Below are 49,214 nucleotides of genomic sequence, written 5' to 3'. Positions count from 1 at the left end.
CCACAATCGGGCCGCCTCGTTCCCGTCCGCGTTGCACAACGCGTCGTGGACCGCCGCGTCCTCGTTCCGGATGCCGCACGACGGCCGGGTCGGCACCATGGATCGCGAGGCGCACGGCCTCCCCACCTCCACTCGACGGTTCACCCGCGACCGGCGGGATCCGCTCATGGGTACCCGTCCCGCCCGTATTGTCACCCTCGTGACCCCTTACTCGGCGAACGGGCCTGGCGCACCCGCTGCGGCCGTGGTGTGCTGGAGGGGACGGGAAGGACCCAGACCGACGCGGAGAAGCGGCTGACAGCCGTGCACCGCGCAATCAGGATCCGCGAGAAGTGGATAGGGCCCTTCCCGCCCCCATGCCATCGCGTCAGTCACCCCGGTACAAGGCCGTGAGCAGCTCTATCGCCGCCTGTGCTGCGGGATGCGGGTCCTCACGCCACCAGGCCAGCCGTACGGCGATGGGTTCGGCGTCCCGGACGGGCCGGTAGACGACGCCGGGGCGCGGGTACTGGTGGGCGGTGGCCTCGGCCGTCATGCCGACGCAGCGGCCGGTGGAGATCACCGTGAGCCAGTCGTCGACGTCGTGCGTCTCCTCGATCGCCGGACGTGAGTCGGGCGGCCACAGGTCGGTGGTCGTGGTGCCGGTGCGCCGGTCGACGACGAGGGTACGTCCGCTGAGGTCGGCCAGCCGGACCGAGCGGCGCCGGGCCAGCGGGTCGTCGGCGGCGACCGCGCACAGCCGCCGCTCCAGCCCCACGATGGCGGAGTCGAACCGCCGGTCGTCCACACCCCGGCGCACGACCGACAGGTCGCAGGCTCCCTCGGCGAGCCCCGCGGTGGACGAGTTGACGCGCACGAGCTGAAGGTCGGTCCCGGGGTGGGCCGCGGCCCAGCGGCGCTGGAAGGCCGGGGTGTGCCGGCCGAGCGCGGCCCAGGCGTAGCCCATCCGCAGGCGGGCGTACCCGGAGGTCGCCTCCCGGACCAGGTCGTCCACCTCGCCGAGCACCCGGCGGGCGTGCGCAAGGACGCGCAGCCCGGTCCCGGTCGGGGTCACCTCGCGGGAGGTCCGCCGCAGCAGCCGGACACCCAGGGCCCGCTCGAGCGAGGCCAGCGAACGGGAGACGGCGGCCTGGGAGACGCCGAGGGCGATGGCGGCGTCGGTGAAGGTGCCCTCGTCGACGATCGCGACGAGACAGCGCAACTGCTTCAGCTCCACATCCATGACTCAAGCGTATAGATGGTGAACCGAACGCATTTTGCGCAAGGATCGAGCGGTCGCACGATCGGCGTATGCGCACCCGACCCGCACCCGCGCCGACGCCCCTGACCCCGCTGGAGCCCTCCGAGCGGACCGGCGGACGGCTGGCCGGCGTGGCCACGATGATCGGCAGTGGCCTGTCGAACCAGACCGGCGCCGCGATCGGCTCCCTCGCCTTCCCCGTCCTGGGCCCCGCCGGTGTCGTCGCCGTGCGCCAGTACGTCGCCGCCCTCGTCCTGATCGCCGTCGGCAGGCCGCGGCTGCGTTCGTTCACGTGGGCTCAGTGGTGGCCGGTGATGCTGCTGGCCCTGGTGTTCGGCACCATGAACCTCTCCCTGTACTCGGCGATCGACCGCGTCGGGCTGGGCCTGGCGGTGACCCTGGAGTTCCTCGGCCCGCTCACCATCGCCCTGGCGACCTCGCGCCGCCGTATGGACGTGTGCTGCGCGATGATCGCCGCGGCCGGTGTCGTCACGCTGATGCGCCCGCAGCCCTCGGCCGACTACGTCGGCATGGGCCTGGGCCTGTTGGCGGCCGCCTGCTGGGCGTCGTACATCCTGCTCAACCGCACCGTCGGCCGACGTGTCCCCGGAGCGCAGGGGGCGGCGGCCGCGGCGGGCATCTCGGCCGTGATGTTCCTGCCCATCGGCATCGCCGTCGCGGTACGGCACCCGCCCACGGCCGGCGCCGTCGCCTGCGCGATCGCCGCAGGGGTCCTGTCCTCGGCCGTGCCGTATCTCGCGGACCTGTTCACCCTCCGGCATGTCCCGCCCCGGGCGTTCGGCCTGTTCATGAGCGTCAACCCGGTCCTCGCGGCCCTGGTCGGCTGGGTCGGCCTGGGCCAGGGCCTGGGCGCACCGGAGTGGGCGAGCATCGGCGCCATCGTCGTCGCCAACTCGCTGAGCATGGTGGCGTCGCGGAGTTGAAGGTAGGCAGATCAACTCGACGTCATTCACCGGAATGTGAAGCCGGTGCCGAGGCCGTCGTGCGGCATCCGGAACGAGGACGCGGCGGTCCACGACGCGTTGTGCAACGCGGACGGGAACGAGGCGGCCCGATTGTGGCGGTCATGATCGAACACTGCGTCCGCTACGTGATCGCCCAGCTGCCCGACGACGACGTCGCCCCGCACCTGTGGACCACCTTGGCGGGCAGGCCCCGCATGCGCCCCGGGCAACCGCGAGGCGTCGCGCACCGACTTCTCAGCGAGCCGAGACCCGGCTCGGCCGGCGTCTCAGATGGCCTCGCGAATGGCCCGCTCGAAGCCTTCGACGTGGCTACGGGCGAGCTGCGCCGACTGATCGGCGTCACCCGCGACGATCGCCTCGACCAACGGTCCGTGCTCCTCGACGTGGCCGGCCATGTCGGACAGCCGGTCGACGAACAGGCACCAGATACGGGTCGCCAGGTTGTCGTGGCGGACGAGGGTGTCCTCCAGGTACGGATTGTGCGTGGCGGCGTAGATGGCGCGGTGGACCTGGAGGTCCAGGTGCATCAGCTCGCGGGCTTCGCGCCCACGGGGACGCACGCTCTCCAGCTCCCGCCGCAGGGCCGTCAGGGACGCCCGGTCCGTGGCCGTGGCGCGGCGTGCGGCCTGGGCTGCGGCCAGGGGTTCCAGTTCCAGGCGCACCTCGGAGATGTGGGCCAGGTCGGTGATGTTGACCTCGGTCGCGAAGGTGCCGCGTCGGGGGTAGGTCGTGATGAGCCGCTCGTACTGGAGCCGTTTCAGCGCCTCGCGCACCGGCGTCCGTCCGACGCCGAGGGACTGCCCCAGCTGGTCCTCGTTGATCGGCGCGCCCGGACGGATCTCGAGCATGACGAGCCGGTCGCGGATGGCGCGGTAGGCCCGCTCGGCGAGGGACAGTTCCTCACCTCTGGGCTCGGTCGCCACGTTCTGCATGAGGCCCCCTTGACCTGTCCGGCGAGCTCCCATACCGTACCGCAGAGTCTGATATATCAGTTGCTCTTTAGTTGGCTCCCAGGATGGTGCACAGATGGCAGCGAACCCGTCGATCACCACGTCCACCTCTTCCCTGTCTCTCCCGCTCGGCGAACTCGACCCGGACGTCGCGACCGCGGTCGCCGCCGAACTGCACCGGCAGCAGTCCACGCTCGAGATGATCGCCTCGGAGAACTTCGCCCCGGCCGCCGTCATGGAGGCCCAGGGCTCGGTCCTGACCAACAAGTACGCCGAGGGCTACCCGGGCCGCCGCTACTACGGCGGCTGCGAACACGTCGATGTCATAGAGCAGTTGGCCATCGCCCGGGTGAAGGAGCTGTTCGGCGCGGAGGCCGCGAACGTGCAGCCGCACTCGGGCGCCCAGGCCAACGCGGCCGCGATGTTCGCGCTGCTCGACCCCGGCGACACGATCCTCGGCCTCGACCTGGCGCACGGCGGTCATCTGACCCACGGGATGCGCATCAACTACTCCGGCAAGCTCTACAACGTCGTGCCGTACCACGTGCGCGAGTCGGACCTGCGCATCGACATGGACGAGGTCGAGCAGCTCGCCCTGGCCCACCGGCCGAAGCTGATCGTCGCCGGTTGGTCGGCCTACCCCCGGCGGCTGGACTTCGCCGCGTTCCGGCGGATCGCCGACGCGGTGGGCGCGTATCTGATGGTGGACATGGCGCACTTCGCCGGGCTGGTGGCCGCGGGCCTGCACCCGAACCCGGTGCCGTACGCCGACGTCGTCACGACCACCACGCACAAGACCCTCGGCGGCCCGCGCGGCGGCGTGATCCTGAGCCGGGCAGGCCTGGCCAAGAAGATCAACTCGGCGGTCTTCCCGGGCCAGCAGGGCGGCCCGCTGGAGCATGTCATCGCGGCGAAGGCGGTGGCCTTCAAGGTGGCGGCGGGCGAGGAGTTCAGGGAGCGCCAGCAGCGCACCCTGGACGGCGCCCGTATCCTCGCCGGCCGGCTGCTGGCCGACGATGTCGCCGAGGCCGGGATCACCGTGCTGACCGGCGGCACCGAGGTCCACCTGGTCCTGGTCGACCTGCGGAACTCCTCGCTGGACGGTCAGCAGGCCGAGGACCGGCTGCACCGCATCGGCATCACCGTCAACCGCAACGCGGTGCCGTTCGACCCCCGCCCGCCGATGGTCTCCTCGGGGCTGCGGATCGGCACCCCGGCCCTCGCCACCCGCGGCTTCGGCGAGGCGGAGTTCCGGGAGGTCGCCGACATCATCGCCGAGGCCCTGAAGGGCGAGCGGCCCGACGACGAACTGCGCGCACGGGTCGAGAAGCTCGCCGCCGCGTTCCCTCTCTACCCGCACCTGATCGGAGACGCGGCATGACCGCCGAGCCGCTGCCGGAGCACCCGGACTTCCTGTGGCGCAACCCCGAGCCGCGCTCCTCGTACGACGTCGTCATCGTCGGCGCGGGCGGCCACGGCCTGGCGACCGCCTACTATCTCGCCAAGAACCACGGCATCACCAACGTCGCCGTCCTGGAGAAGGGCTGGCTGGCCGGCGGCAACATGGCCCGCAACACCACGATCATCCGCTCGAACTACCTGTGGGACGAGAGCGCCGCGATCTACGAGTACGCGCTGAAGCTGTGGGAGGGGCTCCCGGAGGAGCTGGACTACGACTTCCTGTTCAGCCAGCGCGGTGTCCTCAACCTCGCCCATACCCTCCAGGACGTCCGCGAGGGCGTGCGCCGCGTCAACGCCAACCGCCTCAACGGAGTTGACGCCGAATGGCTCGAACCGGACGAGGTCGCCAAGGTCTGCCCCATCCTGAACGTCTCCTCGCGTACCCGGTATCCGGTCCTCGGCGGCACCTTCCAGCCGCGCGCCGGCATCGCCAAACACGACCACGTCGCCTGGGCGCTGGCCCGCCGCGCCGACGAGCTGGGCGTGGACCTGATCCAGGGCTGCGAGGTCACCGGTTTCCTCAAGGACGGCAACCGGGTCGTGGGCGTCGAGACCAACCGGGGCCGCATCCTCGCCGGGCGCGTCGGGCTCGCGTCCGCCGGGCACAGCAGCGTGCTGGCCGAACGGGCGGGCGTACGGCTGCCGGTGCAGTCGCATCCGCTGCAGGCGCTGGTTTCCGAGCTGCACGAGCCGGTGCATCCGACGGTCGTCATGTCGAATCACGTGCACGTCTATGTGTCCCAGGCACACAAGGGCGAGTTGGTGATGGGCGCGGGCGTCGACTCCTACAACGGCTACGGGCAGCGCGGCTCCTTCCACGTGATCGAGCAGCAGATGGCCGCCGCCGTCGAGCTGTTCCCCGTCTTCGCCCGCGCGCATGTGCTGCGGACCTGGGGCGGCATCGTCGACGTCTCCCCGGACGCCTCCCCGATCATCGGCACCACGCCGGTCGAGAACCTCTACGTCAACTGCGGCTGGGGAACCGGTGGTTTCAAGGCCACGCCGGCGGCCGGCTGGACCTTCGCGCACACCATCGCCACGGGTGAACCGCATCCGCTGAACGCCCCCTTCGCCCTCGAACGTTTCGCGACGGGCGCGCTGATCGACGAGCACGGCGCAGCAGCCGTGGCCCACTGAAAGCTTGTTGAGAGAAGGACACCGTGCTGCTGATCAGCTGCCCATGGTGCGGCCCCCGCGACGAGACCGAGTACCACTACGGCGGACAGGCCCACGTCCCCTATCCCGAGTCCCCCGCCGACCTCACGGACGAGCAGTGGGCCGAGTACGTCTTCTACCGCGACAACCCCAAGGGCCCCTTCGCCGAGCGGTGGATGCACAGCATCGGCTGCCGCCGCTGGTTCAACGTCCTGCGCGACACAGTGACCTACGAGGTGCTCGCCGCCTATCGGCTCGACGAGCCCCGACCCGAACTGCCCCAGGCCGGAGGTGGCAACCGATGACCGACCAGCGATTCCGGCGGCGGCAAGGGGGCCGTATCGACCGTGACCGCGTGCTGCGGTTCACCGTCGACGGGCGGGAGTTGACCGGGCACCCCGGGGACACCGTCGCCTCGGCGATGCTCGCGAACGGGCTCGTCGAGGTCGCGCCGTCGCTCTACCGCGGCCGCCCGCGCGGCATCGTCGCCGCCGGTGTCGAGGAGCCCAACGCCCTGTTGCAGGTCGACGGTTCGTGCTCGGAGGGCATGCTGCCCGCGACGGCAGTGGAGCTGTACGAGGGCCTGTCCGCCACGACGCTGTCCGGGATGGGCCGGCTCGACCCGACTCCCGACCTCGCCGTCTACGACAAGAAGTACGCTCACACCGACGTCCTGGTCGTCGGCGCCGGACCGGCCGGGCTCGCGGCCGCCGCCGCTGCCGCCGGCTCCGGCGCTCGCGTGATCCTCGTCGACGACCAGCCCGAGCCGGGCGGTTCGTTGCTCTCCGGTACAGGGGCCGACCTCAAATGGGTCGCCGACGTCCGCGCGGCACTCGACGCCGCCCCCGACGTCGTAGTCCTGCAACGCACCACGGCCTTCGGGTCGTACGACGACAACTACGTACTGGCCCTCCAACGGCGCACCGACCACCTCGGAGCCGACGCCCCCGAAGGCGTCTCCCGCCAGCGGCTCTGGCACATCCGGGCCCGGCAGGTGGTCCTGGCGACCGGCGCTCACGAGCGTCCGCTGGTGTTCGCCGGCAACGACCTGCCCGGGGTGATGCTCGCCGGGGCCGTGCGCACCTATCTCAACCGGTACGCCGTGGCTGTGGGATCGCGGGCCGTGGTGAGCACGAACAACGACAGTGCGTACGACACGGTCGCCGCTCTCCACGCCGCCGGGATCGACATCGCGGCCGTCGTGGACGCGCGCCCGGAGCTGTCGCAGCGGGCAGCCGAGGTCGCCGTGGCGACCGGGGTGCGGGTGCTGACGGGCAGTGCGGTGGTCTGCGCCGCGGGCGACGGCCGGGTCAGCGATGTCGCCGTCCGTGCCCTGGACGACGCCGGTCGACTCACCGGCGAGTCGGAGTCGTTCCACTGTGATCTGCTCGCCGTTTCGGGCGGGTGGAGCCCGGTGGTGCATCTGCACAGCCAGCGTCAGGGGCGGTTGCGCTGGGACGAGGATCTGGTCGCCTTCGTCCCCGACGGCTCCGTACGGGACCAGCAGGTCGCGGGTGCGGCGCGTGGGACGTACGACTTCGACGGCTGTCTTGCCGAAGGGGCGCGGGCCGGTGCCCTGGCCGCGACGGAGGCCGGGTTCCCGGTTGCCGTGCCACCGTCGAGCGAGACCCGAGGCTCGGGCCCGGTGCGCGCGCTGTGGCTGGTCCCCGGCCTCGACGGCGAACCCGGCTCCTGGGACTCCCACTTCGTCGACCTCCAGCGCGACGTCACCGTCGCCGACGTCTGGCGGTCCACCGGCGCCGGTATGCGCGGCGTCGAGCACGTCAAGCGCTACACCTCGCTCGGCACGGCGAACGACCAGGGCAAGACGTCCGGCGTCAACGCCATCGGGGTGATCGCCGAGGCCCTCGGCGGTTCACTGGGAGAGATCGGCACCACGGCCTACCGGGCGCCGTACACGCCGATCGCTTTCGCCGCGCTGGCCGGTCGTGAGCGCGGCGAGCTGTTCGACCCGGAGCGGACCACCTCTGTCCACAGCTGGCATGTCGCTCAAGGAGCGGTCTTCGAGGACGTCGGGCAGTGGAAGCGGCCGCGCTACTACCCCGGGCCCGGCGAGGACATGGACACGGCCGTGGCCCGCGAGTGCCGGGCGGCCCGGGAGGGGGTGGCGTTCATGGACGCCTCCACCCTCGGCAAGATCGAGATCCGGGGCGTGGACGCCGGCGAGTTCCTCAACCGCGTCTACACGAACGCGTTCAAGAAGCTGAAGCCCGGCATGGCCCGTTACGGCGTGATGTGCAAGCCCGACGGGATGATCTTCGACGACGGTGTGACCCTGCGCCTCGACGACGACCGCTACTTCATGACCACCACGACCGGCGGCGCCGCCGGGGTCCTGGACTGGCTGGAGGAGTGGCTGCAGACGGAGTGGCCCGAACTGGACGTCCGCTGCACGTCGGTGACCGAGCAGTGGGCGACGATCGCCGTCGTCGGTCCGCAGTCCCGCGAGGTCGTCGCCCATCTCGCGCCCGACGTCGACCTGTCCAACGAGGCCTTCCCGTTCATGGCCTTCCGCGAGACCACGCTGGCCTCCGGCATCCCGGCCCGCATCTGCCGGATCTCCTTCTCCGGTGAACTGGCCTACGAGATCAACGTCTCGGCGTGGTACGGGCTCGCGGTGTGGGAGGAGGTGTACGCGATCGGCCGACCGTACGACATCACCCCGTACGGCACCGAGACCATGCACGTCCTGCGGGCCGAGAAGGGCTACATCATCGTCGGCCAGGACACGGACGGGACCGTCACTCCGCAGGACGCGGGCATGTCCTGGGTGGTCTCGAAGCAGAAGGACTTCATCGGCAAGCGGTCCTACTCCCGCGCCGACACCGCCCGAACCGACCGCAAGCAACTGGTCGGACTGCTGCCGAGCGACCGCACGACCCGGCTGCCCGAGGGCACCCAACTGGTCGCGCCGGACGTCGCTTTGGAGACGGTGCCCGTGCCGATGCTCGGCCACGTCACCTCCAGCTACCACAGCCCGGCCCTCGGCCGCCCGTTCGCCCTCGCCCTTGTCGCCGACGGGCGGGCAAGGATCGGCGAGACCCTGCTCGCCCCGGTGGGCGAGGACCTGGTGCCCGTCGAGGTGACCGACTTCGTCCTGTACGACCCCGAAGGGACCAAGCGAGATGGCTGAGTTGACCGAGTCCGGCCCGGTGGCGCTGCGCACCAGCCCCCTTGCGCATCTGGAGGAGCGGATGCGCGCCGCGGCCGTCACCGGCGCCCGCGGGGTCACGCTGACCGAGTGGCCGTTCGTCACCATGGTGAACCTGCGGGTCGACCCGACCACCGAAGCGGCCGAGCGCATCGGGAAGACTCTGGGGGCACCCCTCCCCCAGAGTTGCGGCCACACCGCCGCATCCGGCCCCCACACGGTCGTGTGGCTCGGCCCCGACGAATGGCTCGTGCTGTCCCAGGCCGCCGAAGAGACCGCTGTGACCGCCGAGTTGCGGGAGGCTCTCGGAGCGGACCCGGGCTCGGTGGTGGATGTCTCGGCGAACCGCACCACGCTGGAGCTGAGCGGCCCGGCCGCCCGGCAGGTGCTGGAGAAGGGCTGCCCGCTGGACCTGCATCCCCGCTCCTTCGGTCCCGGCCGGGCGCTGTCGACCACGGTGGGGCCCATCGCGGTACTGCTGTGGCAGGTCGACGACGAGCCGACCTACCGGCTGTTCCCGCGGTCCTCGTTCGCCGACCATCTGGCGCGCTGGCTCGTCGACGCGATGAGTGAGTACCGAGGCCCGTCGATCCCCTGAGGGCGCCGAGCCGGTCGGGCCGGTGGCGGCGACACCACCGGACGCGACCTGAGTGGCTGACCGGGGTGGCTCGGCCGCAGCCTTCGGGGGCTGCGGCCGGCACCTCGTCCTCGACGGACACCCCGGCAGTACGCCCTACTTCGGTGCCTGGAAGCCCCCGATCTCCTGCTCGAGCAGCTCGGCCAGCCGCAGCGGGGTGCGGTCCTCGAACATCGGGCCGATGAGCTGCACCCCCACCGGCAGACCCTCGGGGGACCGGCCCGCCGGTACGGCTGTGGCGGGCAGACCGGGCATGGTCGCCAGGCCGGCCCAGACGAGCTGGTCGAGGTACGGGTACTCGACACCGTCGATGTCGAGCCGGCGCCCCAACAGATCGGGGTTGTGGTCGTGCGGGAACGCGGCAGTGGGCGTGATGGGACACACCACGGCGTCGAACTCGGCGAAGAGCTGCCGCCAGCCGTGGCGATGGAGCTCGCGACGGCCGTTCGCCTCGACCCAGTCGCGGTGGCTGAACACCATGCCGCGCAGCCGCGTCGCATCGAGACTCCGATCGTCCGCGCTCAGCCCGGCGGCGAGGAGCCGCAACTCCTCATACGCCTGAACCGGAAGACGTGCGGCGGAGCCCGAGAACAGCAACTGCGTGTAGAGCACCGCGGCTTCGGTCAGATCGGGCAACAGCGGACTGTGCCGTTCGACGCGGGCGCCGCCCTCGACCAACGCGTCGGCCACCCGGTTCACGCCCGCCCGCACAGCGGACCCGGTCGCGATGAGCGGATGCTCGTCGAGGACCAGGACCCGGAAGTCGCCGAGCCGCTCGTGGCGCGCGGGCGGCAGCGTCAAGTCGTGCGCCACACCGAGCGTCAGCGGGTCCGGTCCTGCCATCACGTCGAGCAGCAGGGTGAGGTCACGGGCACTGCGCGCCATCGGACCGACGACGGCGAGGTCGGACTCGGCCGGCAGTGCCGGCGCGGGCGGCGGGACCATACCGCGGTTCGCCGCCAGCCCGAGACTCGGCTTGTGCGCGTAGACACCGCAGAAATGTGCGGGGGTGCGCAGCGAACCGCCGATGTCGGACCCGATGGACAACGCGCCGAATCCGGACGCCAGGGCCGCCGCTGATCCGCCGGAGGATCCGCCCGGCGTGCGAGCGTGATCCCACGGGTTATTGGTGGTGCCGTATATCTCGTTGAAGCTCTGCACATCCTGCAGCCCCAGGGGCACATTGGTCTTTCCCAGCACCACCGCGCCCGCGGACCTGAGCCGCGACACCTGCACCGCGTCCTCGGCCGGCACGTAGTCCCGGTGCGGCGGCATGCCCCAGGTCGTGGGCAGCCCGGCGATGTCGTAGGACTCCTTGACCGTCACCGGAATGCCGAGCAGGGGCCGGTCCTCACCGCGGGCGCGTGCCTGGTCGGCATCGCGCGCGGCAGCCCGCGCACGGTCGAAGTCCGGCACACAGATCGCGTTGATCGCCTTGTCGTGCCGCTCGATACGCGCGATCGCCTCGTCGGTCAGCTCCGCCGAGGTGACGTCACCGGCACGCAAGGCAGCCGCGAGTTCTTCGGCCGTCTGAAAATTCCAGTCCATGAATCCGACCGTACGGGCCTGTGGACGAGGTCATGAAATGCCGTTTCGTGCAACGGGGTTGATTTCTCCACCCTCGCTCGATGGACCGGCCGAACGAGGGCTTGAAATCATTCGCCACTGCTCGCACGGCCCGGTACGTTCGCGAGAGTGTCCCCACGCTGAGAGAAGGTTTCGTCAATGGCTTGCCGTATCAGTGAGCTCGTACTCGGTTGCCGCGACGCCGAGGTGCTGGCGCGGTTCTGGTGCGAGGTCCTGGACTTCGTGGTGCTCGGTCGCGAGGACGACGGAAGCGTCGAGATCGGGCCGCGTGAAGGGTTCGGCGGCGCGCAGCCGACGATCTTCCTCAGCGTCAGGGACGAGCCGGAGCCCGGGAAGTCCCGGCTGCACATCGACGTCAACCCCACCGACCGCGATCAGGACGCCGAGCTCGAACGCCTTCTGAAGCTCGGTGCGCGCCGGGCCGACATCGGCCAGACCGGGGAGGAGCAGTGGCACGTCCTCGCCGATCCCGAAGGCAACGAGTTCTGCCTGCTCAAGGCCCGCCTCGCTCCCATCCCGCAGGCGGGATGACGTACATCCGTAACGAAATGTACAAATAGTACTTTACGGAGATTTGTAACAATCTGGTCCATCGCGACCAACGCCTGCGATGCGCCGCACGCCCGGCACCAACCCGGGCTGCGGCGAGCGCGCAGACCATGGCCGTCTCCCACACACAGGCCGCCGCCCGTGAAGCAGCCGGGCTCGACAGCCTCACTGGAGACCATTTCCGCTGGTCGGCGACGTGCAAGCACCGCACCGCGAGCAGCCGGGACGCCACCTGGCGATCACCCCTCAGACACTCGAGCAGGCGCGCCCCGGGCCCCCCGCGCACGTGACCTTCGCCGCCGCAAGGGTGATACTTCCCACATCAGGACTCCGGCGACGACACGCACCCGAGAACAGGTACCTGACGATCTGTCACCACAGTCGGCATGAAGTCGGCATCAGTACCGCCAGGACCCGCACAGGACCACCACCGACCGCCACCGACTACCAAGATCGAAACCCTGCCCCACCTGCCCTGACCTGGCTAAACGCGGGTCAGGCGGCCAGCTGCAAGTCACACCGGGAGGTACCCATGAAGATGCTGATCAACGTCGCGGAGACCGTGGTCGCGGACGCGCTGCGCGGGATGGCCGCCGCTCATCCCGAGCTGGTCGTCGATGTGGACAACCGGGTGATCGTACGGCGGGACGCCCCCGTGGAGGGGAAGGTCGGCCTCGTCTCCGGTGGCGGGTCGGGGCACGAGCCGCTGCACGGCGGTTTCGTGGGTCCGGGAATGCTGTCGGCTGCGTGTCCGGGCGAGGTGTTCACGTCGCCGGTGCCCGACCAGATGCTGCGGGCCGCGGCCGCCGTGGACAGCGGGGCCGGTGTGCTGTTCATCGTCAAGAACTACACGGGTGACGTCCTGAACTTCGACATGGCCGCCGAGCTCGCCGAGGACGAGGGCATCCAGGTCGCGAAGGTGCTCGTCAACGACGACGTCGCGGTCACCGACAGCCTCTACACGGCCGGGCGGCGCGGCACGGGCGCGACGCTGTTCGTCGAGAAGATCGCCGGCGCCGCCGCGGACGAGGGACAGCCGCTGGAGCGGGTGGAGGCGGTCGGCCGGCAGGTCAACGAGAACTCCCGCAGCTTCGGTGTCGCCCTCAGCGCCTGCACCACACCCGCCAAGGGCAGCCCCACCTTCGATCTGCCGCCGGGCGAGCTGGAGTTGGGCATCGGCATCCACGGCGAGCCCGGCCGGGAGCGGCGGGCGATGATGACGTCGGGCGAGATCGCCGAGTTCGCGGTGGGCGCCATCCTGGACGACATGACCCCGCGCAACCCCGTCCTCGTCCTCGTCAACGGCATGGGCGCGACACCGCTGTTGGAGCTGTACGGCTTCAACGCCGAGGTCCAGCGGGTGCTCGCCCAACGCGGCGTGTCCGTCGCCCACACCCTCGTCGGCAACTACGTCACCTCGCTCGACATGGCGGGCGCCTCGGTCACCCTGTGCCAGGTCGACCAGGAGATGCTGCGGCTGTGGAACGCGCCGGTGAAGACGCCGGGACTGCGGTGGGGAGTGTGAACCGGAGCCGGACGGACCGGGGCCGGACCATCACAACACACCTGTCACGCAAGGAGATCCAGTGCTCGACGCCGAATTCTTCCGCCGTTGGATGACGGCCACCTCCGCGTCCGTGGACCGTGAGGCGGAACGGCTCACCGCTCTCGACTCGCCCATCGGGGACGCCGACCACGGCAGCAATCTCCAGCGCGGGTTCACCGCCGTCGCGGCGGCGCTGGAGAAGGAGGCCCCGCAGACGCCCGGCGCGGTCCTGACGCTCGCCGGCCGGCAGCTCATCTCGACGGTCGGTGGGGCGTCGGGGCCGCTGTACGGAACGCTGTTGCGCAGGACCGGCAAGGCCCTCGGGGACGCCGGTGAGGTGAGCGCGGACGAGTTCGCCCAGGCGCTGCGGGCGGGCGTGGACGCGGTCATGACGCTCGGTGGCGCGGCGCCGGGAGACAAGACCATGATCGACGCGCTCGTGCCGGCCGTGGACGCTCTCGGCGACGGCTTCACCGCGGCGCGGGCCGCCGCCGAGGAGGGCGCTCTGGCCACGACGCCGTTGCAGGCCCGCAAGGGGCGGGCGAGCTATCTCGGGGAGCGCAGCATCGGGCACCAGGATCCCGGTGCCACGTCCTCGGCGCTGCTGATCGCGGGACTGGTGGAGGCCGCCGGTGAGTGACGCGACCGTGGGTGACAGCAAGGCGGGCGAGGGGCTCGTCGGGATCGTGCTGGTCTCGCACAGCGCGCAGGTCGCCGCGTCGGTGGCCGAGCTGGCGCGGGGCCTGGCGGGTGGCGGTACGGCCGTTCCGGTGGCCCCGGCGGGCGGCACCGAGGGCGGCGAGCTGGGCACCAGCGCCGAACTGATCGCCGCGGCGGCCGCCTCCGTGGACCGCGGCGCCGGGGTCGCGGTCCTCACCGACCTGGGCAGTGCGGTCCTCACGGTGAAGGCGCTGCTCGCCGAGGGCGACGAACTCCCGGACAACACCCGCCTGGTGGACGCCCCGTTCGTCGAGGGCGCGGTGGCCGCGGTCGTCACGGCGACGGCCGGAGCCGACCTGGCGGCGGTGGAGGCGGCGGCCGCGGAGGCGTACACGTACCGGAAGGTGTGAGGCGGGCCGCGGACGGAGTAGGGGGGCATCGGCAGGCGCWGCGCCTGCCGATCACCGGCATGTCGGCGGCGGCCCCACGGTGTCGGTCATCTGTCAGTGCTGTCGGTTCGATGTCGGCCGCTTGTCGGCGGGGGTCTGGAGCCTTGCTGGAGAGCCTGCTGGAGCCCATCCGGCAGGCGTGCGACAGACAAGGAACCGGCATGACCACTGACGTCACGATCATCGGGGCCGGGCTCGGCGGCCTCACGCTCGCCCGCGTCCTGCACCTCCACGGCATCACGGCGACCGTCTACGAGGCGGACGCCTCACCGACGGCGCGCCCGCAAGGGGGCTTGCTCGACATCCACGACTACAACGGCCAACTGGCCGTGCAGGCGGCCGGCCTGATGGACGAGTTCCGCAGCATCGTTCTGGAGGGCCGTCAGGCGATACGGATCCTCGACCAGGCGGGAAACGTCCAGCTCGACCGCCCGGACGACGGCACGGGCGGCCGCCCCGAGGTGCAGCGCGGCGAGCTGCGGCAGCTGCTGCTCGACTCGCTCCCGGACGGCACCGTCCGGTGGGGCCACAAGGTCAGCGGTGTTCGTGGCCTCGGCGACGGCCGTCACGAGGTGACCTTCGCGGACAGCGGCACCGTCGTCACGAGGCTGCTGGTCGGCGCGGACGGGGCATGGTCGCGGGTCCGGCCGGTGCTCTCCGGCGCCGTGCCCGAGTACTCCGGCACGTCGTGCGTCGAGACCTACCTGTTCGATGCCGACACGCGGCACTCCGCTGCCGCGAAGGCGGTCGGTGGCGGGGCGATGTACGCACTCGACCCGGGCAAGAGGGTGATCGCCGCTCACCGTGAGAGGGGCGAGACCCTGCACGCCTACGTGATGCTGTCCGAGCCGGAGGACTGGTTCGCTTCCATCGACTTCGCGGATCCCGACGCGGCCGCCGCGCGGATCGCGCGGGAGTTCGACGGCTGGGCCCCGGAACTCACCTCCCTGATCACCGACAGCGACACCCCGCCGGTCCTGCGCCCCTTCTACACCCTGCCGGCCGCACACCGGTGGGATCGGACGCCGGGGGTGACCCTCGTCGGCGACGCCGCCCACCTCATCCCGCCGAACGGCGAGGGCGCCAACCTGGCCATGCTGCACGGCGCCGAACTCGGTGAGGCCCTCGCCGCGCACACCGACGACATCGAGACCGCCCTCACGGCATACGAGCAGCGAATGTTCGCTCGCGCCACCGCGGCCGGCGAAGCCGAGGCCGATGCCCCTGACGACCCCTCGCTCGAGGAGTTGGTCAGCTTCTTCGCCCGGGCCGAGTAGACGCCGGCGTCCGTCGGCCGGGCCCACCCGCGCTCCTCCCCTACGCGATGCCTTCCGCCGCAACGCCGAGTGCCAGCCGCAGAGTCTCCGCCAGTTCGGCCTGTGCCGTCTCCCGGTCGGGGGCGGTGTCGGCGGTGTGCCAGGCGTAGTGCTCGACCGCGGCACGCAGGGCCGCGTTGAAGATCGCCGCCTGGATCGTCGGACGCAGGTCGTCGGCGGGCAGGCCGGCGCGGTCGGCGAGGGCGCGGGCGAACGCCGGCTCGGCCTCGTCGTAGGTCTGGAGCCAGATCGCGCGCAGGCCGGGCTCGGTTCGGGTCAGCCGTACCAGCGCGCCGACGGTCGCGCGGTCGGGGCCGGTCAGTGCGTGCCTCTCGTCCGCGAACTCCCGGTCGAGGAGTTCGGCGAGGGGCTGTTCGGGACGCCGGCGCCGCAGACAGTCGGCTATCAGGTCGATCCCCGCCGAGAACAGCGGACTCACGCAGCTCTCCTTGCTCGGGAAGTAGCGCCACACGGTCCGTGCGGAGACACCGACCGCCGCCCCGATCTGCTCGCCCGTCGTCGCCGCCACGCCCTGCGTGACGAACAGGTCCACGGCGGCCCGCGCGATCTCCAGCCGGATCTCGGCCTTGCGCTCCTCGGTGAGGGGCGGCCGTCCCGTGGGTCGGCTCGTCGAGCGGCTCGTGTGCCCACGGGCTGCGGTCATGGTGTCCCTCCGGCCGGCGTTGATCGCTCTCCCGGAATTCTCTCCGAAGACTTTATGTCACTCAGCGACATTAAGTCGTAGGGTGAGGCTCCCCGGGCGCGTTCGACACCGCCCTGCGGACTCACGGATGGGAGAACCTCATGAGCGGCCAACTGGACGGACGCAGCGTCATCGTCACCGGAGCGGGCTCGGGCATCGGACGCGCGGCCGCGCTGGCCTTCGCCAAGGAAGGTGCCCGGGTGGTGGCGGCGGACCTGAACGCCGAGGGCGCCCGGGAGGTCGTCAAGGAGATCGAGCAGGCGGGCGGCAGCGCGGTCGCGGTGGTCGGCGACCTGAGCGAGCAGACCGTCGTCGACCAGGTCGTCGAGACCGCCGTCCAGCGCTTCGGCGGCGTGGACGTGCTGGTCAACAACGCCGGGATCATGGACCGCATGTCGGCGCTCGCGGACGTCACCGACGCCGAGTGGGAGCGGGTCATCCGGGTCAATCTCACCGCCCCGTTCCTGCTCACCCGCGCGGTGGTGCCGCACATGCTCGCGGCGGGAAGAGGAGCGATCGTGAACACGGCGTCCGAGGCCGGCCTGCGGGGCAGCGCGGCGGGCGCCGCGTACACGGCGTCGAAGCACGGCGTGGTGGGACTGACGAAGTCCCTGGCGGTGATGTACCGCAAGCAGGGCATCCGCGCGAACGCGATAGCGCCCGGCGGCACTCAGACCGGCATCGTGGTGGACGCGGCGCAGGACGCGCACGGACCGGCGGCGCTCGGACCGCACTTCGTCAACCTCGGCCGGCTGGCGCAGCCTGAGGAGCAGGCCGCCGCGATCGTGTTCCTCGCCTCGGACGCGGCCGGCAACATCAACGGCGCGATCCTGCCGGTGGACGACGGCTGGGCGGCGGTCTGACGCCGCTCCGAAACGGCGTGCGCGAGCGCCCTCACGGACCGCCCACGAACTCCTTCGCCAGCCGTTCCCCGGCCGCCACGGCGGCCGCCGCGTCCTCGATCGGCGTCACCCGCGAGTCCTTGAAGACGATGTAGGTGACGCCGGAGGCCGTGCCGCCGCTTCGTGGATCGGGCGGGATGCCGAGGGCCTTGGCGGTGGCGTAGGAAGCCTCGCCGATGATGTCGCGCGGGCCGACGTCGCCGACGACCGCGTACTGCACCCGGTTCCCGTACACGACGGCCGCGACGGAGCCGCCCCGGACGCCGTGGGCGCGGTAGTCCCAGATGCCGCTCGGGGTGGGCACGACGATGTACGGCAGGTGTTCGGCGCTGAGGTAGCGGCCGTCGGACTGCTGAAAGGCCGTCGTATCGGAGAAGTACGGATCGGTACTGCTGTTGCAGTGGCCGGTGGACTGTCCGTCGCAGTCGATGTCCATGTCGGCCTTCCAGAACACGGCGTCGCGCGTCCCGCAGACCGGGATCGTCGCGGGCGCGCCGCTGTCACTGCGATAGTGCCCCTGGGAAACGGTGGTGCAGTCACGCACCTTTGCCAGCAGGTCGGCGGCGCCGACACCGGCCTCGACCTGCGCCTCGGGACCGCCCTGCGGGTCGGGCGGATCGGGGGGCGGTGTCGTCGGGGCGAGCAGCGCGGCGCCCGCCGCGGCCAGGGTCAGCGACTGGAGTCGCACGATGAGGAACCCTCTCGCCGGGGACATTGGCACGCGCATCGGGCACTGCCGAACACACAGCCCAATGTGATGGCGTTCCGATCATGCTGCCACCAGAGGGGTCCGTACGGCGCACACCTCGGCGACACGACTTCGGTTCCCGAACTCTCCGCCAGGGGCCGGGGGCCCGAGCCCGCGATGGGCCCCGAGCACCCGGCCACCTGCGTCCGGCACCGGATCAGCGACGACAGCGGCCCGCGCCGGGGCGGCACGAACTCCCCATCCCTCAGGGAGAGTTCGGCCGCGAGGTACTTCAGCATACGTAATGCGTCGGGCAGGTCACCAACGACCGGTGAGTCACCCACGACGGACCAGGTCACCGACGACCGCCCTCTTGATGTGATCGCGTCAGCCACGTCATATTGGTCCGGACCATTGCCGCGAGGCCGACGCCAGGAGGCAGAGTCGTGCGACGCGTTCTCGTACTCGTATCCGCCGTCTGTGCTGCGCTCGCGCTGCTCTCCTCCTGCACATGGGGCGGGACGGACGGGGAGGGCGGCGGCCGACCGCCCGGGGCGCCCACAGGTGTCACGGCCGACGCCGGCAGCGCGACCAGCGTTCACGTCATGTGGAACGCGGTCTCCGCGGATCCCGGCATCCAGGTCTACGAGGTGTATCGCGGCCCTACGAAGGTCAAGGAAGTGCCGGGTTCCGCGCACATGGTGGATGTCACCATGCTCAAGCCGTCCAGCACCTATGCGTTCACCGTGCGGGCCCGTGACACGGACGGGCGTCTCGGACCGCCGAGCAAGGTGGTCCGCGCGACGACCCCCGAGGCCGTGGCCGCCGACCGGTCGGCGCCGACGCGCCCGGGGAAGGCCAGTGGTCGTGCGGTCGGCAGTCGGGCGGTCCAGCTGTCGTGGTCGCAGGCGAGGGACGACCGGGACGTGGTGTCGTACGACATCTACCAGGGCGACACGAAGATCCACAGTGTGGGCGGGAACCAGACGGCGACCGTGGTCACCGGACTCAGGCCGGGCACCCGCTACGCCTTCACCGTCCGGGCCCGGGACGCCGCCGACAACCTCTCACCGGCGACCGCGGCCGTGCGCATCACCACGCCCGGCACCGACGACGGGCGCGGCACCGCGCCGACCGGGTTCAAGGCGACGACCCATCGCGCGGACGGGGCGTACTACCTCGACCTGAGCTGGGTGCCGCCACGCACCGACGGAGTCGTCACGGAGTACCAGATCCACCTCGACGGCCGTGCGGCCACCTCGCTGGTGTACGGCGGGAAGGCGCCGAGCGAGCGGGCCACGTACAGCTTCTACCTCGGCCCGCAGGACGGTGTGCGCCACCGGGTGCGACTGCGGGGCAGGCTGCCGGACGGCACCTGGGGCGGCTTCTCGGCGGAGCTGACGGTGACGACCGGCGGGCAGGGCTGACATCCGGTCCGCCCGTCCCCCGGATGCAGCAGTGCATCACCTGTCCGGGGGACGCCCGCATGCGGCGGGCCCCCGGGGCGCGTTGGCTTCCCCTGAGGCAGCACGGGCGTTCCCGACCCTCGGCGGCGCAACCGACGTACCGCCGACCGTGCCGCCGGAGGGCATACCCATGCGCAACTCATCGCTCTTCCTCCGCTCGGGCCTGACCGCGGCAGCCGCCTCCGCACTTTCCCTCTTCGTGGCCGCCGGCCCCGCCGACGCGGTCTCGGGGATCTCCGTGAGCACCACGGGGTCCACGGTCTCCGTCACGACCAGCACCTGCACGAACGTCAACGGCAGCTGGGGCACCGCCTCGCTGCTCAACAGCCGGCAGGCGAACTTCTCACAGGGCCGCCAGGTATCCCTCTCCGGGACGAGCGCGCTGCAGTCGGCGGCCTGGTCGAATGTGAACCCCGGCACCTACACCGTCATCGTCATCTGCTCCGACGGCACGACGGCCGGCACCCAGTCGGTCATCGTCTCGCCCAGCGCCAGGCCCACGATCTCGGCCACGGCCTCGCCGTCGCGCGGGGTGATGGGCGGCATGGGCGGCGGCTCCCAGGACTACGGCACCCTGACCCTGGTGGGCGGCGGTCTCCTGGTGGGCACGGGTGCAGCGGCCACCGTTTGGTACCTGCGCCGCAAGGCGAAGCCGTACCGGTTCTGACCCGACGAACGCGAGCCCGGCAGGTTCAGGGGCTCCCGAGCTCACCGGCCCCCTCGGCTCACGCCTTCTCGCCTCCCGGCAGGTCGGCGAACTCGTCCAGGGCGTGTGTGAGCCACTGGATCCAGAAGGTCTCCAGATCGAGGCCCGCGCGCAGCACCAGGTGTCGCAGCCGGTCCTGCGAGCTGTCCTTGCCGGGCGGGAAGTCGCGCTGCTCGATCTCCTCGTACTCGGCCAACTGCCGTTGGTGCAGGGCGAGATGGCGGCGCAGATCGGCTTCGATGCCCTCGGTCCCGACGACGGCCGCGGCACGCATCCGCAGCAGCAGCGTGTCGCGGTGGGGCCGCGGGTCCTGGGAGGCCGAGGTCCAGCGGGCCAGTTCGGCGCGGCCCGCCGGCAGGACGTCGTAGCTCTTCTTCTGCCCGCGGGCCGGCTGCTCCGCCGGCAGGGTCCGGATGAACCCCTCGGCCTCCAGTTTTCCCAGCTCGCGATAGATCTGCTGATGCGTCGCCGACCAGAAGTAGCCGATCGACTTGTCGAACCGGCGGGTCAGCTCCAGCCCCGACGACGGCTTTTCGAGCAGGGCGGTGAGGATCGCGTGCGGGAGTGACATGGCGTCATCCTAAGGACGTGAAGCGGCCGTCAAACGACCGCGATCACTTGCCCTACAGGCTCGCCGCAAGCTCGGTGCCCTGCTTGATGGCCCGCTTGGCGTCCAGTTCGGCGGCCACGTCGGCACCGCCGATGAGGTGCGGGCTGCGGCCCGCGGCGAGCAGCTGCTCGTACAGGTCGCGACGCGGCTCCTGGCCGGTGCACAGCACGATCGTGTCGACCGGGAGCACCGAGCTCAAGCAGCGGGGCGTCACCATGGTCCCGGGCGTGCGCTACGACCGGATCGACGACGCCGGACTGCATGTCACCGCCGGCGAGGAGAGCTCGGTGCTCCCGGTCGACACGATCGTGCTGTGCACCGGCCAGGAGCCGCGTCGCGACCTGTACGAGCAGCTGCTCGCCGCGGGCCGCAGCCCGCACCTCATCGGCGGTGCCGACGTGGCCGCCGAACTGGACGCCAAGCGGGCCATCAAGCAGGGCACCGAGCTTGCGGCGAGCCTGTAGGGCAAGTGATCGCGGTCGTTTGACGGCCGCTTCACCCGCCCCCACCGCACGCGGTGACGGTCAGCAGCAGCACACCCGCGACCGCGGCCAGCCCCTTGCGCCTGCGTCCGTCAACCGACGCCCCCGATATCGGCCGCACGTTCAAAGTCGTACTCCCCTCCCCGGGCCTGGTCCGGCCCACTCCCCCGCGCGCCCGCCGCGCGCATCGGCGCATATTAACCACAAGGCCAGGCGCGTCGGCGCCGCGCGATTGTCACCGTTCCGTTCCAACATCGGCCGCGAGCCGGTCGGTCGAACGGCCCCGCCCAACTCACCCCTCTGTCGGATTACTTCACCGCACTACCCGCCTTCCACTCCTTCCAGCCCATATTCCACCCTCCGAGGCCATTGTCAGGAGCGACCTTTTTGTCATTGCTGCGGACCACCTCGACGACGTCCCCGACCAGGCTGCGGTCGAAGAACCAGCCCGCGGGCGTCTCGGATCCGCCGCCCTTGACGTCCCTGAGGCCGACGCAGCCGTGGCTGACGTTGCTGTGTCCGAAGATGGCGGAGTCCGCCCAGTAGTTGCCGTGCAGGAAGGTGCCGGAGTCGGTCAGGCGCATGGCGTGCGGGACGTCCGGGATGTCGTACTCGCTCTTGCCGTTCTTCTTCTTGAAGCCGACCGTGGCGCCGTTCATGCGGGTCAGTTCGAGCATCTCGGTGACCACCATCTTGCCGTTGTAGGTGGTCATCTTCGGGGCGCCGGCCGTGACCGGGACGGAGGCGAGCAGTTCACCGTCGCGGCGGACCTCCATGGTGTGGCGGACCGCGTCGACGAGGGAGACCTGGTGGCGGCCGACGGTGAAGGAGAAGGTCTTGTGCTGTAGCCCGTACACCCCGCGCGCCCCCTCGACGTCCCGCAGCCGCAGCGCGACGGTGACCTGGGTGCCGGGCTTCCAGTAGTCCCGGGGGCGGAAGTCGAGTCGGGCCTTGCCGAACCAGTGCGGGCGGATCTCCACGGCCGGCTCGGCGGTGATCCCGATGGCGCGTTCGACGGCGGCCCGGTTCTCGATCTCCCGGTTGAACTCCAGGGAGACGATCATTCCGGTGCCGACGGTGGAGCGGTCGTCCGGGGCGACGTACCCGACGAACCGCTCGTCGGGTACGTACGTCGTGAAGGTCGTGTGCCGTGCGCTGCGGCGCCCGTGGCCGTCGAGGGCCACCGCGTCGATCGTGTACTTGGCGGCCAGCGCGAGCCGGGGGTCCGCGGGCTCCCAGCGCAGGCCGTCCTTGGAGATGTGCCCGGGCACCGGGGTCTCCTGGGCGTCCTGGGACTTGACGACCTTCACCGACTCCAGGCGTCCGCTGGGCAGGCGGACGAGCAGTGCGTGGTCGGGGCGTACGCCCTTGGAGCCGTCGTCGGGCGTGACCCGGATGACGTCCTCGGGCGCCGGCGGTTTGCCCAGCATCTGGTCGAATCCGCCGCCGCCCGTAGTGCAGCCGGCCGCTCCGGCCAGCAGTCCCGCCCATGTCAGTACGGCGGCCAACGCGGCCCTCGCGCGCCGCGCGCGCCCTTGTAGGTGCCTCACGAAGACCCCAACGACCGGGGCGGCCCTGGGGAAACGTGAGTGCGAGCCACCCGGTGGGCAGAACATGTGGGAGGACGACGCGACGGGGAGCCGCGGCCAGGGACGACCGCGGGCTCTCCTTCCACATCGTGTGGTCCGTGAGCCGTGGGAGGCCGCAGGTGTCGAGCGCAGCCGAACAGGAGGCGGTGGCCGGGGCGGTCGCCGCCGAGGAGGGGCGCCCGGCCGCCGTCGTGAACGGCGCGCGGCTCAAGGCCCCCGGTGTGCCCGTGTGGCCGGGCACGCCCGTGCCGCTCGGAGCCCGCTTCCGCGTCGGCCCGGACGGGGTGGCGGGCACCAACTTCGCGCTGTGGGCGGGCGGGGCGGAGGCGGTGGAGCTGTGCCTGTTCGATGAGCAGGGGAAGGAGACCCGCGCCCGGCTCACCGAGCTGACGCACGAGATCTGGCACGGGTTCGTGCCGGGGGTCATGCCCGGCCAGCGTTACGGCTACCGGGTGAACGGCCGCTGGGACCCGTGGACCGGCGGCCGCTGGAACCCGGCGAAGCTGCTCCTGGACCCGTACGCCCGTGCGGTGGACGGCGACTTCAGCCTGCCGCCGGAGGTGTACGGGCACGTCCGCGACTGGCCGCAGCAGCATGTCGCGGACACCGTGCGCGACGAGCGGGACTCGGCGCCGTACGTCCCCAAGGGCGTCGTCGTCCACGATGACGACGACTGGGCGGACGACCGCCGGCCGAAGACGCCGTGGGCCGACTCGGTGATCTACGAGGTGCATGTCCGCGGGTTCACGAAGCTGCACCCGGGGATCCCGCAGGAGCTGCGGGGCACGTACGCCGGTCTCGCGCACCCGGCGGCGATCGAGCATCTGGTGAAGCTGGGCGTGACGGCCGTGGAGCTGCTGCCGGTGCACCAGTTCGCGCACGAGGACCATCTGCTGCGCAAGGGCCTGCGCAACTACTGGGGCTACAACTCCATCGGGTACTTCGCCCCGCACGCCGCCTACGCCGCCTCCGGTACGACCGGTCAGCAGGTCGGCGAGTTCAAGCGGATGGTCCGCGCCCTGCACGCCGCCGGGATCGAGGTCATCCTCGACGTCGTCTACAACCACACGGCGGAGGCGGGCGAGCTGGGCCCGACGCTGTCGCTGAAGGGCATCGACAACCGGGGGTACTACCGGTTGCAGTCGGACGCGCGCCGGTACGCGGACTACACGGGCTGCGGGAACACCCTCCACGTCGTCCAGCCGCACGTCCTGCGGCTCATCACCGACTCGCTGCGGTACTGGGTGACGGAGATGGGTGTGGACGGTTTCCGCTTCGATCTGGCGGCCGCGCTGGCCCGCTCCATGCACGACGTCGACATGCTGTCGCCGTTCCTCGCGGTCATCGCGCAGGATCCGGTGCTGCGGCGGGTGAAGCTGATCGCCGAGCCGTGGGACGTCGGCTCGGGCGGCTACCAGGTCGGGGCCTTCCCGCCGCTGTGGACGGAGTGGAACGACCGCTACCGCAATGCCGTACGGGACTTCTGGCGGGGCGCCCTGCCGGACGTACGGGATCTGGGGTACCGGCTGTCGGGGTCGAGCGACCTGTACGCGTGGGGCGGGCGGCGGCCGTACGCCTCGGTGAACTTCGTGACGGCGCACGACGGTTTCACACTGCGGGACCTGGTGTCCTACGAGCGCAAGCACAACGAGGCGAACGGCGAGGGCAACCGGGACGGCTCCGACGACAACCGGGCCTGGAACTGCGGCGCCGAGGGCGAGACGGACGACGAGCGGGTACGCACGCTCAGGCGCCGGCAGCTGCGGAACCTGCTGACGACGCTGCTGCTGTCGACGGGCGTGCCGATGCTGGTCGCGGGTGACGAACTGGGGCGCACACAGCGCGGCAACAACAACGCGTACTGCCAGGACAACGAGATCAGCTGGCTGGACTGGGGGCTTCTCGACGACCCGGGCTGGAAGGCGCTGTTCGACCTGACGTCCCGGCTGATCGAGCTGCGCCACCGGCACCCGGTGCTCCGTCGCCGGGCCTTCTTCTCCGGGCGGGCGCACTCGGCGGACGGGCTGCGCGACCTTGCCTGGTTCACCTCGCGGGGCACGGAGATGACGGAACGGGACTGGTACGCGCCGGCCGCCACGCTCGGCATGTATCTGTCCGGGCGGGACATCCCGGGCCGGGACGAGCGCGGGGCGCCGATAGTCGACGACAGCTTCCTGGCCGTCCTGCACGCCGGGGACCGGCCGGCGAGCTTCGTGCTGCCGGGGCCGCCGTGGGCCGAGCGGTACGAGGTCGTCGTCGACACCTCGCGGGAGGAGCAGGGGGACGCGCCGGGCGTGGAGCACCGGGCGGGAGCGGCGATCACGGTTCCGGCGCGGGCGGTGCTGTTGCTGCGGGTGGACTGAGGCACCGTTTCAGGTCATTGAGGCGGCGTTGCAAGGTCATGAACTCCGCGCCGGATTCCTGGTCATGGGATCGGGGCACTGATGGACTGAGGCGCATGCCCGAGATATCCCGCCGTGCCTTCGGTGGTCTCGTCGGCGGCGGTGCCGTGACCGCCGTCGCCGGTACGACCACCGCCGCCGAAGCCGCCCCCGCCGAGCGCCCCTTCCAGGCCCGCCCCGCCGCGTCCGGCAGGCGCCCCAATCTCCTCGTGATCCTCGGCGACGACCTCGGCTGGGCCGATCTGTCCTCCTACGGCGCCCCGCACATCAGGACCCCGAACCTGGACCGGCTGGCCCGACAGGGGGTGCGGTTCACGAACGCGTACTCCGGCTCGGCGACCTGCTCCCCGACCCGGTTCAGCCTGTACACCGGGCGGTACCCGGGCCGTACGCCGGGCGGCCTCGCCGAGCCCATCGCCAGCCGGACGCAGGGGCTCGACCCGAACCACCCCACCCTCGCTTCCCTGCTGAAGAAGGCGGGCTACGCCACCGCGCTCATCGGCAAGTGGCACTGCGGCTGGCTGCCGGACCACAGCCCCACCAAGTCCGGCTGGGACGAGTTCTTCGGCAACTTCGGAGGCGTCCTGGAGTACTTCTCCAAGCTCGGCCAGCTGGGCTCCTACGACCTCTACGAGGGCGACGCCGAGTACAAGGACCTGCGGTACTACACGACGGTGCTGACCGAGCGGGCCGTCGAGTACGTCGGCCGGGACCACGACAGGCCCTGGCTGCTGAACCTCAACTTCACCACCCCGCACTGGCCCTGGCTCGCGGAGGGCGACGAGGAGACCGGCGCGGAGATCGAGGCGAGGATCCGGGCCGCGAAGAGTCAGGCGGAGGTCGGCAGGGCGCTCAACCACTACGACGGCGGCTCGGTCGAGAAGTACGCGCAGATGGTGGAGAGCCTGGACGCGGCCGTCGGCGAGGTCCTCGACGCCCTGCGCCGCTCGGGTCAGGAGGACGACACCGTCGTGCTGTTCGCCAGCGACAACGGCGGCGAGCGCTACTCCTACAACTGGCCGCTCAGCGGCGAGAAGTTCGTGCTGCTGGAGGGCGGCATCCGGGTCCCGTCGATCCTGCGCTGGCCGGCCCGGATCGACGGCCGGCAGGTCAGCCACGAGCCGGTCTTCTCCCCCGACTGGACGGCGACGCTGCTGGAGCTGGGCGGAGCGCGGCCCGACCCGGCGTACCCCTTGGACGGCACCAGCCTCGCGGGCTACCTGCTGCGCGGCAAGGAGCTGCCGGAGCGCGACCTGTTCTGGCGGGTGCGGGCCAATCGGGCTCTCAGGCGCGGGGACTGGAAGTACTACCGGGACGAGAAGGGCACCGACCACCTCTACGACCTCGGCGCCGACCAGCGCGAGCAGGCCGACCTGGCACCCGACAGGCCGGAGCTGCTCGCGGAACTCAGGGCGTCCTGGGAGCGGATCGCCGCCGGGCTCCTCCCCTACCCCGGCTAGTCAGCCGAGGATCCCCCGCTCGTACGCCGTCGCGACCGCCGCCGCGCGGTCGTTGACGCCCAGCTTGGCGTACAGGTGGGTGAGGTGGGTCTTGACGGTGGCCTCGCTGATGAAGAGTTCGCGGGCGATCTCGCGGTTGGGGGTGCCCTTGGCGACCAGGGCCAGGACCTCGCGCTCGCGGGCGGAGAGGGGCTCGTTGCCGGGGGCCCTCGGGGTGCGCACGGCGGAGACCAGGCGGGAGGCGACGGCCGGGGAGAGGACCGTGCGGCCCTCGGCGGCGGCCCGTACCGCGGTGAACAGCTCGTCGCGCGGGGCGTCCTTCAGGAGATAGCCCGTCGCTCCCGCCTCGATGGCGGGGAGGGTGTCGGAGTCGGTGTCGTACGTGGTCAGCACGAGGACCTTGGCGCGGGCGCCGGTGCGGGTGAGGTGGGCGATCGCCGCGACTCCGCCGCCGCCCGGCATACGCAGGTCCATCAGGACCACGTCGGGGTCGAGTGCGGCGGCCCGCTCCAGGGCCTCCTCGCCGCTCGCCGCCTCACCGAGCACGACGAAGCCGGGTGCGGACTCGAACATGCCGCGCAGACCGTCCCGTACGACGGGATGGTCGTCGACGATCAACAGGGAGATGGCCGCCCGGTCAGTCATGGCGTACGCGTCACTCATGGCGTACCAAAGGTACGCGAGCCGACAGTGCCGTGCCGCGCCCCGGTTCGGACTCGACGGTGAGGCAGCCCGCGATGCGCTCGGCGCGGGCGCGCATGCCGGCCAGGCCGAAGCCGCCGGCATGGCTGCGCTCGGGCAAGGCGAGCGGGTCGAAGCCCTTGCCGTCGTCGCGGATGTCGAGGATGACCTCGTCGCCGAGGAAGGAGAGGGTGACGCCGACGCGGGTCGCGCGGGCGTGCCGGGAGGCGTTGGAGAGGGCTTCCTGGGCGATCCTCAGCAGGGTCGCGGAGAGCTCGTCGTGGAGGTGTTCGGCGGTGCCGGTGACGGTGAAGTCGGCGCGGATTCCGGTCCGTTCGGCCCATTCGGCGACCGTGCCCTTCAGGGCCTGCGGCAGTCCGTCGTTCTCCAGGGCCACGGGCGCGAGGTTGTGCACCGAGCGGCGGGCCTCGCCGAGGCTGTGGCGGGCGAGGGCCGAGGCGCGGTCGAGGTGGGCGCGGGCGGTGGGCAGGTCGGGAGCGTTCGCGACGACCTGGAGCTGGGCGATGATGCCGGTCAGGCCCTGGGCGATGGTGTCGTGGATCTCGGCGGCGAGCCGGCGGCGCTCGTCGGCGACGCCTGCCTCGCGTGCCTGGACGAGGAGTTGGGCGTGCAGGGCGGCGTTCTCCTCCAGGGCCTGGTGCAGCGCCGTGTTGGTGCGTTCGAGTTCGGCGATGGTCTCGGCGCGGGCCCGGGAGCGTTCCTCCTGCTGGCTGGTGAGGTGGCCGACCACCGTCAGGATGACGTTGTTGACCACCAGGAGCGCGGCGAACACCGCCCACTGCAGCGGCTCGTGGAACGGCATCCCCCCGGCCTGCGAGCCCGACACGGCGATCGAGCAGGCGAACGGGCCGACCCACCGCAGCCGCCGGTGCGGGATCAGCTCGTCGGAGTCGAAGTAGCCGGTGACCGCGTAGAACGCGAAGAACGGATTGAGCCAGGTGAGCGCGAAGCCGAGCGCCCAGCGCAGCGCGTAGTACACCGCGCCGGCTGTGGTGGGGCCGGGGCGGGTACGGCTCGCCCGGCCCCACCACAGCTGGAGTACGAAACCGGCGGCGACCAGCACCGCGACCGTGATCCGCTCCGCCGGGCCGGGCGTCAGTTCGGCGGTGGCGGCCGACAGCAGGGTGCCGACCGCGAGCAGCCCGTAGGGCCCCTTGCTGCGGATGAGTTCCCAGCGCCGCTCGATGTCGGTGTCCGCCGCGGTCATGCCTCCAGTCTGCACGGCCGGCCGCCTACTCCCAGCGGAACCAGCGCGCGGCCGCCGCCGACAGCGCCACGGTCCAGACGGCCATGACGACGAGGTGCGCCCAGCCGGGCCAGTCGCCGGCCGTGGCCGCGTTCAGGGCCTGTGCGGCGGCGCCGAACGGCGTGAACCCGACGATGTCGGCCATCAGGTCGGGCATGGCCTGCACCGGCAGCCACACCCCCGCGCAGAACAGCATCGGGAAGAACACCGCCGTCCCGACGGCACCGGCGATCTTCACCGTCCCCGACACCGCCGAGATCACCGACCCCAGCGCGAGCGCGACGAGGACCGCGAGGACCAGCGCGAGCAGATAGCCGTACGGCTGTCCGGGCAGTCGGACGTCGTAGACGAGCCGTCCGACCGCGAGGGCCAGCAGCGCCGAGAGCAGCGCGGCCACGGCGTGCACCAGCATCTGCGCGGACAGCAGCGCCGACGGCCGGACCGGCGTGGTGGACATCCGGCGCAGGATGCCCTGTTCGCGGTAGCCGGTCAGGCCGACCGGCATCGACTGCACTCCGGCGACGATCATGCCGACGAGGACGGTCACGGGCACGTAGGTGTCGACGATGCGCAGGCCCCCGAGGCCGTCCTGGTGCTCGCGGAACGCGGGGACGGCGCCCAGGATCGCCAGCAGCACGGGCGGGAAGACCAGGATCCAGAAGAGGCTGCCGGGCTCGCGGGCGAGCAGGCGGGCCTCGGTGCGCAGTACGGCGGTGTTCATGGCGTGGGCTCCGTGATCTGCGAGGTCTCCGTCAGGTCCAGGAACGCGTCGTCGAGCGTGGCGTCGCTGACGCGCAGCTGGTGGGCGGTGATGCGGTGGCGGGCGAGCAGCGTGATCACGGCGTTGACCGTCTCGTCGCTGCCGGCCAGGGTGATGCGCCCGTCCTTGTGCTCGACGGAGGCCAGCTCGGGCAGGGCGCTGAGCTCGCTGTCGTCCAGCGGCGCGGACGGCGTGAAGGTGATCACGGTGGCGCGGGCGGAGCGGCGGATCAGGCCGGCCGGGGTGTCCAGGGCGGCGATCCGCCCCTTGTCGATCACGGCGATCCGGTCGCAGAGGCGCTGCGCCTCCTCCATGAAGTGGGTGACGAGCAGGACGGTCACGCCGTTCGCGCGGATGTCCTCGATGAGCTGCCAGGTGTCGCGGCGGGCCCTGGGGTCGAGGCCGGTCGTCAGCTCYTCGAGGACGACGATCCGGGGGTTGCCGACGAGGGCGAGCGCGATGAACAGGCGCTGCTTCTGACCGCCGGACAGCTTGCCGAACCGGGTGCCGAGCCGGTCGGCCAGGCCCAGGCGTTCGGCGAGCGGGCGCCAGTCGGCGGGGTCGGTGTAGAAGGACGCGTACAGCTGGAGCGCCTCGCGCACGGTGAGCTTCTCCTGGAGGCGGCCCTCCTGGAGCTGGGCGCCGAGGACGTGGGAGACCTTCTCGTGGTCGGCGACGGGATCGAGGCCGGTGACGCGCACACGGCCCGCGTCGGGGACGCGCAGGCCCTCGACGCATTCGACGGTGGTGGTCTTGCCGGCGCCGTTGGGGCCGAGGATGCCGAAGATCTCGCCCTCCTCGACGGTGAAGGAGACGCCGTCGACGACGGTGCGGCCGCCGTAGGACTTGCGCAGGTCGGTGACTTCGATGACGGACATGGCATCAGGGTCGCGGCGCGGCGGGGTCCGCCACATCGGCCGTCACGCTCGAAGCGGCATCGGCCGATCGGTTGATGCGGCGGGTACGACCCCTTGCCTCGTTCCTGGTCGTAGGACCAGCGACCGAGTGCGGACCGGCCAAAACTCGGTGGGCAGTGTCAGTGGCGATCCGTAGGCTCGCTGCTGATGGTGACGACACGTGCAAGCGCCGAGGACAGGACCGATCGTTCCGCCGTACGTACGCTGCTGCGTCTGTGGCCGTATGTGCGGCCGGTGCGGGTGCGGCTGTTCACCGCCGCGGGCGTGGCGGTCGTCGCCTCCTGTCTGGCGCTGGTCATCCCGCTCGTCCTGAAGTGGATGGTGGACGGACCCGTCACCGACCGGGATCCGGCCGGGGTGTGGCTCGGGGCGCTGTGTCTGCTGCTGCTCGGGTTCGCGGAGGCGCTGCTGTTCGGACTGCGGCGGTGGCTGGTGGCGCGGCCGCTGGCGGGGGTCGAGGCGGCGATGCGGGCGGATCTGTACCGGCGTCTGCAGCGGCTGCCCGTGGCGTTCCACGACCGGTGGGCCTCGGGGCAGTTGCTGTCGCGGGGCACGACCGATCTGATGCTGGTGCGTATGTTCCTCGCCTTTCCGCTGACGTTCCTGCTGGTCAACAGCGTGACGATCCTCGTCGGCGTGATCATCATGCTGCTTCAGGACTGGACGCTGGGCCTGGTGATCCTGGTGCCGGCCGTGCCCGTGATGGTCACCTGCGTGATCTTCGAGAAGCGGTACGCCGAGGTGGCGCGGCGCGCGCAGGACCAGGTCGGCGATCTGACGACGGTCGTCGAGGAGAGCGTGCTCGGGATCCGGATCATCAAGGGGTTCGGGCGGCACCGCAGTCAGGCGCGGGCGTTCCGGGACCTGTCGGGCACCTTGCGCGGCACGGAGCTGCGCAAGGCCCGGCTGCTGGCGGCGATCTGGGGCGTCATCGTGACGCTGCCGGAGCTGGCCATCGGGGCGGCGCTGGTGCTGGGCGCCGTGCAGGTGGCGGACGGGGAGCTGTCGGCGGGCACGCTGGTGGCGTTCCTGTCGACCGCGCTCGCGCTGCGCTGGCCCGTGGACTCGATCGGCTTCCTGCTGGCGATGAGCCAGGAGGCGGCAACGGCGACGGAGCGGTATTTCGAGGTCATGGACGAGGAGCCGGAGAGGCATGAGGTCTCCACGGTGAAGGAGGACCGTTCCGACCTCGGACTGCGGTTCCACGACGTGCGGTTCCGCTACCCCGACGCCCCCGAAGACTCCCCACCCACCCTCGACCGTGTCGACCTCCACATCCGCCCCGGTGAATCCATGGCCCTCGTAGGCGCCACCGGAAGCGGCAAAACCACCCTCACCGCCCTCGTCCCCCGCCTCCATGAACTGACCTCCGGCCACATCACCCTCGACGGCCAGGACATCGCCGCGATCCCCAGAGAAACGCTGCGCGAACTCGTCGCCGTCGCCTTCGAGGAACCCACCCTCTTCTCGGCCAGCGTCGCCGAGAACGTACTCATGGGCGCCGAGGACGGCGCGGGAGAACCCGAGTTGGAGCGGGCGCTGGCCGTGGCGCAGGCCGCCTTCGCGCACGACCTGCCGCACGGAACCGGCACCCAGGTCGGCGAGCAGGGCCTCAGTCTCTCCGGCGGCCAGCGCCAGCGCCTCGCGCTCGCGCGGGCGGTCGTCGGCCGGCCCAGGTTCCTCGTCCTCGACGACCCCCTGTCCGCGCTCGACGTGCACACCGAGGCCGCCGTCGAGGCGGCTCTGCGGGACGTCCTCGCGGAGACGACCGCCCTGATCGTCGCCCACCGCCCGTCGACCGTGCTGCTCGCCGACCGCGTCGCCCTGCTCTCCGGCGGCCGCATCGCAGCCGTCGGCACCCACCAGGAACTGCTGCGCAGCAACGCCGAGTACGCCCATCTGATGGCCGGGACCGAGGAGGCCGACCGATGACGGCGACGACCGCCACCGCACCGGGCAAGGAACACCCGGCCGAGGAACCCCCCAAGGGCGGCGACCCCTTCGACCGCGACGTCCTGCCCACCCCCCAGGGCGCCACCGCCGCGCTCCTGCGCTCGCTGCTCGCCCCCATGAAGGCCCGCGTCGCCCTCACCACGCTTCTCCTGCTGCTCCAGCAGGCGGCGGTGCAGGCGGGGCCGCTGCTGGTGGCGTACGCCATCGACTCGGCCGTGCCCGCGTTCCGGCGGGACGACCTCGGGCCGCTGATCGCGGTCGGGGTCGGCTATCTGCTGTGCGCGGTCGTCTCCGGCACACTCCAGTACGCGTTCATCCTGGTCTCCGCCCGCGTCAACCAGGACGTGCTGCTCGACCTGCGCGGCCGTATCTTCCGCCATGCCCAGGCCCTGAGCATCGACTTCCACGAGCGCTACACCTCGGGGCGGCTCATCTCCCGCTCCACCACGGACGTGGAGTCCCTGCGCGAGCTCCTGAACGAGGGCCTTCAGGAGCTCGTCACCGTCATCCTGTCGTTCGTCTACATCTCGGCGATGCTGCTGTGGCTGGACCTCGGTCTCGGCGCGGTCGCCATGGCCTCCTTCGTGCCGCTGTACCTCCTCGTACGGCTCTACCGGCGGCGTGCCGCCCGGGTGTACACCCTGCGCTCCACCGCCATCGCGGCCGTGATCGTCAAGTTCGTGGAGACGATGAACGGCATCCGCCCGGTGCGTGCCTTCCGTCGCGAGGCCGCCAACGACGCCGACTTCCGGGTCCTGAACACCCGGCACGAGCGCACGAACGGCGACGCCCTGCTGGAGATGGCCCGTTACGTCGTCGGCTCCCGGCTCGTCGCCAACACGGCCGTCGCGGGGATCGTGCTGTGGGGCGCCTACCGCGTCGCGGGCGGCACGCTCGCCCTCGGTGTGCTGGCGGCGGCCGTGCTGTATCTGCGGCGGCTGTACGACCCGATCGACCGGCTCGGCATGTTCCTCAACTCGTACCAGTCGGCCGCGGCCTCCCTGGAGAAGATCGCCGGGCTGCTGGCCCAGACCCCGTCCGTGCCCGAGCCGCAGGCGCCCCGGCAGCTTCCGGCCCTGCGCTCGGAGCACCCCGGCCGCGAGGTCGTCTTCGACGGCGTCCGGTTCGGCTACCGCACCGGCGGCGAGGTGCTGCCCCGCTTCGACCTCACCTTCCCGGCCGGCCAGACGGTCGCGGTCGTCGGGTCCACCGGCGCCGGCAAGTCCACGCTGGCCAAGCTGCTCGCCCGCTTCTACGACCCCTCCGAAGGCCAGGTCCTGCTCGACGGCGTCGACCTGCGCGAGCTGTCCGTGCCCGAACTGCGGCGCGGGGTGGTGATGGTGACGCAGGAGGCGTTCCTGTTCTCCGGCACGGTCGCCGAGAACATCGCCATCGGCCGGCCGGACGCCACCCGCGAGGACATCGAGCAGGCCGCGAAGGCCATCGGCGCGCACGACTTCATCAGCTCCCTGCCCGACGGCTACGACACCGACGTACGCAAGCGCGGCGGCCGTATCTCCGCCGGTCAGCGCCAACTCGTCGCGTTCGCACGGGCGTTGCTCGCCGACCCGGCGGTGCTGATCCTCGACGAGGCGACCAGTTCGCTCGACATCCCCGGCGAACGGGCCGTGCAGCGCGCGATGACGACGGTCCTGCACGGGCGCACGGCCGTCGTCATCGCCCACCGCCTGTCCACCGTCGAGATCGCCGACCGGGTCCTGGTCATGGAGCACGGGCGGATCGTCGAGGACGGCACACCGGACGAACTGATCGCCGGCACGGGCAGGTTCGCGGATCTGCACCGGGCGTGGCGGGACAGCCTGGCGTAGCCGGGCGGCACGAGCGAGGAACGGGGCACGGGGAACGATGATCGACGCGTACGAGGATCCGGGCGAGCCCGACTGTCGCGGCGGCGCGCGCTATCTGTGGTGGCTGGTGACCCAGCAGGCGAGGCGGTCCGTGCTCGGGGCCCTGATCTCCGCCGTGTGGATGGTGCTGCTGGCGGCGACGCCGTATCTGCTCTCGCGCGCCGTGGACGAGGGGCTCGCGCCCGGTGACTACGCGGCGCTGGTGGCGTGGACGGGTGCGCTGGCCGGGGTGCATGTGTTCAACGCCTGGCTGAGCATCATGCGGCACCGCACGATGACCCGGGTGCGGATGGACGCCCTCTTCCGCACGATCAAGGTCCTGGTCGGGCAGTCCGTGCGGCTGGGCGCCGCGCTGCCGCGCCGGATCGGCGCCGGGGAGGTCGTCACGATCGGCGTGGGCGACGTGCAGACCATCAGCAACTCCCTGACCGTCATCGGGCCCGGGTTCGGGGCGATCGTCGCCTATCTGGCGGTCGCCGTGCTGCTGGTGTCGGTGTCCGTGCCGATCGCGGTGGTCGTGCTGCTGGGGATGCCTGCCATCGCCGTGCTCGTCGGACCGCTGCTCGGGCGGCTGCAGGGCACGGAGACGGAGTACCGGGAGCGGCAGGGCATCCTGACCGCCCGTATCGCCGACCTCGCGGGCGGACTGCGCGTCCTCAACGGCCTCGGAGGCAAGGACCTCGTCGCCGACGCCTTCCACCGCGACTCGCAGCGGCTGCGCGCGCAGGGGTACCGGGTCGGGGCGGTGACCAGCTGGGTGCAGGCGCTGGGGCTGGGACTGCCGACGCTGTTCCTGGCCGTGGTCACCTGGCTTGCGGCCCGGATGGCCGCCCAAGGGACCATCACGGTGGGCGAGTTGGTCTCGGTCTACGGCTACGTCGCGGTCCTCGTCCGCCCGGTGGCGTTCTTCGTCGAGTTCGTCTACCAGGGGGCCCGCGGTGTGGTGGCGGCCCGGCGGGTCGTACGGTTCCTGCGGCTGGAGCCGATGACCGACACCGGCACCCGGGACGCGCCCGCGGAACAGGCGGCGCTGCACGACCCCGAGTCCGGCGTCCGGGTACTGCCGGGCCACCTGACCGCACTGGCCGGCGCGCTGCCGGCGGACACGGCGGCCGTGGTCGACCGCCTGGGCCGCTACACCGCGTCGACGGCGACCTGGGGCGGCGTCCCCCTGTCCGAGATCGCGTTGCCGCAGCTCCGGGCCCGCATCCTGGTCGCCGACCACGAGTCCGACCTGTTCGCGGACACCCTGCGGGAGCTGATCGCCGGCCACGCGGACCGGGACGATTCGGCCATCGCACAGGCGGTGCACACGGCGGTCGCCGAGGACATCGTCCGCGGCCTCCCCGACGGCCTCGACACCCCGATCGACGCCCAGGGCCGCAACCTCTCCGGCGGCCAGCGCCAGCGCATCCGCCTGGTCCGCGCCCTGCTGGCCGATCCCGAGGTACTCCTGGCGGTGGAACCGACGTCGGCCCTGGACGCCCACACGGAGGCAAGGGTGGCGCAGCGCCTGCACGCGGCGAGACAGGGCCGCACGACGGTCGTGACGACCACGTCCCCCCTGCTCCTGGACCGCGCGGACACGGTCCACTACTTGGCCGACGGCAAGGTGGCGGCGACGGGCACACACCGAGAACTCATGAGCACCGAGCCGGGATACCGCGCCCTGGTGGCACGCAACGAGGACGCCGAGGAGTTTGTCAGGTGACGGAATCTCAGCCCACCTCAGGGGCGCGGGGCCGTATCAGTCAGCGGCTCCGCCGGGAGCGACCAGCCACACCCGACCCGCACCCGGCAGACAACCCCGAGCCCCGAGCTCTCTCCCGCACATCCCTCCCCATCGCGGAACCCAAGGACGTACGCCGAGCCACCACCCGCCTCATCCGAGCCGACGCCCGAGCCTTCACAGCCGTACTCGCCCTCAACTCCCTCGCAGCGATCGCCGGCCTGGCGGCCCCCTGGCTGGTGGGCCGCATCATCGACGAGGTCCGCGCCGGCCACGGCGTGGCGCCGGTGGACCACCTCGCCCTGGCCATCCTGATCGCGGCAACAGCCCAGCTGTTGCTGGCCCGCTGGGCCCGCTACGTAGGCCACCGCTTCGGCGAACGCACCCTCGCCCGCGTCCGCGAGGAGTTCGTCGACCGCACCCTCGCCCTCCCCGCGAACGTCGTGGAGCGAGCCGGCGCCGGCGACCTCACCGCCCGCGGCACCGCCGACGTCGCCCTGGTCGGCACGACCCTGCGCGACGTCGGCCCGGTGATGCTCATCAGCTCCGTCCAGGTGGTGTTCCTGCTGGCCGCGGTGATCACGCTGAACCCGCTGCTCGGCGTCTGCGGAGTGCTCGGCTTCGGCGGCATCCGGTGGGCGCTGCGCTGGTATCTGCGCCGGGCACGCGACGGCTACCTCGCCGAGGGCGCGGCCACCTCGGACGTCGCGGAGATCCTCGCGGCCACGGCGACCGGCGCCCGCACGGTGGAGGCGCTGCGTCTCGAAAAGCGGCGAGTGAGCGCGAGCCGCGACGCCCTGGAGACGTCGCGCCGCACCCGCTTCCACACCCTGTTCCTGCGCAGCGTCTTCTTCCCGGCCGTCGAGATGTCGTACGTCGTCCCCGTCGCCACGGTCCTGCTCCTCGGCGGTGTCCTGCTGGAGCGGGGCGAGCTGAGCCTCGGCTCCGTCGTGGCGGCCGCCCTGTATCTGCAACAGCTGGCCGAGCCGCTGGACGAGATCCTGATGCGGGTCGAGCAACTCCAGAGCAGCGGCGCCTCCTTCGCCCGGGTGGAGGGCCTGGCGCGGGCGCCACAGGCCACGGCGACCGACTCTCCGACACCCGCCGACGACCGCATCGACGTGACCGGCGTGCGCTACGCCTACGACCGCGGCGGCGAGGTCCTCGGCGGTGTCGACCTGACCGTCCGGCCGGGGGAACGGCTGGCGGTGGTCGGCCCGTCCGGCGCCGGGAAGACAACCCTCAGCAGACTCCTCGCGGGCGTGGACGCGCCGACCGCCGGCTCGGTCACGGTCGGCGGTGTCCCGGTCGTCGCGCTCGGCCCGGAGCAGCTGCGCCGCCAGGTCGTCCTGGTCACCCAGGAGCACCACGTCTTCCTCGGCACGGTCCGCGACAACCTGCGGATCGCCGAGCCGTCGGCCACGGACGAGGAGCTGTGGGCCGCCCTGACCGCGGTCGGCGCCGACACCTGGGTACGACGGCTGCCCGAGGGCCTGGACACGGCACTCGGCGACGGAGGCCGCGCCACGGACGGCTCGCAGGCGCAGCAGCTCGCGCTCGCCCGCGTGGTGCTGGCCGACCCGCACACCCTGATCCTCGACGAGGCGACGGCCCTGCTCGACCCGACGACCGCCCGCCACACCGAGCGCGCCCTGGCCGCCGTACTTCAGGGCCGTACGGTCATCGCCATCGCGCACCGGCTGCACACCGCGCACGACGCGGACCGTGTGGCCGTGATGGAGAACGGCCTCCTCACCGAGCTCGGCACGCATGACGAGCTGGTCGCGGCGGGCGGGGCGTACTCCTCGCTGTGGCGGTCCTGGCACGGGGAGCGGCCCGCCTGAACAGGCGATCTATGCTCGTTGCCGTAGGAGATCCCTGGCACGCTGAAGAAAGCCAGCTGGAGAAAGCCACAGTAGAAAGCCGCGGTCCATTGAACTTCTGGTCGATCTACCAGCACGGCTTCGCGCGGGTCGCCGCGTGTACGGGCCACACCGTCATCGCCGACCCGCACGCCAACGCGGAGGCGGCGCTGCGGCAGGCGCGCGCGTGCGCGCAGGAGGGCGTGGCGGTCGCCGTCTTCCCCGAGCTGGGCCTGACCGGCTACTCGATCGAGGACCTGCTGCTCCAGGACCCGGTGCTCGACGAGGTCGAGCAGGCGCTCCAGGCCGTGGTGGCCGGGTCGGCGGACCTGCTGCCGGTGCTGGTGGTCGGCGCGCCGCTGCGGCATCGCCACCGGATCTACAACTGCGCGGTGATCGTGCACCGCGGGCGGATCCTCGGCGTCGCGCCGAAGTCGTACCCGCCGAACTACCGCGAGTTCTACGAGCGGCGCCAGATCGCGTCCGGCGAGGACGAGCGCGGCGGCACGATCCGGGTCGGCGGCGCGGAGGTCCCCTTCGGCGTGGACCTGCTGTTCGAGGCGCGGGACGTCCCGGGCCTGGTGCTGCACGCGGAGATCTGCGAGGACATGTGGGTGCCGGTGCCGCCGAGCGCGGAGGCGGCGCTGGCCGGCGCGACCGTGCTCGCCAACCTCTCCGGCAGCCCGATCACGGTCGGCCGGGCCGAGGACCGCCGGCTGCTGTGCCGGGCGGCGTCCGCGCGCTGTCTGGCGGCGTACGTCTACTCGGCGGCAGGGCTCGGCGAGTCGACGACCGACCTGTCCTGGGACGGGCAGACCATGATCTACGAGAACGGCGCCCTGCTCGCCGAGTCGGACCGCTTCCCGCTCGGTGACCAGTACGCCGTGGCCGACGTCGACCTCGACCTGCTGCGGCAGGAGCGGCAGCGGATGGGCACCTTCGACGACAACCGGCGCGCGCACGCCGGGCGCACCGGCGACTTCCGGCGAATCGAGTTCCGGCTCGACCCGCCGACGACCGACCTCGGACTGAAGCGCCGCGTCGAGCGCTTCCCGTTCGTGCCCGCCGACGCCGAACGCCTCGCCCTGGACTGCTACGAGGCGTACAACATCCAGGTGGCGGGCCTTCAGCAGCGGCTCGCGGCGATCGGCGGCCCGAAGGTCGTGATCGGGGTGTCCGGCGGCCTGGACTCCACGCACGCGCTGATCGTCGCCGCCCGGGCGATGGACCGTGCCGGGCGCCCGCGCAGCGACATCCTGGCCTTCACGCTGCCCGGCTTCGCCACCAGCGACCACACCAAGGGCAACGCCCACAAGCTGATGAACTCGCTCGGCGTCACCGCGGCCGAGCTGGACATCACGCCCACCGCGCGGCTGATGCTTCAGGAGATGGGCCACCCGTTCGCGTCCGGCGAGCCGGTGTACGACGTCACCTTCGAGAACGTGCAGGCGGGCCTGCGCACCGACTACCTGTTCCGGCTCGCGAACCAGCGCGGCGGCATCGTGCTCGGCACCGGCGACCTGTCGGAGCTGGCGCTCGGCTGGTCGACGTACGGCGTGGGCGACCAGATGAGCCACTACAACGTCAACTCCGGTGTGCCGAAGACCCTGATCCAGCATCTGATCCGCTGGGTCATCGGCAGCGAGCAGTTCGACGAGGAGACCGGCGGGACGCTGGCCGCGATCRTCGACACGGAGATCAGTCCGGAGCTGGTGCCGGGCGAGGAGATGCAGTCGACCGAGTCGAAGATCGGGCCGTACGCGCTGCACGACTTCACGCTCTTCCATGTGCTGCGGTACGGCTTCCGGCCGTCGAAGATCGCGTTCCTGGCCTGGCACGCCTGGCACGACGCGGAGGCGGGCGCGTGGCCGCCGGGCTTCCCCGAGGCGAAGCGGGTGGCCTACGACCTGGCCGAGATCCGGCGCTGGCTGGAGGTCTTCTGCCGTCGCTTCTTCGCGTTCGCACAGTTCAAGCGCTCGGCGATGCCGAACGGTCCGAAGGTCTCGGCGGGCGGTTCGCTCTCGCCCCGCGGCGACTGGCGGGCCCCGTCGGACGGCAACGCGGCCGCGTGGCTGCGCGATCTCGCGCGCTTCGACGTTTGATGCGTCTGGTCCGTTTATCGAACGTGAATTCCCGGACAACGAACGATTTCCGGCCAACTTTCTGACGCGGTCCTGACAGAAACCGCAACCACCTGCCACTCTTCCCACGGCCGCGCCACAGCAACCCCACACGACGGTGCCCGCGGCCGAACTCCCGCACGCGCACGTTCAGTTCCCGCACGCGCACGTCGTTCTGCGTACTACCCCGAACTGCCCGGACGGCCCACCCGCCGACCGGTCTCCCCTGGCCGCGTGATCCGCGGCCGCGCAGAAGGAGTCAGTGTTGAGAGACAGTTCCTCCCACAGACGCGCCCCCCACACGGCGCCCCGCCGAGTTGCCGCCGTCGCCCTCGTGGGCGTCGCCGCTCTGATCGCCGCGGCCGTCCAGACCGGCGCCGCCACCGCAGCCCCGGAGAAGGCACCGTCGGCCGCGGGCAAGGTCCTACCGGGCGCCGAGTCCGTCAAGCTGTCCCCCGCCCAGCGCGCCGAGCTGATACGCGAGGCCAACTCCACCAAGGCGGACACCGCCAAGGACCTGGGCCTCGGCGCCAAGGAGAAGCTGGTCGTGCGTGACGTCGTCAAGGACGGCGACGGCACGGTCCACACCCGCTACGAGCGGACCTACGACGGCCTGCCCGTCCTCGGCGGCGACCTGGTCGTCGAGACCACGAAGTCCGGCGCGACCAAGGACGTCGTGAAGGCGACCCGCGCCGCCATCAAGCCGGCGACCACGACCGCCGCCGTACCCGCCGCCAAGGCTGAGAAGCAGGCGCTGGCCGCGGCGAAGGCCGAGGACGCCAAGAGCCCGGACGTCAACAAGGCGCCGCGCAAGGTGATCTGGGCCGCGAAGGGCAAGCCGACCCTCGCCTACGAGACCGTCGTCGGCGGCCTCCAGGAGGACGGCACCCCGAGCGAGCTGCACGTCATCACCGACGCCGCCACCGGCAAGAAGCTCTACGAGTACCAGGGCATCGAGACCGGCACCGGCAACACGATGTACAGCGGCTCGGTCACGCTCGGCACCACGCAGTCGGGGTCGACGTACAACCTGACCGACGGCGCGCGCGGCAGCCACAAGACGTACAACCTCAACCGCGGCACCTCCGGCACCGGCACGCTCTTCTCGGGCCCGGACGACGTGTGGGGCAACGGCAACCCGTCCAACCTGGAGACGGCGGGCGCCGACGCGCACTACGGTGCCGCGCTGACGTGGGACTACTACAAGAACGTGCACGGCCGCAGCGGTATCAAGGGCGACGGCGTCGGCGCGTACTCCCGGGTCCACTACGGCAACAACTACGTCAACGCGTTCTGGTCCGACAGCTGCTTCTGCATGACGTACGGCGACGGTTCGGGCAACACCCACCCGCTGACGTCCATCGACGTGGCCGGCCACGAGATGACCCACGGCGTCACCTCCAACACCGCGGGCCTCATCTACAGCGGCGAGTCCGGCGGTCTGAACGAGGCCACCTCCGACATCTTCGGCTCGACCGTCGAGTTCTACGCCAACAACGCCTCCGACGTCGGTGACTACCTCATCGGCGAGGAGATCGACATCAACGGCGACGGCACCCCGCTGCGCTACATGGACAAGCCGAGCAAGGACGGCGCGTCCAAGGACGCCTGGTACTCGGGCATCGGCTCGATCGACGTGCACTACTCCTCGGGCCCCGCGAACCACTTCTTCTACCTCCTGAGCGAGGGCAGCGGCACCAAGACCATCAACGGTGTCACCTACGACTCGCCCACCTCGGACGGCCTTCCGGTCACCGGCATCGGCCGCGACAAGGCGGAGAAGATCTGGTTCCGCTCGCTGACCACCAAGTTCACCTCGAACACCAACTACGCGGCCGCCCGCACCGGCACCCTCGCGGCCGCCGGTGAGCTGTACGGCACCACGAGCGCCGAGTACAAGGCCGTGCAGGACGCCTGGGCCGGCGTCGCCGTGGGCACCCGCCCCGGAGGCGGCGGCGGTACGTCGTTCGAGAGCGGCACCGACGTGTCGATCCCGGACAACGGCGCTGCCGTGACGTCGCCGATCACGGTCTCCGGCCGTACCGGCAACGCGCCGTCCAACCTCCAGGTCGCCGTGGACATCGTCCACACCTACATCGGTGACCTCAAGGTGGATCTGCTCGCCCCCGACGGCACGGTGTACACGCTGAAGGGGTACGGCACCGGCGGCAGTTCGGACAACCTCAACACCACGTACACGGTGAACGCGTCCTCCGAGGTCGCCAACGGCGTCTGGACGCTGCGGGTCCAGGACAACGCGGCCATCGACACCGGCTACATCAACAGCTGGAAGGTCACCTTCCCGTAGGCCCGTTCGCGGTCCGTCTCTGACAGGGCGCCGTCTCGGTGGGTTCAACTCCCGCCGGGACGGCGCCCGTTCACATTTCTGAAACATTCACCCAACAGTCAAATCTTGGCCAACATCACCGCCCCCTCCTGACATGTACGCGCCCCAGGTGTCACGCTTCCCTCACCCGCCGCACAAGCACCACTGCACCTCCCCCACAAAAGGAGCTCGTGTGACCCCCCTCTACGCGCGTCGCAAGCGCACGACCCTGGCCATCGCCACCACTGTGGCCGCCGGGGCCCTCCTCACCACCGCGCTGACCACCGGCGGTACGGCCGCCGCGGCCCCCGCGGGCGCCGGCACCAAGGCCGCCCCGCTCGCCGTCCCGGTCGCGCTCGCCCCCGCTGCGCGCACCACGCTCATCAAGGACCAGCAGGCCAAGGCGGCCGACACCGCCGACGAGATAGGCCTCGGCGCCCAGGAGAAGCTGGTCGTCAAGGACGTCGTCAAGGACGCCGACGGCTCGGTCCACACCCGCTACGAGCGCACCTACGCGGGCCTGCCGGTCCTCGGCGGCGACCTGGTCGTCCACGAGTCGGCGTCCGGCGCGAGAAAGGGCGTGACCAAGGCGACCAAGGCCACCATCAAGGTCGCCTCGCTCAAGCCGGCCGTCACGGCCGCCAAGGCCGAGACCCAGGCCGTCAAGTCGGCCAAGGCCGCCGGCTCGGAGAAGACCGCGGCGGACAGCGCGCCCCGCAAGGTCATCTGGGCGGCGAACGGCAAGCCGACCCTCGCCTACGAGACCGTCGTCGGCGGCCTCCAGGACGACGGCACCCCGAACGAGCTGCACGTCATCACCGACGCCGCCACCGGCAAGAAGCTGTTCGAGTACCAGGGCATCGAGACCGGCAGCGGCAAGAGCCTGTACTCGGGCACGGTCACGCTCGGCACGACCAAGTCGGGCTCGACGTACCAGCTCTACGACACCACGCGCGGCGGCCACAAGACGTACAACAAGGCCCGCAGCACCAGCTCCTCGGCCGGCACCCTGTTCACGGACGCGGACGACACCTGGGGCACCGGCAGCGCCTCCAGCTCCTCCACCGACCAGACCGCCGCCGTCGACGCGGCCTACGGCGCGCAGGAGACCTGGGACTTCTACAAGAACACCTTCGGCCGCAGCGGCATCAAGAACGACGGCAAGGCCGCGTACTCGCGCGTCCACTACGGCAACGCCTACGTCAACGCGTTCTGGGACGACAGCTGCTTCTGCATGACGTACGGCGACGGCACGGGTAACACCAACCCGCTGACCTCGCTGGACGTGGCCGGCCACGAGATGACCCACGGCGTCACCTCCAACACCGCGGGCCTGAACTACAGCGGCGAGTCGGGCGGTCTGAACGAGGCCACCTCCGACATCTTCGGCACGGCGGTCGAGTTCTACGCCAAGAACTCCGCCGACGTCGGTGACTACCTCATCGGCGAGGAGATCGACATCAACGGCGACGGCACCCCGCTGCGCTACATGGACAAGCCGAGCAAGGACGGCGGGTCCAAGGACAGCTGGTCCTCGTCGCTGGGCGGCCTGGACGTGCACTACTCCTCGGGCCCCGCGAACCACTTCTTCTACCTCCTGTCGGAGGGCAGCGGCGCGAAGACGATCAACGGGGTGAGCTACGACTCCCCGACGTCCAACGGCTCGACGGTCACCGGTATCGGCCGCGACAAGGCCGCGGCGATCTGGTACAAGGCGCTGACCGAGTACATGACCTCGACCACCAACTACAAGGCCGCCCGCACGGCGACGCTGAGCGCGGCGTCCGCCCTGTACGGCTCCACCAGCACGGAGTACAAGACGGTGGCGGCCGCCTGGTCGGCCATCAACGTGAGCTGACCGTCGGCCTGTTGACCACAGACCGACTTGGGGCGGCACCCGGGACGAAGGCATCCCCGGGTGCCGCCCTACTCTTGGGACCCATGTCCTTCACGTACGACGACGTCGGCGCGACCCGGGAGATCGGCTTCTGCCCGCCCGGCTTCCACCCCCTGCACGTGCGCACCCGCATCGGCGAGGGCGAGGACGTCTTCCGCAGAGCCGCCGAGGCGGTCATGACCTGGGAGATGCACCGCGCGATGGGCGTGGGCATCGACACCGCGTCCGACCGCGCGGCCCCCGACATCGACGTCACCGTCACCCTCGCCGGCGTCATCAAGGCCCCGTGCCGGGTCGTCTGGACGGCGAACGAGTACCGCCGCATCGGCTGGGCCTACGGCACCCTGTCCGGCCACCCGGAGTGCGGCGAGGAGGCGTTCCTCGTGGAGCGCACGGGCGACGGCACGGTCTGGCTGACGGTGCGCGCCTTCAGCCGGGGGGCGAAGTGGTACGCGCGAGCGGGCGGCCCGGCGACACGCGGCCTGCAGCATGCGTATGCGCGGCGCTGCGGTGCGGTGTTGCGGCGGTTGTGCGAGGGCCTGGGCGAGTAGGAACTCGCCCGGACCGCCGGGCCTGCCCGTGCGTGCGGGCTACCGCAGCAACACCCCCGCCCCCTCCCCCACATCCTCCGAAGGCACCGCCACCAACCCCAGCTCCGTGCTCGACGCCAGCAACCGGTGCGCCGGAAGGATCCGGACCGTGTAGCCGTACGGGCCCGTGCGCTCCAGGGAAAGTGGTCCCTCGTAGACCCAGCGCCCGTCGCCGTCCGGACTGCCGACCGGCTTCAGGGGCGCCGTCGACGCGTCCGCGATGCGGTCCTCCGCGTCGACCCGGCCCGAGACGACCTGGACCTCCACGTCGTCGGGGGCGAGGCCGCCGAGGGCGACGCGGACGCGGAGGGTGAGGGTCGTGCCGAGTTCGGCCGTGGCCGTCGCCGTCACGGTCGACACCGACGTCTCCACGTGGTCGACGCTCACGTCGTGCCACGCCGAGCGGACCCGCGTCTTCCAGACCGCCAGCTCGCGCGCCGCGTCCGGGTTCATCGCGCGGTGGGCGTGCGCGGCCGGCGTGTAGAGGCGCTCCACGTATTCGCGGACCATCCGGCCCGCCAGGACCTTCGGGCCGAGCAGGGTGAGGGTCTGGCGGACCATCTCGATCCAACGGTCGGGCAGGCCGCTCTGGCCGTGCTCGTAGAAGCGGGGCGTGACGCGTTGTTCCAGCAGGTCGTACAGCGCCGCGGCCTCTATGTCGTCCCGGCGGTCCGGGTCCGTGCCGGTGCCGTCGGCCGTGGGGATCGCCCAGCCGAAGTCCGGCTGGAACCACTCGTCCCACCAGCCGTCCAGGACGGACAGGTTGAGGCAGCCGTTCAGGGCCGCCTTCATGCCCGACGTGCCGCACGCCTCCAGGGGCCTGAGCGGGTTGTTCAACCAGATGTCGCAGCCGGGGTAGAGCTTCTGGGCCATCGCCATGCCGTAGTCCGGCAGGAAGACGATGCGGTGGCGCACGCGCGGGTCGTCGGCGAACCTCACCAGCTCCTGGACCAGGCGCTTTCCGCCGTCGTCCGCCGGGTGCGCCTTGCCCGCCACCACGATCTGGATGGGGCGCTCCGGGTGCAGGAGCAGGTCCATCAGACGGTCACGGTCGCGGAGCATGAGGGTGAGGCGTTTGTACGACGGGACCCTGCGCGCGAAGCCGATCGTCAGGACGTCGGGGTCCAGCACACCGTCGATCCAGCCCAACTCGGCCGTTCCGGCGCCGCGTTGGCGCCAGGACGCACGTAGCCGCTCCCGCACCTCCATCACGAGCTGCTCGCGCAGCACCCGCCGCAGCTCCCAGATGTCCTGGTCGGGAATCTCCCCGACCGCGTCCCAGCGGTCCGAGCCGCCGACGGTCAGCGCGTCCTCGGTGCGCTGGGCGCCGATCTGGCGGGCACCGAGGCGCAAGACCTCGGGCGCGACCCAGGTCGGGGCGTGGACGCCGTTGGTGACCGAGGTGATCGGGACCTCGGCGGGGTCGAATCCCGGCCACAGGCCCGAGAACATCTCGCGGCTGACGTTGCCGTGCAGCAGCGAGACGCCGTTCGCCCGCTGGCCCAGGCGCAGGCCCATCACGGCCATGTTGAAGAGGTTCGGCTCGCCTCCGGGGTAGGTCTCCATGCCGAGTTGGAGGATGCGCTCGACGTCGATGCCCGGCAGTTCGGCGTCGGGCCCGAAGTGGTGGGCGACCAGCTCGCGGTCGAAGCGGTCGATACCGGCCGGGACGGGGGTGTGGGTGGTGAAGACCGTCCCGGCGCGGACCGCCTCCAGGGCGGAGTCGAAGTCCAGCCCCCCGGCGGCCAGTTCGGCGATGCGCTCCAGGCCCAGGAAGCCCGCATGGCCCTCGTTGGTGTGAAAGACCTCGGGGGCCGGGTGGCCGGTCAGACGGCAGTACGTCCTGACGGCCCGTACTCCTCCTATGCCCAGCAGCATCTCCTGCAGCAGCCGGTGCTCGCTGCCGCCGCCGTAGAGCCGGTCGGTCACCCCGCGTTCGCCGAGGTCGTTCTCCTCGACGTCGGAGTCGAGCATCAGCAGCGGCACCCGGCCGACCTGCGCGAGCCAGACGCGGGCGTGCAGCTGCCTGCCGCCGGGCAGGGCCAGGGAGATCTGGGTGGGGGTGCCGTCGGGTTCCTTCAGGAGCGCCAGCGGCAGCTCGTTGGGGTCCAGGACGGGGTAGTGCTCCTGCTGCCAGCCGTCCCGGGACAGGGTCTGGCGGAAGTAGCCGTGCCGGTACAGCAGCCCGACGCCGATGAGCGGGACGCCGAGGTCGCTGGCCGCCTTGAGGTGGTCCCCGGCGAGGATGCCGAGGCCGCCGGAGTACTGGGGCAGGGCGGCCGTGATGCCGAACTCGGGCGAGAAGTAGGCGACGGCGGTGGGGAGTTCGGCGGACTGTTCCTGGTACCAGCGCTCGCCGGTGACGTAGTCGCCCAGGTCGCCGGCGACCGCGGTCAGCCGGCGCAGGAAGCGGCGGTCCTCGGCCAGCTCCGCAAGGCGCGCGGGCGACACACTGCCCAGCAGCCGTACGGGGTCGTTGCCCGAGGCGGCCCAGCGCTCGGGGTCCACGGACTGGAAGAGGTCACGGGTCTCCGCATGCCAGGACCAGCGCAGATTGCGCGCCAGATCGCTGAGGGGCCGGAGGGGTTCGGGGAGGACAGGTCGGACGGTGAATCGACGGATCGCCTTCACGGTTCACCTCGGGCAGCGCGTGGCAGGGGACACACGGCGGTGTGGGTCCCGTCATCGCCCCCGACGGTATCGGTATGCGGGGCTTCGTAACCACAGTGCGTTTTTGCGACTGTCAAGCGGGGGGAGCAAGGAGCACCTTCGTCCGAAATCAAGCGCAACCTTTACACATCCCTCATAGCCGATATGGCCGATTCCGCCCCCGTAGGCGTCCTTGTGGCGACTTCTCACGTCACGAGAGGGTGACAGATGGCGTACCGGCCACACCGGGTGCACCCGGCGATCCACGGCCGCCGTGCGCCGAGTCGAGGAGGGGAACTCACACCATGGCTCGGACGCGAATACGGCGTCTGCGCCGGGCGGGTGGGCTGACCGCGGTGACCTGTGTCGCCGCGCTTTCGGCCACCACCATGCCCGCGCACGCCGCACCGGAGGGGCAGATACTCGGCGCCGGGGACCCCGGCTCCGTCAGCGGCAGTTACGTGGTGACACTCAAGGGGGGAACGAAGGCTCCGTCGGCGGCGGGAAAGAGCCTCGCCGAGAAGTACGGGGCGAAAATCAGCCACACCTACGGCACGGTTCTCAACGGCTACGCCATCCGGGCGGGCGAGAGACAGGCCAAGCGGCTCGCGGCCGACCCACGGGTCGCCTCGGTCGTCCAGGACACCCGGGTGACGCAGGAGCACACCCAGAAGAACCCGCCGTCCTGGGGCCTGGACCGCATCGATCAGGCCAACCTTCCGCTGAACAAGAGCTACACGTGGCCCGAGTCCGCGGGCGCCGGGGTGACGGTCTACGTCATCGACACCGGCATCCGCATCTCCCACAAGGACTTCGGGGGCCGCGCGAGCTACGGCTGGGACTTCGTCGACAACGACCGGACGGCGAGCGACGGCAACGGCCACGGCACCCATGTCGCCGGCACCATCGCGGGCAGGCAGTTCGGCGTCGCCAAGAACGCCATGGTCGTCGCCGTACGCGTCCTGGACAACGCCGGCGGGGGCACGACGGCCCAGGTCATCGCGGGTATCGACTGGGTGACCAAGCACGCCGGGAAGCCCGCGGTCGCCAACGTCAGCCTCGGCGGCTACCGCAACGCGCAGCTGGACGCCGCCGTGCGCAACTCCATCGCCGCCGGCGTCACCTACACGGTGGCGGCGGGCAACGACGGGCTGCCGGCCGGGTTGTACTCCCCCGCGGCGGTGCGGGAGGCGATCACCGTCGGCGCCACCGGCAAGAACGACGCACGGGCGGGCTTCTCCAACACCGGCTCGGTGCTGGACCTGTTCGCCCCGGGCGTGTCGATCACCTCGGCGTCGTACGCGAGCAACACCGGGCGGGCCACCTACTCCGGTACGTCGATGGCGTCGCCGCACGTGGCGGGCGTGGCCGCGCTCTATCTGGCCGACCATCGCAAGGCGTCGCCGGCGCAGGTGTCCAAGGCGCTGGTGGCACAGGCGGTGTCCGGCAAGGTCTCCGGCCGCGGGCTGGGCTCACCGAACAAACTCTTGCAGGTACCGGGCTCGTAGCGGCCACTTCTCGGCGAAGTCAGGACACCGGCCCCGTTCCTGAGGAACGGGGCCGGTCTTGTGCGTAGACATACGCGTGAGTAGTTAACAAAGTGCCGGATTGCCCACCCGAATAGGGTGGGAAGGCTCCTCCGGTACACCCCACCCGTGCGCCCCCGGGCGCACACCCCAGCGGCGGAGCCGCATTGTCGGCTCAGCCACCACGCAGGACCCACCTCCCCATAGCCATCCGCCCACCAACGTTGACGCGGACAGGAGCGGTCATGCCCGCCACGTGCGGCGACGCCATCGACGTACCGGAGTAGGTGGCCCGCCCGGTGTTGCTCGCGTACGACGCCGAGGTGATCGACACGCCCGGGGCGAACAGGTCC

The 49,214-nt window shown here is 71.3% G+C and carries 38 protein-coding genes and 3 pseudogenes; 26 read left to right on the top strand and 15 right to left on the bottom strand.

What is annotated here, in order from left to right:
• Positions 1-367: 367 nt before the first annotated feature.
• Positions 368-1,222: a LysR family transcriptional regulator gene (locus tag EAO75_RS05575; protein ID WP_147993850.1), complete on the bottom strand. Its 855-nt coding sequence runs from the start codon at positions 1,220-1,222 to the stop codon at positions 368-370.
• A gap of 68 nt (positions 1,223-1,290) precedes the next feature.
• Between EAO75_RS05575 and EAO75_RS05570 the strand changes: the two genes are divergently transcribed.
• On the top strand, positions 1,291-2,184 hold the full coding sequence (locus EAO75_RS05570) for an EamA family transporter (protein WP_147993849.1): 894 nt from the start codon (positions 1,291-1,293) through the stop codon (positions 2,182-2,184).
• Between the two features lie 26 nt (positions 2,185-2,210).
• Here the strand turns inward: EAO75_RS05570 and EAO75_RS05565 are convergent, their stop codons facing one another.
• Both EAO75_RS05565 and EAO75_RS05560 read right to left on the bottom strand, forming a co-directional pair.
• A complete protein-coding gene (locus EAO75_RS05565) occupies positions 2,211-2,390 on the bottom strand; it encodes a hypothetical protein (RefSeq protein ID WP_147993848.1) in 180 nt (59 codons plus the stop codon).
• Positions 2,391-2,492: 102 nt separating this feature from the next.
• Positions 2,493-3,158, bottom strand: a complete 666-nt coding sequence (locus tag EAO75_RS05560) for a GntR family transcriptional regulator (RefSeq protein WP_147993847.1) — start codon at positions 3,156-3,158, stop codon at positions 2,493-2,495.
• A 94-nt stretch (positions 3,159-3,252) separates the two neighbouring features.
• Here EAO75_RS05560 and glyA point away from each other — a divergent pair, with 94 nt between their 5' ends.
• The 5 genes from glyA (at position 3,253) to EAO75_RS05535 (ending at position 9,562) form a co-directional block, all read left to right on the top strand.
• A complete protein-coding gene (gene glyA / locus EAO75_RS05555; RefSeq protein ID WP_147993846.1) occupies positions 3,253-4,557 on the top strand; it encodes a serine hydroxymethyltransferase in 1,305 nt (434 codons plus the stop codon).
• Positions 4,554-5,774: a sarcosine oxidase subunit beta family protein gene (locus tag EAO75_RS05550; protein WP_147993845.1), complete on the top strand. Its 1,221-nt coding sequence runs from the start codon at positions 4,554-4,556 to the stop codon at positions 5,772-5,774. Before glyA ends, EAO75_RS05550 begins: the two co-directional genes overlap by 4 nt.
• Before the next feature lie 23 nt (positions 5,775-5,797).
• Positions 5,798-6,097 carry a sarcosine oxidase subunit delta gene (locus tag EAO75_RS05545; RefSeq protein WP_147993844.1) on the top strand — a complete coding sequence of 100 codons (300 nt, stop codon included), beginning with the start codon at positions 5,798-5,800 and terminating at the stop codon, positions 6,095-6,097.
• On the top strand, positions 6,094-8,946 hold the full coding sequence (locus EAO75_RS05540) for a sarcosine oxidase subunit alpha family protein (RefSeq protein ID WP_147993843.1): 2,853 nt from the start codon (positions 6,094-6,096) through the stop codon (positions 8,944-8,946). Before EAO75_RS05545 ends, EAO75_RS05540 begins: the two co-directional genes overlap by 4 nt.
• Positions 8,947-9,007: 61 nt before the next feature.
• Positions 9,008-9,562 (top strand): sarcosine oxidase subunit gamma, encoded by a 555-nt coding sequence (locus EAO75_RS05535; RefSeq protein ID WP_410092212.1) that lies wholly within the window; start codon positions 9,008-9,010, stop codon positions 9,560-9,562.
• 135 nt (positions 9,563-9,697) lie between these two features.
• On the opposite strand, the gene EAO75_RS05530 is transcribed toward EAO75_RS05535, so the two are convergent.
• The gene (locus EAO75_RS05530) at positions 9,698-11,149 is read right to left on the bottom strand and encodes an amidase (RefSeq protein ID WP_147993841.1); all 1,452 of its coding nucleotides are present in this window, start codon (positions 11,147-11,149) and stop codon (positions 9,698-9,700) included.
• A gap of 177 nt (positions 11,150-11,326) precedes the next feature.
• Between EAO75_RS05530 and EAO75_RS05525 the strand changes: the two genes are divergently transcribed.
• From EAO75_RS05525 to EAO75_RS05505, 5 genes are all read left to right on the top strand, one after another.
• Positions 11,327-11,719 (top strand): VOC family protein, encoded by a 393-nt coding sequence (locus EAO75_RS05525; RefSeq protein ID WP_147993840.1) that lies wholly within the window; start codon positions 11,327-11,329, stop codon positions 11,717-11,719.
• A 550-nt stretch (positions 11,720-12,269) separates the two neighbouring features.
• Positions 12,270-13,262 carry a dihydroxyacetone kinase subunit DhaK gene (gene dhaK / locus EAO75_RS05520; protein WP_147993839.1) on the top strand — a complete coding sequence of 331 codons (993 nt, stop codon included), beginning with the start codon at positions 12,270-12,272 and terminating at the stop codon, positions 13,260-13,262.
• 61 nt (positions 13,263-13,323) lie between these two features.
• Positions 13,324-13,923: a dihydroxyacetone kinase subunit DhaL gene (gene dhaL / locus EAO75_RS05515; RefSeq protein ID WP_147993838.1), complete on the top strand. Its 600-nt coding sequence runs from the start codon at positions 13,324-13,326 to the stop codon at positions 13,921-13,923.
• Positions 13,916-14,353: a PTS-dependent dihydroxyacetone kinase phosphotransferase subunit DhaM gene (locus tag EAO75_RS05510; protein ID WP_187284314.1), complete on the top strand. Its 438-nt coding sequence runs from the start codon at positions 13,916-13,918 to the stop codon at positions 14,351-14,353. Before dhaL ends, EAO75_RS05510 begins: the two co-directional genes overlap by 8 nt.
• A 200-nt stretch (positions 14,354-14,553) precedes the next feature.
• A complete protein-coding gene (locus EAO75_RS05505; RefSeq protein ID WP_147993837.1) occupies positions 14,554-15,669 on the top strand; it encodes an FAD-dependent oxidoreductase in 1,116 nt (371 codons plus the stop codon).
• Positions 15,670-15,709: 40 nt separating this feature from the next.
• Here the strand turns inward: EAO75_RS05505 and EAO75_RS05500 are convergent, their stop codons facing one another.
• Positions 15,710-16,372 (bottom strand): TetR/AcrR family transcriptional regulator, encoded by a 663-nt coding sequence (locus EAO75_RS05500; protein ID WP_147993836.1) that lies wholly within the window; start codon positions 16,370-16,372, stop codon positions 15,710-15,712.
• 140 nt (positions 16,373-16,512) lie between these two features.
• On the opposite strand from EAO75_RS05500, the gene EAO75_RS05495 reads away from it, so the two are divergent.
• A complete protein-coding gene (locus EAO75_RS05495) occupies positions 16,513-17,274 on the top strand; it encodes an SDR family NAD(P)-dependent oxidoreductase (protein ID WP_147993835.1) in 762 nt (253 codons plus the stop codon).
• Between the two features lie 31 nt (positions 17,275-17,305).
• On the opposite strand, the gene EAO75_RS05490 is transcribed toward EAO75_RS05495, so the two are convergent.
• Positions 17,306-18,001 (bottom strand): glycoside hydrolase family 75 protein, encoded by a 696-nt coding sequence (locus EAO75_RS05490; protein ID WP_147993834.1) that lies wholly within the window; start codon positions 17,999-18,001, stop codon positions 17,306-17,308.
• A 446-nt stretch (positions 18,002-18,447) separates the two neighbouring features.
• Here EAO75_RS05490 and EAO75_RS05485 point away from each other — a divergent pair, with 446 nt between their 5' ends.
• Positions 18,448-19,428 (top strand): fibronectin type III domain-containing protein, encoded by a 981-nt coding sequence (locus tag EAO75_RS05485; RefSeq protein ID WP_147993833.1) that lies wholly within the window; start codon positions 18,448-18,450, stop codon positions 19,426-19,428.
• A gap of 169 nt (positions 19,429-19,597) precedes the next feature.
• Entirely contained in the window at positions 19,598-20,134 is a 537-nt protein-coding gene (locus tag EAO75_RS05480) for a hypothetical protein (RefSeq protein ID WP_147993832.1), read from the top strand.
• A gap of 58 nt (positions 20,135-20,192) precedes the next feature.
• On the opposite strand, the gene EAO75_RS05475 is transcribed toward EAO75_RS05480, so the two are convergent.
• Together EAO75_RS05475 and EAO75_RS05470 are read right to left on the bottom strand one after the other, a co-directional pair.
• Positions 20,193-20,744, bottom strand: coding sequence for a PadR family transcriptional regulator (locus EAO75_RS05475; protein WP_147993831.1), 552 nt, complete (start codon positions 20,742-20,744; stop codon positions 20,193-20,195).
• 52 nt (positions 20,745-20,796) lie between these two features.
• Positions 20,797-20,979: pseudogene (locus tag EAO75_RS05470) on the bottom strand (hypothetical protein); the annotation flags it as partial.
• Here EAO75_RS05470 and fadH point away from each other — a divergent pair.
• Positions 20,972-21,247 (top strand): annotated as a pseudogene (fadH, locus tag EAO75_RS05465) (NADPH-dependent 2,4-dienoyl-CoA reductase); the annotation flags it as partial. The pseudogenes EAO75_RS05470 and fadH overlap by 8 nt on opposite strands.
• A gap of 326 nt (positions 21,248-21,573) precedes the next feature.
• Here fadH and EAO75_RS05460 read toward each other — a convergent pair.
• Positions 21,574-22,815, bottom strand: coding sequence for an Ig-like domain-containing protein (locus EAO75_RS05460; RefSeq protein WP_147993830.1), 1,242 nt, complete (start codon positions 22,813-22,815; stop codon positions 21,574-21,576).
• Positions 22,816-22,973: 158 nt separating this feature from the next.
• Between EAO75_RS05460 and glgX the strand changes: the two genes are divergently transcribed.
• Positions 22,974-25,217 carry a glycogen debranching protein GlgX gene (gene glgX, locus EAO75_RS05455; RefSeq protein WP_187284338.1) on the top strand — a complete coding sequence of 748 codons (2,244 nt, stop codon included), beginning with the start codon at positions 22,974-22,976 and terminating at the stop codon, positions 25,215-25,217.
• A 95-nt stretch (positions 25,218-25,312) separates the two neighbouring features.
• Positions 25,313-26,716, top strand: coding sequence for a sulfatase (locus tag EAO75_RS05450; protein ID WP_147993829.1), 1,404 nt, complete (start codon positions 25,313-25,315; stop codon positions 26,714-26,716).
• Here EAO75_RS05450 and EAO75_RS05445 read toward each other — a convergent pair whose 3' ends face one another.
• From EAO75_RS05445 to EAO75_RS05430, 4 genes are read right to left on the bottom strand one after another with little or no spacing between them, the layout of a single operon-like run.
• Complete coding sequence (locus EAO75_RS05445; protein ID WP_147994304.1) at positions 26,717-27,361, bottom strand: response regulator; 645 nt, start codon at positions 27,359-27,361, stop codon at positions 26,717-26,719.
• A gap of 10 nt (positions 27,362-27,371) precedes the next feature.
• On the bottom strand, positions 27,372-28,625 hold the full coding sequence (locus EAO75_RS05440) for a sensor histidine kinase (protein ID WP_147993828.1): 1,254 nt from the start codon (positions 28,623-28,625) through the stop codon (positions 27,372-27,374).
• 25 nt (positions 28,626-28,650) lie between these two features.
• Positions 28,651-29,385, bottom strand: coding sequence for an ABC transporter permease (locus tag EAO75_RS05435; protein WP_147993827.1), 735 nt, complete (start codon positions 29,383-29,385; stop codon positions 28,651-28,653).
• Positions 29,382-30,302 (bottom strand): ATP-binding cassette domain-containing protein, encoded by a 921-nt coding sequence (locus tag EAO75_RS05430; protein WP_187284313.1) that lies wholly within the window; start codon positions 30,300-30,302, stop codon positions 29,382-29,384. Before EAO75_RS05430 ends, EAO75_RS05435 begins: the two co-directional genes overlap by 4 nt.
• Positions 30,303-30,488: 186 nt before the next feature.
• Between EAO75_RS05430 and EAO75_RS05425 the strand changes: the two genes are divergently transcribed.
• From EAO75_RS05425 to EAO75_RS05390, 8 genes are all read left to right on the top strand, one after another.
• Positions 30,489-32,273, top strand: a complete 1,785-nt coding sequence (locus tag EAO75_RS05425) for an ABC transporter ATP-binding protein (protein WP_147993825.1) — start codon at positions 30,489-30,491, stop codon at positions 32,271-32,273.
• Positions 32,270-34,123, top strand: coding sequence for an ABC transporter ATP-binding protein (locus EAO75_RS05420; protein WP_147993824.1), 1,854 nt, complete (start codon positions 32,270-32,272; stop codon positions 34,121-34,123). The genes EAO75_RS05425 and EAO75_RS05420 overlap by 4 nt, the downstream gene beginning before the upstream one ends.
• A 37-nt stretch (positions 34,124-34,160) precedes the next feature.
• A complete protein-coding gene (locus EAO75_RS05415) occupies positions 34,161-35,873 on the top strand; it encodes an ABC transporter ATP-binding protein (RefSeq protein ID WP_147993823.1) in 1,713 nt (570 codons plus the stop codon).
• Positions 35,874-36,004: 131 nt separating this feature from the next.
• A complete protein-coding gene (locus EAO75_RS05410) occupies positions 36,005-37,735 on the top strand; it encodes an ABC transporter ATP-binding protein (RefSeq protein ID WP_261989188.1) in 1,731 nt (576 codons plus the stop codon).
• A gap of 89 nt (positions 37,736-37,824) precedes the next feature.
• Positions 37,825-39,855, top strand: a complete 2,031-nt coding sequence (locus EAO75_RS05405; RefSeq protein WP_147993822.1) for an NAD(+) synthase — start codon at positions 37,825-37,827, stop codon at positions 39,853-39,855.
• Positions 39,856-40,138: 283 nt separating this feature from the next.
• Positions 40,139-42,181: a M4 family metallopeptidase gene (locus EAO75_RS05400; protein WP_147993821.1), complete on the top strand. Its 2,043-nt coding sequence runs from the start codon at positions 40,139-40,141 to the stop codon at positions 42,179-42,181.
• Between the two features lie 211 nt (positions 42,182-42,392).
• Positions 42,393-44,057, top strand: a complete 1,665-nt coding sequence (locus tag EAO75_RS05395) for a M4 family metallopeptidase (protein WP_147993820.1) — start codon at positions 42,393-42,395, stop codon at positions 44,055-44,057.
• A gap of 83 nt (positions 44,058-44,140) precedes the next feature.
• Positions 44,141-44,647 carry a DUF1990 family protein gene (locus EAO75_RS05390; protein WP_147993819.1) on the top strand — a complete coding sequence of 169 codons (507 nt, stop codon included), beginning with the start codon at positions 44,141-44,143 and terminating at the stop codon, positions 44,645-44,647.
• Positions 44,648-44,686: 39 nt separating this feature from the next.
• Here EAO75_RS05390 and EAO75_RS05385 read toward each other — a convergent pair whose 3' ends face one another.
• The gene (locus EAO75_RS05385; protein ID WP_147993818.1) at positions 44,687-47,317 is read right to left on the bottom strand and encodes a glycosyltransferase family 1 protein; all 2,631 of its coding nucleotides are present in this window, start codon (positions 47,315-47,317) and stop codon (positions 44,687-44,689) included.
• Positions 47,318-47,640: 323 nt separating this feature from the next.
• Between EAO75_RS05385 and EAO75_RS05380 the strand changes: the two genes are divergently transcribed.
• A complete protein-coding gene (locus EAO75_RS05380; protein WP_147993817.1) occupies positions 47,641-48,843 on the top strand; it encodes a S8 family peptidase in 1,203 nt (400 codons plus the stop codon).
• Between the two features lie 256 nt (positions 48,844-49,099).
• Here the strand turns inward: EAO75_RS05380 and EAO75_RS48490 are convergent.
• Positions 49,100-49,214: pseudogene (locus tag EAO75_RS48490) on the bottom strand (S8 family serine peptidase); the annotation flags it as partial.

Origin of the sequence: Streptomyces sp. UW30 (assembly GCF_008042075.1) — a bacterium.
Taxonomy (GTDB): domain Bacteria; phylum Actinomycetota; class Actinomycetes; order Streptomycetales; family Streptomycetaceae; genus Streptomyces.
Note: the sequence above shows the minus strand (reverse complement) of the source record. Positions and strands in the feature narration are given on the sequence as shown.

What these genes read in the sequence shown, in the direction of transcription:
- dhaK (WP_147993839.1), top strand. Translation starts at nt 12,270, where the DNA reads ATGAAGATGCTGATCAACGTCGCGGAGACCGTGGTCGCGGACGCGCTG.
- EAO75_RS05445 (WP_147994304.1), bottom strand. Translation starts at nt 27,361, where the DNA reads ATGACTGACCGGGCGGCCATCTCCCTGTTGATCGTCGACGACCATCCC.
- EAO75_RS05530 (WP_147993841.1), bottom strand. Translation starts at nt 11,149, where the DNA reads ATGGACTGGAATTTTCAGACGGCCGAAGAACTCGCGGCTGCCTTGCGT.
- EAO75_RS05505 (WP_147993837.1), top strand. Translation starts at nt 14,554, where the DNA reads ATGACCACTGACGTCACGATCATCGGGGCCGGGCTCGGCGGCCTCACG.
- EAO75_RS05525 (WP_147993840.1), top strand. Translation starts at nt 11,327, where the DNA reads ATGGCTTGCCGTATCAGTGAGCTCGTACTCGGTTGCCGCGACGCCGAG.
- EAO75_RS05440 (WP_147993828.1), bottom strand. Translation starts at nt 28,625, where the DNA reads ATGACCGCGGCGGACACCGACATCGAGCGGCGCTGGGAACTCATCCGC.
- EAO75_RS05480 (WP_147993832.1), top strand. Translation starts at nt 19,598, where the DNA reads ATGCGCAACTCATCGCTCTTCCTCCGCTCGGGCCTGACCGCGGCAGCC.
- EAO75_RS05550 (WP_147993845.1), top strand. Translation starts at nt 4,554, where the DNA reads ATGACCGCCGAGCCGCTGCCGGAGCACCCGGACTTCCTGTGGCGCAAC.
- EAO75_RS05390 (WP_147993819.1), top strand. Translation starts at nt 44,141, where the DNA reads ATGTCCTTCACGTACGACGACGTCGGCGCGACCCGGGAGATCGGCTTC.
- EAO75_RS05560 (WP_147993847.1), bottom strand. Translation starts at nt 3,158, where the DNA reads ATGCAGAACGTGGCGACCGAGCCCAGAGGTGAGGAACTGTCCCTCGCC.
- glyA (WP_147993846.1), top strand. Translation starts at nt 3,253, where the DNA reads ATGGCAGCGAACCCGTCGATCACCACGTCCACCTCTTCCCTGTCTCTC.
- EAO75_RS05435 (WP_147993827.1), bottom strand. Translation starts at nt 29,385, where the DNA reads ATGAACACCGCCGTACTGCGCACCGAGGCCCGCCTGCTCGCCCGCGAG.
- EAO75_RS05475 (WP_147993831.1), bottom strand. Translation starts at nt 20,744, where the DNA reads ATGTCACTCCCGCACGCGATCCTCACCGCCCTGCTCGAAAAGCCGTCG.
- EAO75_RS05380 (WP_147993817.1), top strand. Translation starts at nt 47,641, where the DNA reads ATGGCTCGGACGCGAATACGGCGTCTGCGCCGGGCGGGTGGGCTGACC.
- EAO75_RS05420 (WP_147993824.1), top strand. Translation starts at nt 32,270, where the DNA reads ATGACGGCGACGACCGCCACCGCACCGGGCAAGGAACACCCGGCCGAG.
- EAO75_RS05570 (WP_147993849.1), top strand. Translation starts at nt 1,291, where the DNA reads ATGCGCACCCGACCCGCACCCGCGCCGACGCCCCTGACCCCGCTGGAG.
- EAO75_RS05495 (WP_147993835.1), top strand. Translation starts at nt 16,513, where the DNA reads ATGAGCGGCCAACTGGACGGACGCAGCGTCATCGTCACCGGAGCGGGC.
- EAO75_RS05425 (WP_147993825.1), top strand. Translation starts at nt 30,489, where the DNA reads ATGGTGACGACACGTGCAAGCGCCGAGGACAGGACCGATCGTTCCGCC.
- EAO75_RS05450 (WP_147993829.1), top strand. Translation starts at nt 25,313, where the DNA reads ATGCCCGAGATATCCCGCCGTGCCTTCGGTGGTCTCGTCGGCGGCGGT.
- EAO75_RS05540 (WP_147993843.1), top strand. Translation starts at nt 6,094, where the DNA reads ATGACCGACCAGCGATTCCGGCGGCGGCAAGGGGGCCGTATCGACCGT.
- EAO75_RS05500 (WP_147993836.1), bottom strand. Translation starts at nt 16,372, where the DNA reads ATGACCGCAGCCCGTGGGCACACGAGCCGCTCGACGAGCCGACCCACG.
- EAO75_RS05535 (WP_410092212.1), top strand. Translation starts at nt 9,008, where the DNA reads ATGCGCGCCGCGGCCGTCACCGGCGCCCGCGGGGTCACGCTGACCGAG.
- EAO75_RS05575 (WP_147993850.1), bottom strand. Translation starts at nt 1,222, where the DNA reads ATGGATGTGGAGCTGAAGCAGTTGCGCTGTCTCGTCGCGATCGTCGAC.
- EAO75_RS05415 (WP_147993823.1), top strand. Translation starts at nt 34,161, where the DNA reads ATGATCGACGCGTACGAGGATCCGGGCGAGCCCGACTGTCGCGGCGGC.